Below are 42,782 nucleotides of genomic sequence, written 5' to 3'. Positions count from 1 at the left end.
CGCGGCCGGGTCCACCGCACCCGCCGGTGTCAGCGGCAGCTCGTCGAGGACCACCACCGTCGCCGGCACGGCGGCGTCCGGCAGCCGCCCGGCGACGAACTCCCGTACCTGCCCGGCGTCCACCCGGCCGTCGCGCACCGGCGAGACATAGCCGACGAGCCCGTCCGCGCCATCCGGGCCCACGGCCCGCCGTGTCCGGCGTACTCCAACGCGCCGTCGTCGCACCGCCGGGCGAGGTCCCCGGTGCGGTACATCCGGGCCCCGGCCGGTCCGAAGGGGTCCGGCACGAACCGCAGCGCGGTCCCGCCGGCCCGCCCGGGCCACCCGCGGGCCACCGCACCGCCGACGTACAGCTCACCCGTCACGCCCGCCGGGACCGGCCGCAGCGCGGAGTCCAGCACGTACGCCCGGGCCGAACCGGTCGGCAGCACCCGCGTGGCGGCGTCCGGGACGTGCAGCGCCGTACCGGTCGCGGCGGGGCCGTACACACCCACCACGCGCGCCCCCGGGATCAGCTCCCGCACCCGCCGCACCAGCGCCTCGGGCAGGGTGTCCCCGGTGAGGACCACCGTGCCGGCGTACAGGGCACGGCCCGCGCGGTTGAGGGCCTCGGTGAAGAACGGGGCGACCGTGGCGATCACGTCACCGGTCCAGCCCCAGTCCCGGCCGAACGTGCCGATCTCGGTCGGCACCTTCACCCCGGCGCCGCTGACCAGCGCCGCGACCACCTCGAACAGCATGGCGTCGTCGTGCGGCGAGGCCGCCAGCAGCCGGGTGCCGGACGCCAGGCCCGCGACCGAGGCGAACCGCCGCGCGCCCTCGACCAGGGACCGGTGGTCGACCGCCACCGCCTCCGGCCCGCCGTCGGCCGCGTACGGCCGGCGCAGCCAGGCCAGGTGCCGCGGGCCGAGCGGGGCCCGCAGCTCGCGCCGCGTCGGGTCCGCGTCGTCCGAGGGGTACGAGGGCTGCGCACCGAGTTCGTCCACGTCCGAGCGCCGCACGAACTCGGCCACGGGCACCGGTGCGTCGCCCGGCTCCGCCACCACGAACGCGGCACCGGACTTGAGCACGCCCAGCACGGCGACCGCCAACTGCACGGAGCGCGGCACGTCCAGCGCGACCACGGACTCGGGACCCACCCCGTGCCGGATCAGCTGGTGCGCGAGCCGGTTCGCCCACGTGTTCAGCTCCCGGTAGCTCAGCGAGACCCCTTCCGAGGTCACCGCCACGGCGTCGGGAGTGTCCCGCGCCCAGCGTTCGACCAGCGGCGGCAGCGGCTCCCGCGGCGGCGCCTCCTCCGCGCGCACCGCCGCGTGCCCGTGCCGGGCGCCGTCGCGCCGTTCCCGCTCCGGCGCCGTCAGCAGGTCCAGCGCGCCGACCCGCCGCGCGGGGTCCTCGGCGAGCGCGCACAGCACCTGGTGCAGCCGGGCGGCGACGGCCTCCACCGCGTCCTCGGCGAGGATCTCCCGGTGGTACTGCAGGGTCAGCCGCAGCCCCGGGTCGGTCTCCACGATCAGCGCCAGCGGATAGCCGGCCGCGCCCTCGGCGTCCACGCCCGTCACCTCCAGGCCGGCCGCGGCGCTCGCCTCGGCGATGCCCGCCCGGTCCACCGGGTACGACTGGAACGCCACCAGGGTGTCGAACAGGGCTTCGAGGCCGGTCTGCCGGTGCAGGTCGGACAGGCTGTGGTGATGGTGGTCGAGCAGCGCCGCCTGGCGGGACTGGAGTCCGGTCAGCAGACCGGCCAGGGTGTCCCCGGGCGCGCACCGGACGCGCACCGGCAGCGTGTTGATGAACAGGCCGACCATGGACTCCACGCCCGGCAGCGCGCCGGGACGGCCGGAGACGGTCGCGCCGAACACCACGTCCTCGCGGCCGGTGAGAGCCCCGAGGAGCACCGCCCAGGCGCCCTGCACCAGCGTGTTGACGGTGACGCCCAGTTCCACGGCGCGCCGGCCGAGGAGGCGGGCCTCGGCCGCGGTGAGCGCGACGGCCCGTTCCCCGGCCCCGCGGGCGGCGACCCGGGGGGCGCCCGGCACCAGCAGTGTCGGCCCGTCCAGACCGGCCAGCTCCTCGTCCCAGACCCGGGCCGAGGCGTCCCGGTCCCGGCGGTCCAGCCAGGCGAGGAAGTCCCGGAACCCGCGTACCGCGGGCAGGGCGGAGGCGTCGCCGGCGGACCCGTACAGGCGCAGCAGGTCCTGCATCAGGATCGGCTCGGACCAGCCGTCGATCAGTACGTGGTGGGTGGTGAGGACGACGTCGTACCGCTCCTCGCCGAGCCGGACCAGCGTCAGCCGCAGCAGCGGCGGGCGGGTGCGGTCGAAGTGGTCGGCGTAGTCCTCGGCCAGGAACTCCCGCATCGCCCGTTCGCGGTCGTCGTCGGACAGCGCGCCGAAGTTCAGCTCGCGCCACGGGAGTTCGACGCCGTCCACCACCAGCTGGACCAGCGTGTCGTCGGCGTCCGGGACGAAGGCGACGCGCAGGTTGGCGTACCGGTCGAGCAGGGCCTGGCCGGCCGCGCGCATCCGTCCGGCGTCCACGGGGCCGGAGAGGTGGAAGACGGTCTGCATCTGGTAGGCGTCGTAACCGGTGTCGCTCAGCGCGGACTCGAACAGGATCCCGGACTGCAGCGCGGTCAGCGGCCAGATGTCGGCCAGCCCCGGGTAACGCCCCTGCCAGGCCAGGAACTCCGCGGACTCCGGGTCGGCCAGGGGAGCCGACGGCAGCAGCTCCGCGGTGAAGTCCGTGCCGGTGGCCACGGCCGCCAGCCGGGCCGCGGTACGGCACTTCAGCACCAGCGGCGCGGTGACCTCCACGCCGCGGGCCCGGGCCCGGGTGACGACCTGGATGGCCCGGATGCTGTCACCGCCCAGGACGAGGAAGTCGTCGTCGACGCCGACCCGCTCCTGGTGCAGCACCTCGGCGAAGACGGCGGCCAGGACCCGCTCCTCGGCGCTCCGGGGCGCCCGGTACTCGGCGGTGGTGAACTCCGGCTCGGGCAGCCCCAGCCGGTCCAGCTTGCCGTTCGGGGTGAGCGGCAGCCGCTCCAGGGCGACGACGGCCGCCGGGACCATGTAGTCGGGCAGTCTGCGCGCGGCCAGGTCGATCAGGGCGCCGGTGTCGACCCTGCCGCCGTCCTCGGCGTCCTCGGCGACCACGTAGGCGACCAGGCGGTTGTCCCGGGCGACGGCCACGCTCTGCCGCACGTCCGGGTGGGAGCGCAGCACGCTCTCGATCTCGCCCAGCTCCACCCGCAGGCCGTGGATCTTGACCTGGAAGTCCTTGCGTCCGATCAGCTCGATCAGACCGTCGGGACCGAACCGCGCGGCGTCACCGGTGCGGTACAGGCGCTCGTCGCGCACCACGTCGCCGTACGACCACGTGAGGAACCGTTCCGCGGTCCGCTCGGGCTGGTCCAGGTAGCCGCGGGCCAGACCCGTGCCCGCCAGGTACAGCTCGCCCGGCACTCCGGGGGGCACGGGCTGCATCGCGTCGTCGAGGATGTAGCAGCGCTGGTTGGCCATGGGGCGGCCGTAGGGGATGCTCGTCCACTCCGGGTCGCTCTTGTCCACCTCGAAGATCGTGGAGTGGATCGACGACTCGGTGGCCCCGCCCATCACCACGAACCGCAGCCCGGGGGCGACGGCCGCCACCCGCTCGGGCAGGGCGACCGGCACCCAGTCGCCGCCGAGCAGCGCGAGGCGCAGCCGGGGCAGCGGCTCGGCGCCGGTCTGCTCCAGGTGGTCGGTCAGCAGGCCCAGCAGCGCCGGCGCGGAGTTCCAGACGGTGACGTCCTCGGCGACGAGCAGTTCCGCCCAGTGCCCCGGGTCCTTGGCGCGGCCGGCGTCCGGCACCACGACGGTGCCGCCGGCGGCGGTCAGGCCCAGGAACTCGTACACCGACATGTCGAAGCTCGGCGAGGACAGCGCGAGCACCGCGTCGCCGGGGCCGACGCCGTAACGGGTGTTGAGGTCGGCGACGTTGTTCAGCACGCCGCGGTGGCGCAGCGCGATCGGCTTCGGTGCCCCGGTCGAGCCGGAGGTGTGGATGATGTAGCAGAGGTGGTCGGGGCCCGCGAGGCGTCCGGGGTTGTGGTCGGGCAACGCGCGCAGCAGGTCCGCGTCCCGGTCGAGCAGCACCAGCGGGGTGCCGTCCGTCCCGGGCAGGTTGCCGGTGAGGTCCGTGCGGCTGACCATGACCGCGCAGGAGGTGCCGGTGACCATCGTGGCGATGCGCGACGCCGGGTAGTCGGGGTCGAGCGGCACATAGGCGCCGCCCGCCTTGAGGACCGCGAGTTCGGCCACCAGCAGCTGGGCCGAGCGGTCCAGGCAGAGCCCGACCCGGTCGTCGGGTCCGACACCGAGGGAACGCAGGTGGTGGGCGAGGCGGTTGGCCGCCGCGTTGACCTCGCCGTAGGTCAGGCGGTCGGTGCCCTGTACGACGGCCACCGCGTCGGGCGCCGCGTCCGCCCGCGCCTCGAAGGCCTCGTGCAGACAGCCCTGGGCGGGCAGGTCGGTGGCCGTGTCGTTCCACTCGACGAGCGTGGTGCGCAGTTCGGCGTCGGTGAGCAGCCGCAGCCGGCCCACCGGACGCGTGGGGTGTGCCAGCGCGTCGGCCAGGAGTGTGCCGTAGTGGCTCAGCAGCCGGGCCGCCGTGGCGCGTTCGAACAGCTCCGGGTCGTGGCGGAGCCGGACCGTGTCGCCCTGGACCGACACGACCAGCTCGAAGGGCGCGCCGTACGGGGCGGGGTCGGTGCCCGTGGCGAAGGCCACCGTCGTACCGCCGGTGGCGGCCGTACGGGTGGCGCCGGCGGCGAGGTCCCGCAGGGTCGCCCCGTCGGTGACCCGGAACCGCAGCTCGCCGTCCGGGCCGGCCAGGGCTATGTCCTCCTGGCCGGTGCAGCGGTACAGCAGCGCGGCGAGCGCGGCGGCCGCCAGCCCCGGGTCCGTCCCCGGGGGCAGCGGGGCGTCGAGCACGACCGAGGCCCAGGGGACGGCACCGGGGCGCCGCGGGGCATCCGCCGGGAGCAGGACCGGCGGCCAGGCCGCGGAGACGCCGGCGGACGCGGGCACGGTGGGTGTGGTGGCCGGGGTTGCGCCTGCCGGGGGCGCGGTCGTCGGGGCCGCGGCCGCCCGGGTTGCGCCTGCCGGGGTTGCGCCCATGGATGCGCCGACCAGGGACGCGGTGGTCAGGGACGGGTTGGCCGGGGGTGTCACCGGCAGGGTGCCGGTGGCGGGGGCGAGGGCGTGCTCTGGGGTCATGGTCCGACTCCGATCAGGGAAACCGGGGTGCTTGCGTCGGTGTCGATGGGCAGGGGGTTACGGGCGCACAGCCACCGGACCTCCTCGCGGACGGTGGTGACGAGGGCCGGGTCGATCCGGTAGGTGGTGTCGGAGACCAGGTGGGTGCCGGTCAGCACCAGGTGCAGCAGCTGCGCGCAGGCCCGCATCTGCGCCGGTCCCATCCCGCGCTGGGCGAGGATGTTGGTGCCCAGCCGCAGTCCGCTGGTGACCAGCGGCGGCCGGGTGTCGCCGGGGATGCGGTTGCGGTTGGCGAGGATCCCGCACTCCTCCAGCGCGCGCTCGGCGGTCACTCCGGTCAGACCGGTGCCGGTGACGTCCATCAGCACCATGTGGTTGTCGGTGCCGCCGGTCAGGATCCGGTGCCCGAGGGCGGACAGCTCGGCGGCGAGCGCCCGGGCGTCGGCCACGATCAGCTCGGCCGTCTCCCGGAACGCGGGTTCGGCCGCCACCGCGAAGGCGCGGGCCTTGGCCGCGATCGACGCCGGGCTCGGCGTGCCCTGGGACTGCGGGAAGACCGCCCGCTGCATCAGCCGGTGCAGCGGGGTGCGCCCGTCGGGGCCCGGGGCGTCGAAGTCCCGCCCGGCGAGGATCAGCCCGCCGCGCGGACCGCCCAATTGCTTGTAGGTGCTGGTCGTGGTGAGGTGCGCGACGTCGACCGGGCTCGGGTGCAGCCCCGCGGCGACCAGCCCGGCGATGTGGGAGATGTCCGCGAGCAGGTACGCGCCCACCCGGTCGGCGATCTCCCGGAACCGGGCGAAGTCGACGGTGCGCGGGTACGCGCTGGCGCCGGCGATCAGCACCCGCGGCCGGTGTTCCCGGGCGAGTTCCGCGACCTGGGCGAAGTCGATGAGCCCCCGGTCGTCCAGGCCGTAGGAGACCGCGTGGTAGTGGCGGCCGCTCACCGAGGCCCGGGAGCCGTGCGTGAGGTGGCCGCCCGCGTCGAGGTCCAGGCCCAGCAGCGTGTCGCCGGGGCGCAGCAGCGAGGACAGCACCGCGAGGTTGGCGGAGGAGCAGGAGTGCGGCTGGACGTTGGCGTAGCGGGCGCCGAAGAGCTGCTTGGCGCGCTCCACCGCCAGCCGCTCCACCTCGTCGAACTGCCGCGCCCCGGGGTGGTACCGGGCGCCCGGGTAGCCCTCGGCCGTCACGTTCGACAGGGCCGCGCCGCCCACGGCGAGGACGGTGGGGTCGGCGGTGCTCGCCGAGGCGATCATCGCCAGGGTGGAGTTCTGCTGCTCGACCTCGGCGTCCAGCAGCGCGGCCAGCTCGGGGTCGGCGTGGTGCAGGGTGTCCATGCCGGTGCGCAGCAGCTCCGCCTGCGCTCCGGTCGGGGGCCGCTCGCCCGGCACAACGGTCGGTTCCGGTGCGGTCACGGTCCGATGGGTCATCGGCTGTACCTCGTCTCACACTCGTGGGTGGATGGCTGGGGACCGGACGGGCCTCGGGCCGTCAGCGCGTGTCCGCGCGGCGCGCGGGCGCGGAACGGCGCTCGGCCCGGCGGCGGGAGACCCGGCGCAGGCCCGACGAGATGAGCCGGGCGGCGGTCAGGGACGTGTGGCGGAAACCCAGGTCGATCATGGGAGAAATCACGGCAACCTGCTCATGAGTTCGGCGGTGGCGCGGTGCCGGGTGCAGCCGCGCTCGGCGAAGGACCGGTGCACGCGCTCGCGTACCTCACGGCCCTGTTCCTGGCTGAGTTTGAACATTCCGTTGGCGCCGGTGACGGTGAAACGGAATGCACCGACACCGGGCAGGATCTGCCGGAAATAGGAAAGGGACTCGGTCATGTCCCAGTCGGCGCCGAATTCCTTCTCGAAGGCGAGCACCGTCGACGTCACCACGTGCAGCGTCTGCTCGCCGGGCGCGTCCTCCTCGATCTTCTCGAGGGTGCCGTGGGCGTGCACCGAGGTGAAGTCCCACGTCGGTGCGGCCGGCGTCTTCTCGTACACCGTCGGCGACACGTAGGCGTGCGGCCCGGCGAAGGTCAGCAGCGCCGGGCTGCCCGTCTCCAGGGCGGCCCAGTGCGGGTTCGCCCTGTTCATGTGGCCGTACAGGGTGGTGCCCGACAGGCCGCCGGCGTGCGGGCCGTCGGTCTCCGGGTCCAGGATCACGGGCAGGTGGGTGGCGAACGGGCTGCCGTCACGGGCGCCGTTCGACACCATCAGGGCGAGCGGGCTGGTGCGGATCAGGTCCAGCAGCCAGGAGTTCTCGGGCTCCCGGTAGGGCGGTGGGACGAACATCGTTACCGCTCCTTTCGGCTACGGCGTGAGCTGCGGCTTCGCGGTGCCCAGGAAGCTAGCCACGGAGGCTTTCGGGTCGTTATCGATCCGGTTTCGCAAAAAGCGCCCCGAGCGCGGCCGGCATCGGTCGGCGGAGTGGTGAACGGGACTGAATGATCTCGTCCGGAAATCGTCGCCCAGCTGGCCGAAAAGAGTTCGATAACGAAAAGGAAAGGAGCGGCGGCAACATTGCTGGCCGAGTAGTCACTGCCCAGGCTCGAGATCAGGAGAGAACATGTTCCATGTGAATTCTGAGGTCGGCGCGCTGAAGCAGGTCGTCCTGCACGAACCGGGCCTGGACTTCGAGCGGCTGACCCCGGCCAACAAGGACGAGCTGCTCTTCGACGACGTCGTGTGGGTGGCCCGCGCCCAGGAGGAGCACCGGGCCTTCCAGGCACTCCTGCGCGAGCGGGGTGTCACCGTCCATCTCCTGCACGACCTGCTCGCCGAGACGGTCAAGCTCGACGAGGCGGTGGACTTCCTCTTCGACCGCGTCCTGGACGACCGGCAGCCCCACCTCGGTGCCGGCCTGGCCGCCGCGACCCGGACGGTACTGGCCGCGATGGGCCCGCACGAACTGGCCACCCACCTGCTGGGCGGCCTGAACAAGCGGGAACTGACGACGGCGCTGGGCGAGCGGCACCCCCCGCTGCGCTCCCTGGGCCTGGACCTTCTGGCCGACGACGACTTCATCCTGCCGCCCCTGCCCAACTCCCTGTTCACCCGGGACACCAGCTGCTGGGTCTACGACGGGGTCTCGGTGAACCCGATGGCGAAGGCCGGACGCAAGGCCGAGACCGTCAACTACGAGGCCGTGTACACCTACCACCCGATGTTCGCCGAGGCCCGCGCGCACCGCTGGATCGACGGCGAGGCCATGGCGCCGGCCGCCATCGAGGGCGGCGACGTCGAGGTGATCGGCAACGGCGCGGTCCTGGTCGGCCTCGGCGAGCGCACCACTCCGGCCGGGGTCGAGATCCTGGCGCGGCGGATGTTCCGGGCGGGCTCGGCGCGGCGGGTGATCGCGGTGGAACTGCCCAAGGCGCGGGCGCTGATGCACCTGGACACGGTGCTCACCATGGTGGACACCGACGCGTTCGCCCTGTTCTCCGGCCTCGACCCCCGCGCCCTGCGCTCCTGGACGCTCACCCCGGGGACCGGCGACGCACCCGAGGTCAGGGAGAACCCCGACTTCTTCTCCGCCGTCGGCGCGGCCCTGGAGCTGGACTCCGTCCGGGTCCTCCAGACGTCCCAGGACTCCTACGCCGCCCAGCGCGAACAGTGGAACGACGGCTGCAACCTGCTGGCCCTCGCGCCCGGCACGGTCGTCGCCTACGAGGTCAACGAGGCCGGCAACCGGATGCTGGAGGACCACGGCATCGAGGTGCTGCGCATCCGGGGCGACCAGCTCGGCCGCGGCCGCGGCGGCCCCCGCTGCATGAGCTGCCCCGTCGAACGCGACGCCGCCTGACGCCGGTCCCGCGCAGGGCCTGACGCCCGGTCCCGCGCAGGGCCTGACGCCGGCCCCGCGCAGGGCCTGACGCCCGGCCCCGCCCGCGGCCGAGACCCGGTGACCCCACCGGGCCCAGCGCCCCGGACCTTGCGGGCAAGCCCTGCCCCGCCCGAGCCCCGCCCCGCCCGAGCCTCGCCCCATCCGAGCCCTGCCCCACTCGCCCAGACCACTGTCGACCCAGCCCCGTGCCCCGTGCCACCGAGCCACCGGGCCCCGGGCACACCGACCCACCTGGCCCCGGCCCCGCCCGGGTCCGCACCCCCGACCCACCGGGTGCGGGCCCCCGGCCCCACCGAGCCACCGCGTCCACCGGCCCCACCGGGCCGTGCGGATGCCGCCCCGCCGAGTTCCAGACGCTCCACCGACCGAGAGGAAGCAGGGCCTTGTCCCAGTCAACGGCCGGCCGCGAGGCCACTCCCCGCCACTACCTGATGTGCCGTCCGACGTACTTCGACGTCACCTACGCGATCAACCCCTGGATGGACCCCGGCAAGCCGGTCGACACCGACCTGGCGGTCGAGCAGTGGGACGCCCTGCGCCGCCTCTACCTGGAGCACGGCCACACCGTCGACGTGATCGACCCCGTCGAGGGCCTGCCCGACATGGTGTTCGCCGCCAACGGCGCCACCGTCGTCGACGACCGCGTGCTGGTGGCCAGGTTCCGGCACGCCGAACGCGCCGCGGAGGCCGCGGCGTACCACGAGTGGTTCATCTCCCGCGGCTACCCGCGGGTGCACACCGCCGAGTACGTCAACGAGGCCGAGGGCGACTACATGGTCCTCGGGGACAGGATCCTGGCCGGCACCGGATTCCGCACCGACCCGCGCGCCCACGCCGAACTGGCGCGCGCCCTGGGCCGCGAGGTGGTCACCCTCACCCTGGTCGACCCGCGCTTCTACCACCTGGACACGGCGCTGGCCGTGCTCTCCGACACCGAGGTCATGTACTACCCGGGCGCGTTCTCCGCGCGGAGCCTGGACGTCCTGCGCGCGCTCTACCCCGACGCGGTCCTGGTCGGGGAGGAGGACGCGGAGGTCTTCGGCCTCAACGCGGTCTCCGACGGGCTGCGGGTGTTCCTGCCCGACACCGCGACCCGCCTGGCCGGGCAGCTGCGCGACCGCGGGTTCCGGCCCGTCGGCGTGGACCTCTCCGAACTGCTCAAGGCGGGCGGCAGCGTCAAGTGCTGCACGTTGGAGATCCGCCACCGGACCGGAGCCTGAACCGTGCACCACCACCATCCGGCACGTCACGTCCAGTCACGGCAAGTCACCGTCAACACGCAAGCGGGAGTACAACCATGAGTCTTCGTGAACCCGAGACCTACGACGTGGTCGGTGTCGGCTTCGGCCCGGCCAACCTGTCGCTGGCCATCTCCCTCGAGGAGCACCCCGCCAACGTCCTGACCGCCCCGGTCACCGCCGCGTTCTTCGAACGCCAGCCGTCCTTCGGCTGGCACCGGAACATGCTGCTGCCGTCGGCGACCATGCAGATCTCCTTCCTGAAGGACCTGGTCACCTTCCGCAACCCGGTGTCGCGGTTCAGCTTCGTGTCGTTCCTGCACGACCAGGACCGGCTCGCCCAGTTCGTCAACCGCAAGGAGTTCTTCCCGACCCGGCGCGAGTTCCACCAGTACCTGGAGTGGGCGGAGTCGCGCATGTCCGACGTCGTCTCCTACGGCAGCGCGGTCACCGCGATACGCCAGGCGCCGGTGCACCTGCGGGACGTGGCCGGCGACCATCTGCGACTGGAGGTCCAGGACACCCTGAGCGGCACGTCCCGGCAGGTCAACGCCCGCAACGTGGTCGTCTCCACGGGCCTGCGCCCCCGCATGCCCCAGGGCGTGCGGCGCGACGAACGCGTCTGGCACAGCTCGGAGTTCCTGGAGCGCTACGGCCGCACGGACACCGACAGCCTCCGGAACGTGGCGGTGGTGGGGGCCGGCCAGAGCGCCGCCGAGATCACCGCGTTCTTCCACGAGCGCCTCCCGCACGCCCAGGTGCACGCGATCCTCCCGGCGTACGGCTACTCGGTCGCCGACGACACCCCGTTCGCCAACCAGATCTTCGACTCGGCGGCGGTCGACGACTACTACTTCGGCGACGACACCGGCCGCGAGGCCTTCTGGCGCTACCACCGCAACACCAACTACGGGGTGGTGGACGACGCCGACATCCGCCACCTCTACCAGATCGCCTATGACGAGGACGTGGCCGGCACCCGCCGGTTCCACTACCTCAACCTGACCAAGGTCCGCTCCGTCGAGGGAACCGGTGCCACGCGCCGGGTGCACCTCACCTCGTCGCACGGGCGGGGGCCGCAGTGGCTCGACGTGGACGCGATCGTGTTCGCCACGGGCTACGACACCATGGACCCGGCCGAGCTGCTCGGCGACCTCGACCGGCACTGCCTGCGCGACGAGAGCGGCCACCACCGGGTGACCCGCGACTACCGGCTGGTCACCACGCCGGAGGTGACCTGCGGCATCTACCTCCAGGGAGGCACGGAGCACACGCACGGCCTGTCCTCGTCGCTGCTGTCCAACATCGCCGTGCGCAGCGGTGAGATCGCGGACTCGATCATCCGGGACCGCGCGCCGCGGGAGCTGGCGCACGCGGGGGCGCTGGGAGTGGCGGAGCGGAGCGGCTGATCCGCGCCGCGCAGGCCCCCGGAACGACCGCCGGCCGCCGGCGGTCGTTCCGTTTGTGTGCGGCCGGTCCGCCATTACCGCGAGGCACCACGCCGGAATTCCGGAAAACCTCCCCGGAGCAGCTGGTTTTCATCCTGGTGGATTCTTTCCCGGGCGCGGTAGATTCATTGTGCAAGCATTTGCGGAGCACCGCGTCGGGCCTGGCAGCGGCCCTGGCGGCGTGGGGTGGCCCCCGGGCCAAAACTGGACCGATATTCCCTTGATAGAGCCACGTCCTAACGTCTTCGGTGGCAGAAGACGTGATGCCGGACCGGCTCACGGAACAAGCGTCCCAGTGGAGGCGACAGGCATGCCCGGTGCAGTCAACCTCGAGAACTCCGGCCGTCCCGCGACCGACAGCGAACGCCGGCTGGCGGGCCTGTGGGCCGACGCGCTCGGGGTCCCGGTCGAGCGGATCGGCCGCGACGACAACTTCTTCCGGATCGGCGGCACGTCGAGGGCGGCGGCGCGGCTGGTGATCGCGCTGGACCGGCGCCTGACCATCGGCGAGTTCGCGCGCACCCCGACCCTGGCCCACCTGGCCGAGCTGGTGGACGTGCGCACCGGCGCCGGCCCCGTGCCCGCCGCCGGCCCCGTGCCCGCGGGCGGATGAGATGAGGACCTCCGTACGGGCGCCCCGCGGCGGGGCGCCGAGGCCGTGCGTGACCGGCTTGCCGTGGCTGTGGCAGCACTGGCGGTCCCGGTCCCTGATCCCGTCTCCGACACCGCCGAGCCGTCCGGGCGTCCCTGGCCGGACCCGGCCGAGGAAGTGATCCGCCATGCGTCTGGTCATCGCCGAAGGCTCCGCCGTACTGCGGGCGGGGCTGGCCCACGTGCTCGGTGAGCGCGGCCACCAGCTGGCCGGCGCCGTCCACGACGCCAGAGTGCTGCCCGCCCTGTTGGCCACCCACCGCCCCGACGTCCTGGTCGCCAACGTCCGGCTCGCCCCGACCTGGACCGACGAGGGCGTGGGTGCCGCGCTGGACGCCCGCCGACGGCACCCCGGCACCGGAGTCCTGCTGTTCTCCGCGAGCCCCGAACCCCAGCACGTGGCCCGTCTGTTCGCCGGTGACGGCGCCGGTGTCGGCTATCTGATCCAGGACCGGATGACGGACGCCGAGGAACTGCTGGACACCCTCGGGCACGTCGCGACCGGCGGCACCGTCGTCGATCCCCGCGTGGTCGGCTCGCTGGCGGCGGGCACCGCGTCCGGATCCGATCAAGAAGGCGTGCTCGACGTATTGAGCGAACGGGAATTGGAGGTCCTCTCCCTCATGGCGCAGGGCCGCACCAACAGCGCCATAGCGGACCGGCTGATCGTTTCCCAGGGGACGGTGGAGAAACGGGTGGCGTCCGTCTTCGAGAAACTGCACATCCCCGGCAGTCCGAGCGACAACCGCCGGGTGCTGGCCGTGCTGCGCTATCTGACCGAGCGCCGGATCCCCGTGCGCCCGGCCCGCTTCGAGCGCCGTCCGGACCGCAGGCGGGTCCTCGGCCGGGCCGCGTGACAGACGCCGGTCCATGGCGGCCATTACCTCGGATTCCTTCGCGATAGGCGCTAAGGAAGCGAAAAAGTTTTGGAGTCTACATACGATCTTGACATGTTCTCCATGTCAATGTTTTGCTGACTCCCGACCGAAGGTAAAGCTGCAAATACAATCGCTTGCAAAGGTGACCGGACGGGGGGTCATGTACGTGAGCTTGGAAAATGGCGTGGATGGTGGAATAAGAGTTTCTCCCACCATCCCACCGCACATGGCGAAGACGGTTCCACCACATCGTGCCGGGGTCGGGCGAGGGCACATGCGCGCCGATCAGGTGCTGACCATGCGGGTCGGGTTACGGCTCCCGGACCTGCTGTCCTTCGAGGAGTGGGAGCGGGCGGGCCGCCAGCTGGCCGGCGTACTGGACTCGTCGTCGTGGTGGCTCGGTGACTGGCTGACCTACGGCAAGGACCACTACTCCGACCGCTACAAACAGGGGATCGCCGCCGCCGGACTGCGCTATCAGACGCTGCGCAACTACGCCTGGGTGGCGGGCCGCTTCGAGCTGGGGCGGCGCCGGTCCAGGCTGACCTTCCAGCACCACGCCGAGGTGGCCTCGCTGCCCCCCGGGGACCAGGACACCTGGCTGGCCCGCGCCGAGGAGCGCGGCTGGACGACGAAACAGCTGCGCAACGCCCTCCGGGAGGCCAGGGAGGACACGGCGCCCAAGGGCGCGAAGGTGATCCCGGTGCGGCAGCTGGCCGTACCGCGCGAGCGGTTCGAGCGCTGGCTCAAAGCGGCCGAGTGCACCGGCGTCGCCGTCGAGGAGTGGGTGCTCTCCATCCTCGACTCCGCCGCCGAGCAGGTCATGGAGGGGGAGGACGAGTGGGCCGCCGCGGTGGCGGGTCTGCCGCCGTCCGGCGCGCTGTCCGCCGCGAACGACCTCGGGGTCGCGCACGCCGGGTGACGGGCCCGGTGGGGCCGTATCCACGCCTTCCCCGCCGGTCCGCCCGGCCGGCTGTCCTGTCGACAGGACAGCCGGCCTTTCCGTGCCGGGAAACGGCGCCTGCGCGCCACGGTGGCGAATAATCGCCGTCCCGAAAACATTCGGCCATATCTGCGTGAATGGTGTCCGAAAGCCGTCCGGTGGCGCGTGCAATACCTGCAATACCTGAGTTGTCCGTCCTGCCGGATTCGCGCGAACCAATACGCGCCGCGGTGCCGGCCATTCTTTGCCGCCGTATCGGAGGGGCCGCCGGCCCCGGGAGGGAGGCGCGCGATGAGCGCGCTCGACGAGATCGTCGTAGGAGTACGGGAGGAGCTGGCGGGCCGCACGACGCGCACGTCCGGCGCGGAGCTGCGGGAGCGGGCCGCCGCCCGCGGAGCCGGCCGGGACTGCGCCGAACTGCTGCGCGGCCGCGGACGGGTACGGATCGTCGCCGAGGTGAAACGGGCCAGCCCCTCGGCGGGGCCGCTCGCGGACATCGCGGACCCCGCCTCGCTCGCCGCGGAGTACGCCGCCGGCGGTGCGGCCGCGGTGAGCGTGCTGACCGAGCGGCGCCGGTTCGGCGGCTCGCCCGCGGACCTCGCGGCCGTGGCCGCGCGCGTGGACGTGCCCGTGCTGTGCAAGGACTTCGTCGTCGACCCCTACCAGCTGTGGGAGGCGAGGGCCAACGGCGCCGAACTGGTGCTGCTCATCGTCGCCGCGCTCGGCCGGCCGCTCCTCACCGACCTGCTGCACCAGGCACGGGAGATCGGACTCACCCCGCTCGTCGAGGTCCACGACGAGGCCGAGGCCGAACAGGCGGTGGCGGCCGGAGCCACCGTGATCGGTGTCAACGCCCGTGACCTCAGAACCCTGGAGGTGGACCGGACCACCTTCGCCCGGGTCGCGCCCCACATCCCCGCGGAGGTGGTCCGGATCGCGGAGTCGGGCGTACGGGGCCCGCGGGACGTGGCGGAGTACGCCAGGGCCGGAGCGGACGCGGTCCTCGTCGGCCAGGCCCTCGTCACCGCCGGCCGTCCACGCCTCGCGGTGAGCGAACTCCTCCACGCACACGAGTGAGCCCGCACCGGACGGTGCGGGCTCACTCGACGAACGACGATGGTGCCCCCAACGGGATTCGAACCCGTGCTACCGCCTTGAAAGGGCGGCGTCCTAGGCCGCTAGACGATGAGGGCTATCGGCCCGCCGGGGCGCCTCACGGCGCGTCGGGGACGTGAGAAGCATAGGCGACGCCGCGACGTATCGCCAAAACGGTTTACGGGGCGCCGGGAGCGGAGGCGGCCGGGCCGCCCGGGGCCGTCGCGGAGGGCCCGGCCGAGGTCGGGGACGGGGACGCACCCGGCTGGTTCTCCTTCGGCAGATGGCGGCTGACCTCGGCCGTCGTCAGGCCCAGGCCGCCCAGCTCGATCTCGTCCCAGGCCTGCAGGCGCCGGGTGTCCCGGTCGAAGTAGAGGATCGACGCCTGGATCGGGTCGGGGTACTTGCCCTCGACCGCGCGCAGCCCGCTGCCGCCGGTGGAGCCCTCGACGCGCAGCCGGGTGCCGTACTTCATGACCTTCATGTCCTCGTGGTGCAGGTGCCCGGCGAGCACCAGCGGGACGTCACCGTCGACCTCGCGGGCGGCCGACGGCTCGTGGGCGACGGCGACGTCCACGGGGGTGCCGGCCGCGCTCTGGTCGCGCAGGGCGGAGGCGAGGCGGGCGCCGGCCAGTTCCTGGGAGGCCTCGGCGCCGTCCGCCTCGGAGCGGTCGGGGGTGTACTGCGGGTCGCCCATCCCGGCGAAGCGCAGGCCCGCGACGGTCCGGGCGTGGCCGTCGTCCAGGACGTGCGCGTTCTTCAGGTGCTTCAGGTACTCCTGGGTGCCGCGGGAGTCGTGGTTGCCGCGGACCCAGACGTAGGGGGCGCCGAGGTCTTCGACGGGGTCCAGGAAGCCGTTCTCCGCGGCCGTGCCGTGATCCATCGTGTCGCCGGAGTCGACGATGACGTTCACCTTGTACTGCCGCACCAGCGAGGCGATGATCTTCCAGCTCGCCGGGTTCAGGTGGATGTCCGACACGTGCAGGACGCGGATCGTGGTCGGGTCCGGCTGGTACGCGGGGAGCGTCGAGGTGACGTCGTAGAGCTTGGTCACGTTGGTCACCAGGCGGGCCAGTTCCTTCTGGTAGACGTCGAACTCGGTCACGATGCTGCGCGCGTCGCCGACGAGGGAGGGCGCGGAGGAGAGCAGCCCGGAGAACTTCGGTTCCAGCACGGAGTCGGGGTTCCAGGTCGCGTAGGCGGTGCCGCCGGAGGCGACCAGGAGGGTGAGCGCGAGGGCGCCCGCGCCGAGCGCGCGCCGGGGGCGCCGGTACACGGCGAGGCCGAGCGCGGTGGCGCCGGTGACGACGGCCACGCAGGAGCGGACGGCGAGGTCGAGCGTGCCGTGCTCGACGTCCTGGGCGACCTCGTCCTGGAGGCCGGAGAGGCGTTCGGGGTGGTCGACGAGGGCCTGGGCGCGGGCGGGGTCCAGCTGGTCGACGTTGACGTCGAGGCGGACCGGGGCCACGTGGCTGTCGAGCTGGAGGGCGCCCAGCGGCGAGACGTTGATCTTCGTGCCGCCGGCCAGCGAGGGGCGCAGGGTCATCGTCGTGTCCATGGGCCCGACCGGGACCCGGACGTTGCCGACGACCAGCAGCCCCAGCCAGGCACCGAGCAGGACGACGGCGACGAGGCCGGCGGCGCGGGTCCAGGGGCCGGAGCGGGCGGCCAGCTCGGGAGTGATGGACGGCGGCCGGTTCCGGCGGGCGAGCCGGTCGCGGTACCGGCGGGTGAGGATGCGCGGGGCGTTGCGGATTCGGATCATCACCTCGGCCAGGACGTGCGGGGCTGCGGCGGGGACGCGGGCCATTGGTCCCGTATGCCCGGACCCCGGGGTGGATATGCGGGTCGTACTCCACGGTCGTACCCGACAATGGGCGGGTGCTGGAGATGACGCGCGAGGAGTTCGAGGAACTGGTCGCCGAGGCCCTGGACCGGATCCCGCCGGAGCTGACGCGGCTGATGGACAACGTCGCGGTGTTCGTCGAGGACGAACCGCCGGCGGACGATCCCGAGCTGCTCGGGCTGTACGAGGGGACGCCGCTGACGGAGCGCGGGGAGTGGTACGCGGGGGTGCTGCCGGACCGGATCACCATCTACCGGGGGCCGACGCTGCGGTTCTGCGCGACGCGTGAAGACGTCGTGGCCGAGACCGAGGTGACGGTCGTTCACGAGATCGCCCACCACTTCGGGATCGACGACGCGCGGCTGCACTCCCTCGGGTACGGGTGACGCGCCCGGGTCAAGTCCGCCTCGCCGGGCGCGTGTCCTCTTGTGGGTGACGGGAGTTGGGCACGTCGACTCCTTGACCCCCGGAGGTGGCCGCCCGTGCGCCCCTTGTACGTACCCGTCCGTCTGGCCGCCACCGCCCTGGCCGTCGCCGCCGCATCCGGCTGCATGAGCGTCGGCGACGAGTCCGGCGGGGGCGCCAGGCCGTCGCACTCCGCCGGGGAGCGGGGCGGCGAGGCGCCCGGGGGCGGCCCCGCGGTCTCCGGAGGGAACGCCGGGTACGACGCGGCGGCGGCCGACGACGGGCACGGCAAGGGCAGGAAGGCGAAATCCAAGGGCAAGGGCAAGGGCGACGCCAAGGGGAAGGGCGGCGAGGGCGGCAAGGACAGGGCCGGGTCCGCCTCGGAGCCCCCGGCCGCGCGCCCGACCGGGGCTCCGCCGCCGAACGGCGGGAACCACGGCCCCGAGCCCACCTGGACGCCCCCGGCGGAGCCCACCCGGACGGCCGAGCCGGAGCCGACGCGGACCGCGGAGCCGCCCGCCTCCCCGACGCCGGAGCCGACGGTGGCCGAACCGTCCTCGTCGGCGCACGAGCCGCCCGGGACCCAGCTCGAGCAACGGGAGCCGGCACCGGCGGCCGGGACACCGGCGTAGGACGGACGGGCCGGAGGGCGGGCGGCCCGGCTCAGCCGGGCCGCGACGGGCCGCTGACCTGGGCATGTGTCGCCGGTTTGCCTTCGGGGGTGGAGGGTGCGTATGGTGGTAGATCGTTTGATCCCATTTGCCCGGCGCCACCGCAGAGCGCGCCGTGTGGCGCGTTCTCTCCCCCTGCCGTGGTGGACCGCATCGAGGCGGTCGTATTGCGAATCGCGATTCACGGAGTTGACGGGCGCGTGCCGACGAGAGACTCCGGAAGGTTTCGCATTCGCATGTCCATGATCAGTACTGACCACGTCGTCGTGCCCGAGAACGCCGAGGGCGTCGAGAGCGCGCCGGAGGCCGTCGAGGCCGTGGACGCCTCCACGACCACCGAGGCCACGGAGCCCGCGCAGGCTCCCGAGCCGACGTTCGCCGACCTCGGTCTGCCCGAGGGCGTCGTGCGCAAGCTCGCGCAGAACGGCGTGACCACCCCCTTCCCGATCCAGGCCGCGACCATCCCGGACGCGCTGGCGGGCAAGGACATCCTCGGCCGGGGCCGCACCGGCTCCGGCAAGACCCTCTCCTTCGGTCTGCCGGCCCTGGCCACGCTGGCCGGCGGCCGCACCGAGAAGCACAAGCCCCGCGCCGTCATCCTCACCCCGACCCGCGAGCTGGCCATGCAGGTCGCCGACGCGCTCCAGCCGTACGGCGACGTCCTCGGCCTGAAGATGAAGGTCGTCTGCGGCGGCACCTCTATGGGCAACCAGATCTACGCCCTGGAGCGCGGCGTCGACGTCCTGGTCGCCACCCCGGGCCGGCTGCGCGACATCATCAACCGCGGCGCCTGCTCCCTGGAGAACGTGCAGATCGCGGTCCTCGACGAGGCCGACCAGATGTCCGACCTGGGCTTCCTGCCCGAGGTCACCGAGCTGCTCGACCAGGTCCCGGCCGGCGGCCAGCGGATGCTGTTCTCGGCCACGATGGAGAACGAGATCTCCACGCTGGTCAAGCGCTACCTGACCGACCCGGTCACGCACGAGGTCGACAGCGCCCAGGGCAACGTGACGACCATGTCGCACCACATCCTGGTCGTGAAGCCCAAGGACAAGGCGCCGGTCACCGCCGCGATCGCCGCGCGCAAGGGCCGCACGATCATCTTCGTCCGCACCCAGCTCGGCGCCGACCGCATCGCCGAACAGCTCTGCGACGCCGGTGTGAAGGCCGACGCGCTGCACGGCGGTATGACGCAGGGCGCGCGTACCCGGGTGCTCGAGGACTTCAAGAAGGGCTACGTCAACGCGCTCGTCGCCACCGACGTCGCCGCCCGCGGCATCCACGTCGACGGCATCGACCTGGTCCTGAACGTGGACCCGGCCGGCGACCACAAGGACTACCTGCACCGCGCCGGCCGCACCGCCCGCGCGGGCCGCACCGGCACGGTCGTCTCGCTGTCCCTGCCGCACCAGCGCCGCCAGATCTTCCGGCTGATGGAGGACGCGGGCGTCGACGCCACGCGCCACATCATCCAGGGCGGCGCCGCCTTCGACCCCGAGGTGGCCGAGATCACCGGCGCCCGGTCGATGACCGAGGTTCAGGCCGAGTCGGCGGGCAACGCGGCGCAGCAGGCCGAGCGCGAGGTCAGCCAGCTCACCAAGGAGCTGGAGCGGGCCCAGCGCCGTGCCACCGAGCTGCGCGAGGAGGCCGACCGCCTGGTCGCCAGGGCCGCGCGGGAGCGCGGCGAGGACCCGGAGGCGGTGCTGGCCGAGGTGGCCGCGGCATCGTCCGAGACCGAGGTCTCGCTGCCCGAGCAGGCCGGCGCCCGGGACGTGGAGAAGACGGAGCGCACCGGCGGCGGCAACGACCGCGAGCGCTCGTTCGAGCGTCGCGACGACCGTGGCGGCTTCCGCCGTGACGACCGCGGTGACCGCGGCGACCGTGGCGGCCGTTCGTTCGAGCGCCGTGACGACCGCCGTGACGACCGCGGTGGCCGTTCCTTCGAGCGTCGCGACGACCGCGGTGACCGTGGTGGCCGCTCGTTCGAGCGTCGTGACGACCGTGGCGGCTTCCGCCGTGACGACCGCGGCGACCGTGGTGGCCGTTCGTTCGAGCGCCGTGACGACCGTGGTGACCGTGGCGGGCGTTCGTTCGAGCGTCGTGACGACCGTGGTGACCGTGGTGGCCGTTCCTTCGAGCGTCGTGACGACCGTGGTGACCGTGGCGGGCGTTCGTTCGAGCGTCGCGACGACCGGCGTGACGACCGTGGGGGCCGTCCGTTCGAGCGTCGTGACGACCGTGGCGGCTTCCGCCGTGACGACCGCGGCGAGCGCGGCGGACACCGGGGCAGCGACCGTCCGTTCAACCGCGACCGCCAGGGCGACCGCCCCGGCTTCCGCGCCGGCGGTCACGACCGTCCGAACGGCCGCCGCGACGACCACCGCGGTTCGTCCTTCGGCCGCCGTGACGACAAGCCGCGCTGGAAGCGCAACGGCTGACGCCTGAGCACCTGAGACGCGCCGTGGCCTCCGCCCTGACGGGTGGAGGCCACGGCGCTTCGCGTTGCGGTCCGGTTTCGGCCACGGAGTGACGCATGTCACGCCCACCGCTAGGGAATTGCTGGGGGCATGACAGATGACGCCAAGGCGAGTGGGCTGTCGGACGAGGAACGGCTGGCCCAGCTCGGCTACACCCAGGTTCTGGCCCGCCGCATGTCGGCGTTCTCCAACTACGCGGTCTCCTTCACGATCATCTCGGTCCTGTCGGGCTGCCTGACCCTCTACCTCTTCGGCATGAACACGGGCGGCCCCGCCGTCATCACGTGGGGCTGGGTCGCCGTCGGCCTGATGACGCTCTTCGTCGGTCTGGCGATGGCCGAGATCTGCTCGGCGTACCCGACCTCGGCGGGCCTGTACTTCTGGGCGCACCGCCTGGCGCCCCCGCGCACGGCGGCGGCCTGGGCCTGGTTCACGGGCTGGTTCAACGTGCTGGGCCAGGTCGCGGTCACCGCCGGCATCGACTTCGGCGCCGCGTCCTTCCTCGGCGCCTATCTGAACCTGCAGTTCGACTTCGAGGTGACGCCGGGCCGCACGATCCTGCTCTTCGCGGCCATCCTGATCCTGCACGGCCTGCTGAACACCTTCGGCGTCCGCATCGTCGGCCTGCTGAACAGCGTGAGCGTGTGGTGGCACGTCCTCGGCGTCGCGGTCATCGTCGGCGCGCTGACCTTCGCGCCCGACCACCACCAGTCGGCGTCCTTCGTCTTCGGCGAGTTCGTGAACAACACGGGCTGGAGCAGCGGGGCGTACGTCGTCCTCATCGGTCTCCTGATGGCCCAGTACACCTTCACCGGCTACGACGCCTCCGCCCACATGACCGAGGAGACGCACGACGCGTCCACGGCCGGCCCGAAGGGCATCGTCCGCTCCATCTGGACCTCCTGGATCGCGGGCTTCGTCCTCCTCCTCGGCTTCACCTTCGCCATCCAGTCCTACGACGGCGCCCTGACGTCCCCCACCGGCGCCCCGCCCGCACAGATCCTGCTGGACGCACTGGGCGCCACGGCGGGCAAACTCCTCCTCCTCGTCGTCATCGGTGCGCAGCTCTTCTGCGGGATGGCATCGGTGACGGCCAACAGCCGCATGATCTACGCCTTCTCCCGGGACGGCGCGCTGCCCTGGTCCCACGTCTGGCACTCGGTGAACCCGCGCACCCGCACCCCGGTCGCGGCGGTCTGGCTGGCGGCCCTGGCCGCGCTGGTCCTGGGCCTCCCGTACCTGATCAACGTCACGGCCTACGCGGCGGTGACGTCGATCGCGGTCATCGGCCTCTACATCGCCTACGTCATCCCGACCCTGCTGCGCGTCCGCAAGGGCGCCGCCTTCGAACGCGGGCCGTGGCACCTGGGCCGCTGGTCGCAGCCGGTGGGGGTGGTCGCGGTGACGTGGGTCGTCGTCATCACGGTCCTGTTCATGCTGCCCCAGGTCTCCCCGGTCACCTGGGAGACCTTCAACTACGCGCCCGTCGCCGTCCTGGTCGTCCTGGGCTTCGCCGCCACCTGGTGGCTGGCCTCGGCCCGGCACTGGTTCCTCAACCCCGACCACGAACGCACCCGCGCCCGCGCCGCCGCCCGGGCGAGCACCCCCGAGCCGGTGGACCCGTAGCCGAGGGCTCCTCCACCCTCCGACGCGGCCGTGACCCCGATACCCGATCGGCGTCCCGGCGGCGTCGGGCTATGCTCGGTGTGGCAACATCACGCAACACACCGCCTGGGCCCTTAGCTCAATTGGCAGAGCAGTGGACTTTTAATCCATTGGTTGTGGGTTCGAGTCCCACAGGGCCTACCCGCCGGACCCCAGCTCACCGCAGGAACGAGCTGGGGTCCTGTCCGTTTTGGTCACCCGTCTTGATCGCTTGCCGGCCCGTCGCCGGCCCGAGAGGTCACACGGTCGGTGGGGTGGACGAGTGCCACGTCCCATCCCGCCCGATGAGCGGGTCATCGCCCGCCGCCGCCTGGTCGGGGGACGCATCCGTCATGTGCGCGAGCACCTGAACTCGACGCAGCCGGACGTGTGCGGCCGCTCCGGCATCGACGTGCTGACGCGGCGCTGAGGGCTGGGCGGACAGGACACACCGCAGCGACCGCCGGCCCATCCTCGTCAGGTGCTGTACTCCTGCTCGGTCAGGGCCGCCTTCCGCACGCGAGCCGCCGCTGCTGGTATGTCGAGCGTGTCAAGGAACGCGGCGATGGCCTGCTTGGTCTCGGCCAGCCGTTCGGCGAGGGTCGGCAGCTCCAACTCACCAGGGAGAAGCACGCGGCGGAATTCCGGCTGCTGGACAGCCTCCGCGAGCAGTTGCTCGGCGAGCCACAGGGGCGTGCGCTCCCGGATGGCGAACGTGAGGTGCAAGCTGGGATCGCTGTGATTCAGGGCATGCGGGTTGTGGACCCAGCCGCGAGGCAACAACAGAGTCTGTCCGGCCGCCAGCTCGACCGTAAAGGCAGGGCCAGCGGCCTCCCATGCGGGGATGAAGTCGTCGCGCCACACTCGGAACGACTCGTTGAACTCGCGCATCGGGGACTCAACGGGCGGTTTCCACAACTGCCAGGTCTTGGTGCCGGACACCTGAACAATGACGGCCATCTGCTGATCCCAGTGATGCAGCAGTCCTTGCTCGCCCCCGGGGGTCAGGAAGGCGTGCATGTAGTTCGAGTAGCCGGTCTCTCGCTGAATGTCCTGGGAGATGCGGTGGAACGCAGGCAGCCAGCGCTGCAGATTTCCGAAGCGGATCGTATAGCCCTGATCCCGCAAGGCACTCAGCTTGACCGGGTCGATGCGGCCGTTGGTGAGGAACGCTGCCCGGTTGGCGGGCCCCGCCTTGATCACGGCGACCTCGTCAGGAGGCGCACAGCCGGTGTCGACCAGCTCGTTGAAGTAGTCCAGGCTCAGGGCCTCGTCGTCCTCGGTCAGCCTGCGGTCGTACACACGGGGCTGATCGGCCCAGGCGGACAGGAGGCCAGCTACGCCCTCGGCGGGCAGCAGTAAGCGGAGGGACATGATCTCTCCTCACAGATCACGAGGGGGCAGGGGGCACGTGATATTCGAGTGATGGAGGTTCGGGCAGCACACGACCTGAGCGGCAAACAGGGAGCGGGAAGGCGTCCAGTGGACCCAGGAGACATCGACGCCTCGCGGGAGCACGTTGAGGGCATAGTCGAGCTTCACGTCGAGCCCGACATACGCCTGCGCTCCATCAGTCCGCTCGAAGGGCGGGCTGCTGACGTACTGCTCCTTCAGCCACTGTGTGGCGTCGGCGGCGGCCGTCCAGGTACGGGCCCGCGCGGCCTGCCCGCGCTTCAGCAGCCAGTGCCCGGTCATCAGCGGAGGCAGGGCCCCGTTGGTGAACTCGCTGGCAGCCTCTCGGTATCGGTCGGCGCAGGACGCACCGGGGTCGGGCAGGATCTCGTGTGCGGGCCGCCTGTTGCCCTCGTTGAAGTAGCTCGCGGGCGACCCGGTCCAGGGGCCAAAACCGTGCCAGTGACCCGACCAGGACTGGCTGGTCAGAATCACTCGTTCGGGTGTGGTAACGGTCATGAGATCCCTTCAGGAACGGGCCGCCCCGCGCGCGGGGCGGCCCGTGGTGGGCGTGAAGGTGGGCGGACAGCCTAGAGCGCGAGGCCGCGGTTCCGGGCCCACTCGATGGCGAACGAGTCGAGCTCCGCGCCGGTCATGCGCAGCTCGCTGCCGTTCGCCTCGGCCTTGGAGTCGCCGACGGCGTACGCATCCACGGCGCCCGCCAGCGGCACGGTGGTCACGCAGGTCTCGTTGTCGCCGCCGAGATTGCCACCGCACCACTTCCGGGTGGACGCGTCGGCTGCCGACAGCGCGTACAGGTTCTGCTGCATTACTTGCCTCCAGAGTCTTGGTTGTCTCCTGCGGAGAAGCGGTCTCCGGCCGCTGAGCAACCCGCCCGGGGCTCGACCTGTCCAGGATTGGGGCCCGGGGCGGGGGCTTTGGGGTCCCCTGTTACGCCGGTCTCTCTTCGTCCGGCTGCTCGGTCAGCTGGTGCCGGCCGACGGCGATGAGGCGGGCGACAGCGATCGGTGCGCACAGCGTGGCCATCGACGGCATCGGTACCGCCCAGTACGACGCGTACGTCCGTCGGTCGAGAGCGGTGAGGTCGACGCGCGGCACGCCCAGGTAGGTGTGGCGGCCGAGACAGTCGACGTCCACCACACGCCAGTCGTCGACCGCCTGGTGCCACGTGGTGGGCGTGCTGGCCGGAACGAGGGCGTAATACCGGTGGCCGTGCGGGTCGCAGATGACCGGGCCGCCGCCGAGGACCTCGCCGAGGACGGCGTCGACCTCAGGCGAGGGGCCGGTCCCGCCAGTGACGGCGAGCACCAGGCGCTGTGGCAGACGGACCGCGGAGAACAGTGTGCCCAACGGCAGCATCGTGAGTCCGTGCTCCTGCCACTCCGTCCGGGCCCGATCCCGGTGCCGAACCGTCGACAGCAGCCAGCGAGACGCGGCCGGCTGACGGTTGGCCGCTGGATGCACCAGTACGCCCGGTCTTGACTCGACAGGACGAAGTGCCCGTTCGTTGGTCATGATCACACCTCTACGGTCATCGCGGTCTGTCCCAGAACCGTGACCGTATGTAGGTGTTGACCGGTCCACTCGAGCTGTGAGCTCGGGTGAGCCACGGGCTCGTCCTTTAGACGAGGCCGATCCGCTCGGCCAACTGCTCGGCCTGACGAGCGTGCATGCCCCGGGCGCGTCGGATAACCGTAAGCACCAGTTGGCGGGCGAGGGGGGTGCGCGCAAGGTCTTCGGGGGCGAGAGTTTCCAGGTCGCGGAGGGCGAGCAGTGCGGCGGCGTCGTCGCGGCGCTGAGAGTGACAGGCCGCGACCTCCAGGCCGAACGTGAACTCTCGCTCCCGGCTGGGCAGGCCGCTGGTGTCGATGGCGTCCGCAGTGTGCAGAGCCTCGCCGGTCTCACCGGCCTCCATGTCGATGGACAGGGCGTGCAGTGCGACGTTCGTCGGCCCGAATACGGTCCGGGCCACGTTGCTGTCGTCCGGCACCCGCCGGGCGGCCTTCGCTGCTTGCTGAGTCAGCCGGTCCCGGGCCTCCCACCACCGGCGGCGCCGGGCGGCCCCGACCACCGCGACAAGCTGGAGAGCCCCGACCATGGCGGCCTGCTCGGTCTCGGGCATCGTCGTGGCGGCGACCTGCTCGGCGGCGCGGAGCGCCAGTTCCTCCGCCTCGGCGGGCTGGCCGGCGGCGAGGAGGACGTGGCCCAAGTTCCACTGCGCGGCGGCGATACGGAGCGGATCGTCGGCGTCCTCGGCAGCGCGCTTGGCCCGGTCGGCGGCGATGGTGGCGAGGTCGACTCGGCCCGTGCGCCGCAGGTATGAGCGGAGCAGGCAGTAGAGATCGGCGGCGGCACGCAGTACGGCCCGCCGCTCGGCTGGGTCGGTGCTGGCTCGGGCAGCCCGGGTGGCGTGCTCGACATCGGCGACCAGGTCTGGCAGCGTCTCGGCGGCCTCCGTGAAACGATTGCCGCTGGTCTGCCAGGACTGCCAGGCGGCCTCCACCCGGTCCCGCAGCACGGCCGAGGGCACGGGTCTTGTGCTGCGGGCGGGGCCGTATCCGAGGAAGGCCCGGCCGACCGCTGCTTTGGCGGTGTCCGCCGCCTCCTCGGTCGCGGGCGCCTGCTCTGACAGCAGCGCTGCTGCTGGCACCCCCAGCTCCTGCGCGAGCGCGTAGAGGATCGGCAGCGACGGGACCTTCAGGCCGCGTTCGATCTGCGACAGGTAGTCGGGACTGATGCCGACCAACCCGGCGACAGCGTCCTGACGGCGTCCGCCGCGGTGGTGCCTGATCCAGTCCCCGATGGGGAGGTCTGCTGCAACCATCGCCCGCTCCTTGCTCGGTCCTCTGAGCGTAGGGTGCCCGAAGCGTGGGGACCCCGTTGTTGCAGAGAGAGGAGGCGTCGGTGCCGGAACTGGTGCTGTGGGACATCGACCACACGCTGATGGCGACGCGCGGGGTGGGCGGTGAGTTGTGGGCCGTGGCCTTCGAGCAGGTGACGGGACTGCCGTTGAGGGAGCAGGCGTCGGTGACGGGGTCGACGGAGCGGGTCATTCTGCGCGAGACCACGCGGCTGCACGGTGTGGATTACGACGAGGCGCTGTTCACTCGATTCTCCGATGCGCTCGGTGCGGTGCATGTGCGACGAGCGGCCGAGTTGCGCGAGCGCGGACACGCACTGCCGGGTGCCGCTGCGGCGTTGGCGGCCATCGAGGAGCGCGGGGTGCGGCAGTCGGTGGTGACTGGCAACGTGCGTGTGGCCGCCGAGGTGAAGCTGGCGATCTTCGGTTTGGACAGCTATGTGCTCCTGGGTGAGGGAGCGTTCGGCGAGGACGGTGAAGGGCGGCCGGAGCTGCTGCGCAAGGCGCTGACTCGGGCGGGCGTGACCGCGAGTGAGGCTGTGTTTCTTGGGGACACCCCGGCTGATGTGGAAGGCGGGCACGCGGCCGGCGTGCGGGTCGTGGCAGTCGCCACGGGGAAGACGCCTGCTGCCGAGCTGCGGGAGGCCGGCGCCGATGTCGTGCTGGACAGCCTGGCCGACACGGCGCAGGTGCTGAAAGCCGTCCTGGCATGACGAAACGGCCCCCACCGCCCGAAAGGCTTCGCGGGAAGAAGCCGGGGTCCCGTCCACACGGCGTCTGACCATGTCCGCATATCTGTGAGATGCGCGGCACGCAAGGACGAAGCATGGAGGGCACCCGGGCTCACCTCAACGAGCTGGGGTCCTGTTCGTTTCGGCGTAGTCCCTTCCTCCTCCCTTGAGCGGGAAGATGATCTGTTCTAGACAGGGTGCTCGTGAACGAGAACACGGCCGCCGTGCTGGCGGCACTCATAGGCGTCGCCGGTGCCCTGGGCGGAGCCTTCATGGGCGCCTGGATGCAGCGGCGCGCCACCCTGGAGCAGATCGCGGCTCAGGAGAGGGCCGAGCAGCGCGGCCAACTCCGCACCGACCGCCGCGCTTCCTACGCGGAGGTCATGGACGCCGCCGAGCGGTTCATCGCCTCCCTCGACGACATCGTGGCGGCCCGGCGTGCGGGTGCGGGGTCGCCGGGCTCGGCAGGCGGGTGGGAGCAACTGCGTGAGGAGAGCCAGGCGGCCATGAGGATGCTGCGCCGCGCGATCTGGAACGTGCGGGTGGCCGGCCCGGAGGACATGGCCGACCTCGCGAAGGGGATCTACGACGTGAACAGGCGCCGCTTCGAGATCGCGTTCGACCGGGCCCTCACCTTCGAGGAGATGGACGAACGGCTCGACCGCGAGAACGCCGAGTTCCGGCAGGAGCGCTCACGGTTCGTCGCGGGAGCCCAGCACCTTCTCGGCAACGGGGGAAGCTGACTTCGATCAGCGCACGACCGCGGCGGCTCGCTCCAGTTCCGTGACGGTGCCCGACATGATCGTCCTGATGTGCTCGGTGATGTGTTCCACGGGCCAGTCCCACCAGGCCACCGCGAGCAGCCGGGCGATGTCCCGCTCCTCGTGGCGCGTGCGGATCAGGCGGGCCGGGTTGCCGCCGACGATGCCGTAGTCCGGCACGTCGCTCGTGACCACGGCCCCGGTGGCGATGATCGCGCCGTGGCCGATGCGGACGCCGGGCATCACGGTGGCGCCGTTGCCGAACCAGACGTCGTTGCCCACCACCGTGTCCCCGGGGTTCGGCAGGCCGGTGAGCAGGTCGAAGTGCTCGGCCCAGGAGCCGCCCATGGTGGGGAAGGGGAAGGTGGACGGGCCGTCCATGCGGTGGTTGGCGCCGTTCATGATGAAGCGGGTGCCGGTCCCCAGGGCGCAGAACTTCCCGAGCACCAGCTTCTCGGGCCCGTAGTGGTACAGCACGTTGCGGGTCTCGAAGGCGGTCGCGTCGTCCGGATCGTCGTAGTAGGAGAACTCGCCGACCTCGATCAGCGGGGACCGCACCAGGGGCTTGAGCAGCACGACCCGGGGCTGTTCGGGCATCGGGTGGAGCACGGTGGGATCGGCGGGGAGAGCGGGCATCGGCAAGGCGGATCCTCTCGGCGGACCACTAGTGCGACAGGTGTAGCATTAAGAGGGTGGCACGAGACAGTCGTATCGATCAAGCGGACAGTGGATCGCTCGCGACGCCGGAGCGCCGTCCGGGCGGTCGCAGCGCCCGCATCCGTGCCCAGGTTCTCGACGCGGTGCGCGCCGAACTCGCCGAGGCCGGTCACGAAGGACTCACCGTGGAGGGCGTCGCCGCCCGCGCGGGAGTTCACCGCACCACGGTCTACCGGCGGTGGCGCGACGTGGGCGGGCTGCTCGTCGACGTCATCGACGCCGCCGGCGAGATGGACTGGCGGCCGCCGGACACCGGCTCCCTGCGCGGCGATCTGACGGCACTCAACCGGGAGATCCGGGAGTCCCTCGTCGTACGGCCGTCCTTCGCCGTCGCCCTGATGGCCGCGTCGTTCCACTCCGAGCAGGCCGCGCGGGCCCAGACGCGACTGTGGGCGGACCGGTACGCCCAGTGCGAGGTCCTCGTGGAGCGCGCCGTCGAGCGCGGCGAACTCCCCGCACGGGACGTGGACGCCCGCGGCCTGCTGATCGCCGCCACGGCGCCGCTCTACCACCAACTGGTGCTCCTGCGCGCCGATCCCGACCCGCGTCTCCCGGAACGGGCCGCGGAGGCCGCGGTGCTGGCGGCCGCCGGGGGCGCCTTCTCCGTCCCCCGGACAGCGGGTGAGTGACCGGGGGCCCGTCGGACCGACGGGTAAAGTCCTCCGGCATGAGCACAACTCCGCACGGCGCAGGCCGGGTTGACCTCCGACCCCGGCGAGTGACCCCACGCCGCCTCGGCGCCGCCGCCGCGGTCTACGGCGTGTTCGTCGCTGGCTGGTACCTGGGGCAGCCCGTGGCCCCGGAGTGCCGGGCCGACCAGGCCGCGATCGACCGGGCCGCCGAGCGGTACCGGACCCAGCCGTCCCCCACGCCCGCACCGATCGCGGGTCCGGCCTCCGACTCGCTGGTGGTGGGCAACGACCACGTGATGTCCCTGACGTACACGTCCTACGCCGTGGCCTGCACGAACGACACGAGTGAACGGCCCCGTCTCGGCGCGTGGTTCGAGGGCGACTGGAGGTAGGGCCGGATGCCCGCCTGGATCACCCCGCGCCGCCTCGGCGTCGTCACCTTCCTGTACGCCGTGTTCCTGGCCGGGTGGTGGCTCGGTCAGCCGGTGCGGTCCGACGGCTGCCTGGAGGACAGGCACGCCGCCGCGTCGGACGATCGCCCCGCTCCGGTGGAACCGGCCGACCCCGGCCGCTACCTCGAGAACCTCGGCCTCGGCCTGGACTTCGGCCTCCTCGACTGGGCCGACGACCTGGACGGCCGCCGCGACGGCGAGTACGGCCCCGGCGACCAGGGGTACGAGTTGCGGTACGGCTCCGGGACGTACACCGCGTCCGGCGCGGACCACACCTTCTGCTCCTACACGAAGCGCGCCCGCCTGCTCTCGTGGGTCAACGGCGACTGGGGCTGACCCGGCCGCCGGACCGGCGCAGTGCCGAGATCACCCAGGGCCGGAAGGGGCGTCGGGCGTCCGCCGGAGGGCTTGGCCCCGTGGTCGGCGGCGGGCGGCCGTTCCATGACGAACGACCCCTTGCAGCGAACGGTGACGATGAGTCCCGGACGGCGCCCGCCGGAGACGGACGGCGAGTTCACCGGCCCACCCCGGCCATGACCGACAATGGCGGCACTCCACGCCAGTCCGTCCGTTCGCCCCGCTCGTCCCACCGGAGTGCCGCCATGCCCCTCCCGCACGTCCTCCTCTCCGCCGCCGTCTCCCTCGACGGATACCTGGACGACACCGGCCCCGACCGGCTCCTGCTCTCCAGCCCCGCCGACTTCGACCGGGTCGACGAGGTGCGGGCCTCCGTGGACGCGATCCTGGTCGGGGCCGGGACGATCCGGGCCGACAACCCGCGGCTGCTGGTGAACTCGGCCGAGCGGCGGGCGGCCCGCACGGCGGCCGGAAGGGCGGAGTACCCGCTCAAGGTCACCGTCAGCGGCGGCGGCGAGCTGGACCCGGCGGCCCGGTTCTGGCACACCGGCGGGGAGAAGCTGCTGCTGACCACGGACGACGGCGCCCGGCGGGCCCGCGCGCTCGGGATCGGTGCCGATGTCGTGCCGCTGGGCCCGGTGCTCGACTGGCGTGCGGCGCTGGAGTACCTGCATGACCGGCGGGGCGTGCGGCGGCTCATGGTCGAAGGGGGCGGGACGGTCCACACCCAGCTGCTCCAGCAGGAGCTGGCCGACGAGCTGCAGCTCGTCCTCGCTCCGCTGTTCGTGGGGGACCCGGCCGCGCCCCGGCTGTTCGGGCCCGGCGCCTACCAGGGCGGGCGGCTCGCGCTGGTCGAGACGCGGCGGATCGAGGACGTCGTCCTGATGCGGTACCGGCCCACCGCCCCCGGCACCGGTGACCGGGTCGCCGCCGCCGACCGGCACTGGCTGGCGCTCGCATGTGAGCTGGCCGAGCTGTGTCCGCCGTCGGACACCGCCTTCAGCGTGGGGGCGGTCGTGGTCGCCGCCGACGGGAGCGAGCTGGCGCGGGGGTACTCCCGGGAGGGCGGTGATCCGGTCGTGCACGCCGAGGAGGCGGCGCTCGCCAAGGTCGGTCCCGCCGACCGGCGGCTCGCGGGCGCCACCGTGTACAGCAGCCTGGAGCCCTGTGCCCGCCGCGCCTCCCGGCCCGCCCCCTGCGCCCGGCTGATCCTCGACGCCGGGGTGCGCCGGGTCGTCACGGCCTGGCGGGAGCCGGACACCTTCGTGGCGGGGGCGGACGGGAGCGGGGTGCTGGCCGCGGGGGGCGCCGCCGTCGTCGTACTGGCCGAGTACACGGAGCGGGCGAAGGCGCCGAACCGCCATCTGGAGGGGTAGGGAGCCGGGCGGGAGATACCGATGTGCATTCCGGTCCCCGGATGACGTACAGTGGTGAACACAACGACGCGGGGTGGAGCAGCTCGGTAGCTCGCTGGGCTCATAACCCAGAGGTCGCAGGTTCAAATCCTGTCCCCGCTACTGAAGGCCGAGGGCCGGAATCCGAAAGGGTTCCGGCCCTCGGTGCGTTTCGGCATGGCGTTGCGTGTCATCCGGTCGGCCCCTCACCGCTCGCCGCCCGCCCCCGCTCCCGGAAACCTGGAGTCGGGACGGCAAGCGGCGCGGACGTGCGGGGCGGCGGGAGACGAGTGGTGCGGCCAGGTGACGTGGACGACGAGGGAGCGTACGCCAGAGCCGGCGGCCGGCTCCCCGGCGATCCCGTGCCCGACCCGGGCCTCGGCCTCGGTGACGAGCCGCAGCCCCTCACGGCCCCGGCCGCACCGCCACGCCGGCGGACCGGGTACGGGCGCACCTTCGTGCACGCACTCCCCGTGCTGCTGATCGTCGTCGCCGTCCTGTACGACATCTTCACCCCGAGGTACTTCACCGCCGGCCCCCTCTACACGGCGGCGCCCCTGATCGCCGCCCCGCTCTACTCTCGGCGCGGCACGGCGCTCACCGGCGTCGCCGTGGTCGCCGCGGTCATCGGGCTGCAACTCGGCAAGGGCGTCATCCACTACGTCGACTCCCTCACCGAGCTGATCACCATCGCGACGGTCGCCGCGCTCGCCGTCCTCGTGAACGGCATGGTCCGGCGCAGCAGCGAGCGGCTCGTCTCCGTCCGCGAGATCGCCGAGGCCGCCCAGCGCGCCGTGCTGCCCCAGCCCGCCGAGCGGATCGCGGGCTTCGAGATCGCCGTCTGCTACGAGGCCGCGCAGGCGGACGCCTTCATCGGCGGCGACCTGTACGCCGTGCAGGACAGTGCCCGCGGCGTCCGGCTCATCGTCGGGGACGTGCGCGGCAAGGGCATGGGCGCGGTGGCCGCCGTCGCCGTCGTGATCGGTGCCTTCCGGGAGGCCGCCGAGCAGGAGGCGACGCTGGAGGCGGTGGCGCAGCGGCTGGAGCGGGCGCTGGCGCGCGAGGGCACCCGTCGCGACGGACTGGACGCCTTCGAGGGCTTCACCACCGCCGTACTCGCCGAAGTCCCGCACGGCGGGGGGACGGTCCGCATCGTCAACCGCGGCCATCCGCCGCCCCTGCTGCTCTACGCCGACGGCACCCTCGGCCCGCTGCCCGCCCGGGAGTCGGCGCTGCCGCTCGGCATGGGAGAGCTGGGCGTGTGGCCCGACCGGGCGGAGGAGGTCGCCTTTCCCGGCGGGGCCACGCTGCTGCTCTACACCGACGGACTGACCGAAGCCCGGGACGCGAAGGGCGAGTTCTACGATCCGCAGGCGCGGCTGGCCGGCCGGGTCTTCCGGCATCCGGCGACCCTGCTCGACACCCTCGCCGAGGACGTGCGCCGGCACTCCGGGGGCGGCATGGCGGACGACATGGCGCTGCTCGCCGTACGGCGGCCCCGGCGCGGTGATCATGATCATTGTCACGAGCCGTGACAGTGCGAACCCCCTCCGCATAACAACTGACGCACCATCAGAAGAACGTGGCGTGAAGGGGAATACCGAGGCGGGGTCAACTCGACCGGTTTTCACCGACCGTGAGGCGTACGTCCCGGCCGTTTCCGTTAACGATCAAGAGGAACGGCTTGGAAACAGAGCCCCGCGTCTATTAACGTTCGATAACGCAGCGCGGTCGTCCCAGCCGTCACAGAAGGCGGCTCCGTGCGCACGCGCCGAATCCCGCAAGGGAACCGGGGAACCACCACATTGGGGTGAATCGGGCGTATGCCACCGTGTCCGCACGGTCGGCGCACACCCGTAGGAGACCTTCCTGCTCCGAACCCGTCAGCTAACCCGGTAGGCGGAAGGAAGGAAAGGAGTACGCCCACGTGGCGTCCAACCGGCCTGCCCCCGAGGCCCCGTTCGTGCCCACCGGGCACGGCACCGACACCTTCGGCTACGACGCCCCCCGTGCCGAAGAGGGTCCCTGGGAGGAATGGAATCCCACCGCGGAATCCATCCGCCCCGTACGCGGCCGGCACCGCGTCGCCAAGCAGCGCGGCGGGCTCGCCCGCAGCTCCACCGTCCTCGGCGTCGGGGTCATAGCCGCCGTCGGCGCGGGCGGCATGGCCAGCGCGCAGACCGGCAAGCCGCCGGTGTCCATCTCCATGCCGGACCTGCCGAACGTCGGCTCGCTCCTGCCCGGCGACGACGAGGCGCCGGAGCCCGAGGGTTCCGCCACCCCGCTCAGCGGCGTCACCCAGGCCGTCGCCGCCGACAGCGCGGAGGGCACCGGCACCACCGACGCCGGTGAGTCGCTGCGGGCCCGGATCATGGCGCAGGCCGAGCAGCAGCAGGCGCAGGTCGAGACGAAGGCCGCCGCCGAGGCTCGGGCCGCCGCCGAGAAGAAGGCCGCGGAAGCCGCCGCCAAGGCGGAGAAGGAAGCTCAGGAGAAGGCCGCCGCCGCCAAGAAGAAGGCGGAGGAGGAGGCCGCGAAGAAGGCCGAGGCCGAGCGGCTCGCGAAGCTGGCCAAGCAGTACACGCTGCCGACCTCCTCGTACACGATCTCCTCCACGTTCAACCAGGCCGGCTCGCTGTGGGCCTCCGGCCACCACACCGGCCTCGACTTCGCCGCCCCCACGGGCACGCTGCTCAAGGCGGTGCACAGCGGCACGATCACGTCGGCCGGCTGGGACGGCTCGTACGGCTACAAGACCGTGCTCACCCTCGACGACGGCACCGAACTCTGGTACGCGCACCAGTCGTCCATCAATGTCAGCGTCGGCCAGAAGGTCACCACCGGTGACGTCATCGGCCGCGTCGGCGCCACCGGCAACGTCACCGGCGCCCACCTCCACCTGGAGGTGCACACCGCCGGCGGCTCGGGCATCGACCCGATGGCCTGGCTGCAGAGCAAGGGGCTCACGCCCTGATCCGCCCCGCCTCCTGATCCACCCCGCTGAACCTCCGGCGGTCCTGACGGCAACCCCCCGACGTCAGGGCTGCCGGTTTGCGGGGTTTTTGCGTGTATGCCGGAATGGCCTGCCGCGGTGCGGTCGTTGACGCCTTACATGACTTCCCTGCGCACACTCGGTTCCTCCGACCTCAAGGTCTTCCCCCTCGCCCTGGGCGGCAACGTCTTCGGCTGGACCGCCGACCGGGACCGGTCCTTCGCCGTCCTGGACGCCTACACGGCGGCCGGAGGCAACTTCGTCGACACCGCCGACTCCTACTCCGCCTGGGTCGACGGCAACAGCGGCGGCGAGTCCGAGACCGTCCTCGGCCAGTGGTTCGCGGCCCGCGGCAACCGTGCTGACGTCGTCCTCGCCACCAAGGTCAGCCAGCACCCCGAGTACCCGGGGCTGTCCGCCGCGAACATCAAGGCCGCGGCCGACGCCTCGCTGCGCCGCCTGGGCACCGACCACATCGACCTCTACTACACCCACTTCGACAAGCCCGAGGTGCCGGTCGAGGAGATCATCGGCGCGCTCGACGAGCTGGTGAAGGCCGGCAAGGTGCGGCACATCGCCGCCTCCAACATCTCCGCCGAGCGGCTCGCGGCGTCCCTGGAGTTCTCCGACCGCGAGGGCCTCGCCCGGTACGTCGCCCTCCAGCCGCACTACAACCTGGTCTCCCGCGACACCTACGAGGGCGAGCTGCGCGACTTCGCCGAGCAGGCCGGTCTCGCCGCCGTGCCGTACTACGCCCTCGCGGCCGGCTTCCTCACCGGCAAGTACCGGCCGGGCACCGCCGTGGACAGCCCGCGGGCGGGCGGTGCGGCCAAGCACCTTCAGACCGAGCGGGGCCGCCGGGTGCTGGCCGCCCTGGACGAGATCGCCGAGGCCCACGACGCTCCCGTCGCCACGGTGGCCCTCGCCTGGCTGGCCGGCCGGCCGACGGTGGCGGCACCGATCGCGTCCGCGCGCACGGTGGAGCAGCTGCCGGCCCTGCTGGGCGTGGCCGAGCTGAGCCTGACGGGGGACGAGGTCGAGCGGCTGACGCGGGCGTCCGCCTGAGCGGACGGACGGCGCGGACCTACGGCCGGTGCGGGCCGGGGGGCGCGTACGGGGCGTACGGGGACTGCGGCGCGTACGGGACGAGAGGCGCCTGCGGTCCGTAGGGGGCGTGGGGCGTGTACGGGATGTGCGGGGCGTACGGAGCGGGCGCGGTCCGGGGGGCGTACCCGGGGTGCGCCCCGCCGTACGGGTACACCCACGGCGGCACCGGCCGCGGCACGGGCGGCGGCGGTGCCGTGGCCCGGGCCGCGTAGTCCAGCGCCGGGCGGGCCACGTCCCGCAGCTGCCACAGGGCCTCCAGCAGCGCCCGCTCCCGCACGGTGAAGTCGGCGCCCGCCCTGCCCCGGCGCCCGCGCTGCCTGAGGAACGCCACCGAGGTCGCGCAGGCCTCGTACCGCGCCACCGCCCGCGCCCCTTCCTTCCCGGCGTGCCGGCGGGCGTACTGCCGGGCGATGCGGCGGGCCCGCATCGAGCCGAGCGCGTACGGCTCCGCGGGCGTGAGCCATCCGGCGACGACGTACGCGGGCAGTTCGGCCCGTACGGTGCGCAGTTCGCGCTGCCTGGTCCAGATCACCAGCCAGGTCAGCAGGCCGAAGGACGGCACCATGAACGCCGCGTACACGGCGAAGAAGCCGTACTCCCCGAAGGCGGCCGAGCCGTTCCACAGGGCGTGCACGCCCATCGCCAGCAGCAGCCCGGCCAGGGGGAGCAGCGCCCGGCGCAGGCGGTGCCGGCCCGCCGAGAGCGCGGCGATGCCGAAGCCGATGCCGGTGAGCACGGTGAACAGGGGATGCGCGAACGGCGACATCACGACCCGCACGAAGAAGGTCGCCGCGGTGACGGAGGCGATGCCGCTGTCGCCGGTGAGCTGGTCGGTGCCGAAGGCGGTGCCCAGGTACAGGATGTTCTCGGTGAAGGCGAAGCCGGTGGCGGTGACCCCGGCGACGACGACGCCGTCGACGATGCCGGTGAAGTCCCGTCTGCGGAAGAGGAAGACCAGGAGGACGGCGGCCGCCTTGGCGGACTCCTCGACGACCGGAGCTATCACCGTGGCGCCCAGGGTGTCCGCGCCGGCCGGGTCGGCGGTCGCGGTCGCTATCCAGCGGGTCGCGAAGCTGTTGGCGACGATCGCTATCAGCGCCGCCGCGCAGGCCCCCCAGGCGAAGCAGAAGAGCAGGTTGCGCCAGGGGCCGGGGTCCACCCGGTCCAGCCAGCGGAACGCGGCTATGAGCAGCGGCACGGGCAGTACCGCCAGTCCCAGCCCCACCAGGAAGCCCTGGGTGCCGGTCTGTTCGCGCACCAGGGCCAGGATCACCAGCCCGGAGAGCGCGAGCAGGGTGATCAGCGCGCCGTAACGGACCCAGGTGCGCTGCCACCAGTGCGTATGCCGGTGCGCACGGGTCGGGTGCGGGGGACAGGTGGCCACGGCATGGACCCTAACCGGTGGGGGGCAGCTCCTTGTGCGGTACGCGACGGAAGAGCAGGTCGTTCACCACATGTCCCTTCTCCAGTCCCTGGCCCTCGAAACGGGTCAGCGGCCGGTGTTCGGGACGTGGCGCGAATCCGCCGCCGGGCACGGTGTTCTCGAAGCCGGGGTGCGCGGTGAGCACGTCGAGCATCTGCTCGGCGTACGGCTCCCAGTCGGTGGCGCAGTGCACGACGGCCCCCGGGGCGAGCCGGGCGGCCGCCAGGGACAGGAACTCCGGCTGGATCAGCCGCCGCTTGTGGTGCCGCTTCTTGGGCCACGGGTCGGGGAAGTAGACGCGCAGCCCGGCGAGGGAGTCGGGGGCGAGCATTTCGCGCAGCAGGATGATCGCGTCGCCGTTGCCCACCCGGATGTTGGACAGCCCCTCCCGCTCCGCGAGACCGAGCAGGTTTCCCTGGCCGGGGGTGTGGACGTCGACGGCGAGGATGTTGGTGCCCGGGTCGGCGGCGGCCATCCGGGCGGTGGCCTCGCCCATGCCGAAGCCGATCTCCAGGACCACGGGGTGGTCGTTGCCGAAGAGTTCGGCGAGGTCGATGAGCCGCTGTCCGTCGATGTCCAGTCCCCACGCGGGCCACAGCCGCTGCAACGCGTCCGCCTGCCCGGTGGTCACCCGGCTCCGCCGGGGCTGGAAACTCCGGATCCGCCGCTCGAAGTGCGACCCGGCGGGATCGGCCTTCGGGCCGTCGGGGAAACGGGGCTCGCCCTTGGCGCGGACGTGGCGCAGGGAGGTCCCGGCCGCGTGCGGGGCAGCGGCTTCGGCCTCGGGGGTGTGGTGGAAGTCAGACACAATGCGTCGATTTTAGTCCGCGCACGCGGTTGCGATGGCCTATCGAACTAGTTACAGTCTATAACTCAAGCGATAGCGTGAAGCCATTCGCCGTACCGTGGAGGAGAGACGCCGTGATTCACCACCAGATCCGCCTCGCCATGCGCCCCGACGCACCGCAGGACAAGGTCGAGGAGGCGCTCGGGATGCTCCGCAGGATGGGGCGTGAGATCGACGCCGTCGCGTACTGGGCGGTCGGGCGGGACGTGGGCGGTGACTTCGACTACGGAGCGATGTTCGCGGTCGAGGACATCGCGGCCTACCGGGCGTACATGCTCGCTCCGCTGCACCGGCGGGTCGACGAGATCGGGCTGCCGCTGGTGCGGCACATGGTCTCGCACGACCTGACCGACGACGAGGACCCGGCCACGGGCGAACTCATCCAGCAGATCCACGCCGAGCGCTTCGCGGGGGACCCGGCCCTGGTGGCCCTGATCGAGGGCCTCGGCTCGTACCAGGGCAGCAGCGCGCCCGGGCAAGACTAGGAGGAGTGCGCCGGAGGTGCTCTAGTCCGCCAGCATCGCCAGGGCCCGGCGCGCCACCTCCCGGCCGATGGGCAGGGACGCGGTCGCCGCGGGGGACGGCGCGTTCAGGACGTGCACCGCGTGGGCGCCCTCCTTGATCAGGAAGTCGTCCACCAGGGTGCCGTCCGCCAGCACCGCCTGCGCCCGCACGCCGGCCGGGGCCGCGACCAGGTCGCCGTCCGTCACCGCCGGCAGCAGCCTGCGGACCGCCGTCGTGAACGCGGTCCTGGACAGCGACCGCCGCAGCTCGCCCGCGCCGTACCTCCAGTGCCGCCGGGCTATCCGCCACGAACCCGGCCAGGCCAGGGTCGCGCCCAGCTCACGGGGGCGCACCACGCCCCAGCCGTACCCCTCGCGCGCCAGCGCCGGCACCGCGTTCGGCCCGACGTGCACGCCGCCGTCGATGCCCCGGGTCAGATGCACCCCGAGGAACGGGAACGCCGGGTCCGGCACCGGGTACACCAGCCCCCGCACCAGCTCCGGTCGCGCCAGTTCGTAGTACTCGCCCCGGAAGGGGACGATCCGCATGCCGGGGTCGTCCCCGGTCAGCCGGGCGATCTCGTCGCAGTGCAACCCCCCGCAGTTGACCAGGACCCGCGCGCGGAGCACGTGCCCCGCGCGGGTGCGCACGGCGACGCCCAGGCCGGGGCGCCGGTCGACGCGGTGCACCTCGGCGCCGTAGCGGATCTCCGCCCCGGACGCGCGGGCGAGCTGCCGGGCCACGGCGCCGTAGTCGCAGATGCCGGTGGTGCCGACGTGTATGGCGGCCAGGCCCCGGACCTCGGGCTCGTACTCCTGGATCTGGGCGCCGCTCAGCTCGCGCACCGGTATGCCGTTCTCCCGGCCGCGCTGGACGAGGGCGTGCAGGCGGGGCAGCTCGGCGCGGTCGGTGGCCACGATCAGCTTGCCGGTGACGGCGTGGGCGATGCCGTACTCGGCGCAGAACTTGACCATCTCGGCGGCGCCCCGGACCGCGTAGCGCGCCTTCAGGGAGCCCGGGCGGTAGTAGACACCGCTGTGGATGACCCCGCTGTTGCGGCCCGTCTGGTGGCGGGCGGGGCCCGGCTCCTTCTCCAGGACCGTGACGCGGGTGCCCGGGGCGGCGCGCGTGATCGCGTACGCCGTGGACAGGCCGACGATCCCGCCGCCGATCACCAGCACATCACAGTCGAACGTCTGTTCCATATCCCGGTCCACCTCCCGACTTCGATAGTGCACTGCGCCACTGACAATGCCTTCAAACCCGGAAGCGGGCGGTCCGTCAGGCCGGAGTCACCAGCAGGGGGCGGGCGCGCTCGCGCAGATCCACCACGCGCGGCTCGTCGCCGTACGGCTCCAGGCGGTGCAGGAGGTCCTTCACGTACTCGGTGGTGCGGGCCGAGGAGATGCGGCCGGCCACCTCGACCGCCCGCACGCCCTGCTCGCAGGCCGCGTCCAGATTGCCCGACTCCAGCTCGGCCACCGCCGAGACGACGAGCCGGAGCCCGTGCGAGCGTACGAACTCCTCCGTCGGTTGCGACAGCGCCTGCTCGGTGAAGCGGCGGACCTGGCGTGGTGCCTTCAGGTCGCGGTAGCACTCGGCCGCGTCGGCGGCGAACCGGTCGTAGGAGTAGAAACCCAGCCACGAGGGGTCGCTGTCGCCCGGGCGGGCGCGCTCCAGCCAGCTCTCGGCGGCCTTCAGGGCGGCCCCGGCCGCCACCGCGTCGCCCGCGCGCGCGTGGGCCCGCGCCTCCACCAGCCGGAAGAAGCTCATGGTGCGGGCCGTGGCCAGGCCGCGGTTGCGTTCGAGGGCGGCCTGGGCGAGGTCCACGCCCTCGTCACCGAAGCCGCGGTAGGTCGCCTGGAGGGACATGGAGGCCAGTACGTAGCCGCCGAGCGGGACGTCGGCCGCCGCGCGGGCCAGGCGCAGGGCCTGGATGTAGTACCGCTGGGCCGCCTCCTGCTGGCCGGTGTCGAAGGCCATCCACCCGGCCAGGCGGGTCAGTTCGGCCGAGGCGCCGAACAGGGCGCGGCCGACCTCGTCGGAGTAGGAGCCGAGGAGGAGCGGTGCCGCCTCGACGCGTAAGCACTCGGGGACCATCGACGAACGCCAGTCCCCTCCGCCGTACTTGGAGTCCCAGCGTCTGGCGTCCTCGGCGGCCTCGCGCAGCTTCTGCACGTCACTGTGGCCGACTTTGAGCGGTGCGCCGGAGCCCTCGGCCGGGCCCGCCTCGCGCGCCACCGAGCTGTCGGCCGGGGTTATCAGCCATCGCGAGGCGGGCGTCGCGTAGGCGCTCACCGCGAACGACCCGGCGAGCGACTGCCAGATGCCGCCGCCGGCCCGGCGGCCGGCGAGGTCGAGACGGTACAGCTCGGTGGCGGACCTGACCGCCTGGCCGACGTCCCGGGGGAAGGCGAGGCCCACTTCGGGGGCGGGGTCCGCGTCCGCCAGGCCGATCTCGTGGAGCGGCACCGGGCGGCCGAGCTTCTGGCCGATGGCGGCGGCGATGAGGTGCGGCGCCGCGCCCTGCGGCACCATGCCCTTCGACACCCAGCGCGCCACCGACGTCTTGTCGTAGCGAAGTGTCAACCCGCGTTGGGCGCCGAGGTCGTTGACGCGCCGGGCGAGTCCTGCGTTGCTGATTCCCGCGAGGGCGAGAACGGTGCCGAGCTTTTCGTTCGGCCCGCGTTGCTCCCTGGACATGCGCCACCCCTCGACACAGACGGCTGCCGCGCTGGCATAACCACGCGGCATTCGTAAACCCAGCGTAGTTCGCCGCATCCCAGGCGTTAAGAGGCATTGTTCCGGATGGCGGGATTGTGGTCCGTACTCAAGTGCGGTGTATGTACGGTCTGTTGCCGCGTGCTCCCGATGTGTGGCCGTGCGCCCGTGCGTGCGCTCTTCTCCGGCCACGGCGGGAGCGATTCCATGGGCGATGCGTGGGTCGGCCCGCTGTACTGGATCCAGTGGGCTGGGGGACGCCGCCGCCTACATCCCCGCGGGCGGCGGACCGGTCCGGGGGGCGAGTCCCGTCCCCCGGACCGCGCGCCGGCGGCATGCCGCCCAGCGGGGCGCAGGGTTTGTACGGAGCGTGTTCGGGTGCGACTGCGTGACGTCGATTTGGCTGAAAATCACCTCTGGTGATTTCGGGGTACTACCGCCCTCACCACGGCAGTTGAGGGCGCGTGGGGGAGCCAAAAGGGCGCGTTGCGGGGGCGCATTCGCGTCGTCTTCACCTCCTCCCGGACGGTGTCCGAGGGGCGGTGCAAGGGAGCCGGCGTTCTCGCGTGAGTCTCCGCGAGAACGCCCGCAGGGAGCACACGCGGCTCCGCCGACGCTCTGTGGCGCGCCCTTCATGGCAGCATGGGGAACCAGTTCGTACGGTGCACTGGTTGTCCCCAGCCTGTGGAGGCGTCGATGCGGTGGTTGGTGGGGTGGAGCAGCGCCGCCGTGGGAGCAGCCGGGATCGCCGGAGCGGCCGGTTCCGCGGGGGCCACCGGCTACGACGGCGAGACCGTGCAGCCCGTGGGCGCCCAGCCGTTGTGGAGCGACCCCGATCCCCTGTGGGCGGTCGGCGACTGGCGCCCCGACGAGGTGCGCGTCGTCAGCGCCGACCCGCAGACCCGGATCGCCGTCCTCGGCATCTGCGGCGCGAGCGACGAGCAGTTGCGCGTCGCACTGTTCGCCGCGCGCGGGGGCGCGCTCCGGCATCTGACGGCGTGGCCCGGCAGTTACACGGCCGTCGTCCAGGTGGGGCGGCGGATCACCGTCTGCGGCGACCTCGCGGGCGCGCGGCCGGTTTTCCACACCCCCTGGGCGGGCGGCACCGCCTACGCGACCGCCGCGCTGCCGCTCGCCGACCTCGTCGAGGCCAACCTCGACTTCGGCCACCTCGCCGCGCTGCTCGCCACGCCCGACGTGCCGGCCGCGCTGGACGACTCCACCCCGTACGACGGCGTGAAGCGCGTTCCGCCGGGGCATGCGCTGATTCTGCGCGCCGGGGCGCGGGAGATCGCGGGGTACGAACCGGTGGCCTCGCTCGCCGTCGCGGCGCCCGCGGCGGACCCCGGCCGCGCGGTGGACGGTGTGCGGGACGCCCTGGTGGAGGCCGTGCGCACCCGGCTCGCCGCACCCCGGCACGTCCCCGGGGACGGCATCGACCCCGGCCCGGTGCCGGGCATGGGGCCCGCGGAGCGCCGTGCGGCGC

37 protein-coding genes, 3 tRNA genes, 2 pseudogenes and 1 riboswitch are annotated in these 42,782 nt (G+C 72.6%); of the genes and pseudogenes, 25 read left to right on the top strand and 17 right to left on the bottom strand.

Going from position 1 to position 42,782, the window contains the following annotated elements; all coding sequences use genetic code 11:
• From BZZ08_RS40155 to BZZ08_RS29145, 5 genes and pseudogenes are all read right to left on the bottom strand, one after another.
• Positions 1 to 123: hypothetical protein (locus BZZ08_RS40155; RefSeq protein ID WP_446750277.1), on the bottom strand; the 123-nt coding region annotated here is incomplete at its 3' end.
• A gap of 218 nt (positions 124 to 341) precedes the next feature.
• Positions 342 to 5,162: pseudogene (locus BZZ08_RS29155) on the bottom strand (amino acid adenylation domain-containing protein); the annotation flags it as partial.
• A 95-nt stretch (positions 5,163 to 5,257) separates the two neighbouring features.
• Positions 5,258 to 6,688: a serine hydroxymethyltransferase gene (locus BZZ08_RS29150; RefSeq protein WP_104635191.1), complete on the bottom strand. Its 1,431-nt coding sequence runs from the start codon at positions 6,686 to 6,688 to the stop codon at positions 5,258 to 5,260.
• 61 nt (positions 6,689 to 6,749) lie between these two features.
• Positions 6,750 to 6,878, bottom strand: coding sequence for a hypothetical protein (locus BZZ08_RS39875; protein WP_274543299.1), 129 nt, complete (start codon positions 6,876 to 6,878; stop codon positions 6,750 to 6,752).
• Positions 6,879 to 6,886: 8 nt separating this feature from the next.
• Positions 6,887 to 7,540, bottom strand: a complete 654-nt coding sequence (locus tag BZZ08_RS29145; RefSeq protein ID WP_104635190.1) for an FMN-binding negative transcriptional regulator — start codon at positions 7,538 to 7,540, stop codon at positions 6,887 to 6,889.
• A 274-nt stretch (positions 7,541 to 7,814) separates the two neighbouring features.
• Here BZZ08_RS29145 and BZZ08_RS29140 point away from each other — a divergent pair, with 274 nt between their 5' ends.
• The 7 genes from BZZ08_RS29140 to trpC all read left to right on the top strand — a co-directional run bounded on the left by BZZ08_RS29140 (position 7,815) and on the right by trpC (position 15,327).
• Complete coding sequence (locus BZZ08_RS29140; RefSeq protein WP_104635189.1) at positions 7,815 to 9,050, top strand: arginine deiminase; 1,236 nt, start codon at positions 7,815 to 7,817, stop codon at positions 9,048 to 9,050.
• Positions 9,051 to 9,475: 425 nt separating this feature from the next.
• Entirely contained in the window at positions 9,476 to 10,312 is an 837-nt protein-coding gene (ddaH, locus tag BZZ08_RS29135) for a dimethylargininase (protein WP_342211019.1), read from the top strand.
• Between the two features lie 77 nt (positions 10,313 to 10,389).
• Positions 10,390 to 11,739 carry a lysine N(6)-hydroxylase/L-ornithine N(5)-oxygenase family protein gene (locus BZZ08_RS29130; protein ID WP_104635188.1) on the top strand — a complete coding sequence of 450 codons (1,350 nt, stop codon included), beginning with the start codon at positions 10,390 to 10,392 and terminating at the stop codon, positions 11,737 to 11,739.
• A 349-nt stretch (positions 11,740 to 12,088) separates the two neighbouring features.
• Positions 12,089 to 12,391: an acyl carrier protein gene (locus BZZ08_RS29125; RefSeq protein ID WP_104635187.1), complete on the top strand. Its 303-nt coding sequence runs from the start codon at positions 12,089 to 12,091 to the stop codon at positions 12,389 to 12,391.
• 166 nt (positions 12,392 to 12,557) lie between these two features.
• The gene (locus tag BZZ08_RS29120; RefSeq protein ID WP_104635186.1) at positions 12,558 to 13,286 is read left to right on the top strand and encodes a response regulator transcription factor; all 729 of its coding nucleotides are present in this window, start codon (positions 12,558 to 12,560) and stop codon (positions 13,284 to 13,286) included.
• A 295-nt stretch (positions 13,287 to 13,581) separates the two neighbouring features.
• Positions 13,582 to 14,229 (top strand): LmbU family transcriptional regulator, encoded by a 648-nt coding sequence (locus BZZ08_RS29115; protein ID WP_241965598.1) that lies wholly within the window; start codon positions 13,582 to 13,584, stop codon positions 14,227 to 14,229.
• Positions 14,230 to 14,541: 312 nt separating this feature from the next.
• A complete protein-coding gene (gene trpC, locus BZZ08_RS29110; protein WP_104635185.1) occupies positions 14,542 to 15,327 on the top strand; it encodes an indole-3-glycerol phosphate synthase TrpC in 786 nt (261 codons plus the stop codon).
• Between the two features lie 40 nt (positions 15,328 to 15,367).
• Here trpC and BZZ08_RS29105 read toward each other — a convergent pair.
• Together BZZ08_RS29105 and BZZ08_RS29100 are read right to left on the bottom strand one after the other, a co-directional pair.
• Positions 15,368 to 15,443, bottom strand: a tRNA-Glu gene (locus BZZ08_RS29105).
• An 80-nt stretch (positions 15,444 to 15,523) separates the two neighbouring features.
• Entirely contained in the window at positions 15,524 to 17,155 is a 1,632-nt protein-coding gene (locus BZZ08_RS29100; protein WP_198601747.1) for a metallophosphoesterase family protein, read from the bottom strand.
• Between the two features lie 71 nt (positions 17,156 to 17,226).
• Here BZZ08_RS29100 and BZZ08_RS29095 point away from each other — a divergent pair, with 71 nt between their 5' ends.
• The 6 genes from BZZ08_RS29095 to BZZ08_RS29070 all read left to right on the top strand — a co-directional run bounded on the left by BZZ08_RS29095 (position 17,227) and on the right by BZZ08_RS29070 (position 22,818).
• Positions 17,227 to 17,577, top strand: a complete 351-nt coding sequence (locus tag BZZ08_RS29095) for a metallopeptidase family protein (protein WP_011029427.1) — start codon at positions 17,227 to 17,229, stop codon at positions 17,575 to 17,577.
• Between the two features lie 96 nt (positions 17,578 to 17,673).
• Positions 17,674 to 18,228 (top strand): hypothetical protein, encoded by a 555-nt coding sequence (locus tag BZZ08_RS29090; protein WP_104635184.1) that lies wholly within the window; start codon positions 17,674 to 17,676, stop codon positions 18,226 to 18,228.
• A gap of 275 nt (positions 18,229 to 18,503) precedes the next feature.
• Positions 18,504 to 20,705 carry a DEAD/DEAH box helicase gene (locus BZZ08_RS29085; protein ID WP_198601746.1) on the top strand — a complete coding sequence of 734 codons (2,202 nt, stop codon included), beginning with the start codon at positions 18,504 to 18,506 and terminating at the stop codon, positions 20,703 to 20,705.
• A gap of 129 nt (positions 20,706 to 20,834) precedes the next feature.
• Complete coding sequence (locus BZZ08_RS29080) at positions 20,835 to 22,370, top strand: amino acid permease (protein ID WP_104635182.1); 1,536 nt, start codon at positions 20,835 to 20,837, stop codon at positions 22,368 to 22,370.
• A gap of 107 nt (positions 22,371 to 22,477) precedes the next feature.
• Positions 22,478 to 22,550, top strand: a tRNA-Lys gene (locus BZZ08_RS29075).
• A gap of 121 nt (positions 22,551 to 22,671) precedes the next feature.
• On the top strand, positions 22,672 to 22,818 hold the full coding sequence (locus BZZ08_RS29070; protein ID WP_198601745.1) for a hypothetical protein: 147 nt from the start codon (positions 22,672 to 22,674) through the stop codon (positions 22,816 to 22,818).
• A gap of 47 nt (positions 22,819 to 22,865) precedes the next feature.
• Here the strand turns inward: BZZ08_RS29070 and BZZ08_RS29065 are convergent, their stop codons facing one another.
• The 5 genes from BZZ08_RS29065 to BZZ08_RS29045 form a co-directional block, all read right to left on the bottom strand.
• Positions 22,866 to 23,762: a JmjC domain-containing protein gene (locus BZZ08_RS29065; RefSeq protein ID WP_104635181.1), complete on the bottom strand. Its 897-nt coding sequence runs from the start codon at positions 23,760 to 23,762 to the stop codon at positions 22,866 to 22,868.
• A gap of 9 nt (positions 23,763 to 23,771) precedes the next feature.
• Positions 23,772 to 24,275, bottom strand: coding sequence for a hypothetical protein (locus tag BZZ08_RS29060; RefSeq protein WP_241965597.1), 504 nt, complete (start codon positions 24,273 to 24,275; stop codon positions 23,772 to 23,774).
• Positions 24,276 to 24,370: 95 nt separating this feature from the next.
• Positions 24,371 to 24,610, bottom strand: a complete 240-nt coding sequence (locus BZZ08_RS29055; RefSeq protein WP_104635179.1) for a DUF397 domain-containing protein — start codon at positions 24,608 to 24,610, stop codon at positions 24,371 to 24,373.
• 121 nt (positions 24,611 to 24,731) lie between these two features.
• Positions 24,732 to 25,151, bottom strand: coding sequence for a hypothetical protein (locus tag BZZ08_RS29050; protein WP_241965596.1), 420 nt, complete (start codon positions 25,149 to 25,151; stop codon positions 24,732 to 24,734).
• Between the two features lie 271 nt (positions 25,152 to 25,422).
• Positions 25,423 to 26,625, bottom strand: coding sequence for a helix-turn-helix domain-containing protein (locus BZZ08_RS29045; protein WP_104635178.1), 1,203 nt, complete (start codon positions 26,623 to 26,625; stop codon positions 25,423 to 25,425).
• An 80-nt stretch (positions 26,626 to 26,705) separates the two neighbouring features.
• On the opposite strand from BZZ08_RS29045, the gene BZZ08_RS29040 reads away from it, so the two are divergent.
• The gene (locus BZZ08_RS29040; RefSeq protein WP_104635195.1) at positions 26,706 to 27,374 is read left to right on the top strand and encodes an HAD family hydrolase; all 669 of its coding nucleotides are present in this window, start codon (positions 26,706 to 26,708) and stop codon (positions 27,372 to 27,374) included.
• Positions 27,375 to 27,595: 221 nt separating this feature from the next.
• Positions 27,596 to 28,135 (top strand): hypothetical protein, encoded by a 540-nt coding sequence (locus tag BZZ08_RS29035; protein ID WP_133169233.1) that lies wholly within the window; start codon positions 27,596 to 27,598, stop codon positions 28,133 to 28,135.
• A 6-nt stretch (positions 28,136 to 28,141) separates the two neighbouring features.
• On the opposite strand, the gene BZZ08_RS29030 is transcribed toward BZZ08_RS29035, so the two are convergent.
• Positions 28,142 to 28,789 carry a CatB-related O-acetyltransferase gene (locus BZZ08_RS29030; RefSeq protein ID WP_198601744.1) on the bottom strand — a complete coding sequence of 216 codons (648 nt, stop codon included), beginning with the start codon at positions 28,787 to 28,789 and terminating at the stop codon, positions 28,142 to 28,144.
• A 56-nt stretch (positions 28,790 to 28,845) separates the two neighbouring features.
• Between BZZ08_RS29030 and BZZ08_RS29025 the strand changes: the two genes are divergently transcribed.
• The 8 genes from BZZ08_RS29025 (at position 28,846) to BZZ08_RS28990 (ending at position 35,759) form a co-directional block, all read left to right on the top strand.
• Positions 28,846 to 29,499 carry a TetR/AcrR family transcriptional regulator gene (locus BZZ08_RS29025; RefSeq protein WP_241965595.1) on the top strand — a complete coding sequence of 218 codons (654 nt, stop codon included), beginning with the start codon at positions 28,846 to 28,848 and terminating at the stop codon, positions 29,497 to 29,499.
• A gap of 38 nt (positions 29,500 to 29,537) precedes the next feature.
• Positions 29,538 to 29,894 (top strand): hypothetical protein, encoded by a 357-nt coding sequence (locus BZZ08_RS29020; RefSeq protein WP_104635176.1) that lies wholly within the window; start codon positions 29,538 to 29,540, stop codon positions 29,892 to 29,894.
• A 6-nt stretch (positions 29,895 to 29,900) separates the two neighbouring features.
• Positions 29,901 to 30,290 carry a hypothetical protein gene (locus tag BZZ08_RS29015; RefSeq protein WP_104635175.1) on the top strand — a complete coding sequence of 130 codons (390 nt, stop codon included), beginning with the start codon at positions 29,901 to 29,903 and terminating at the stop codon, positions 30,288 to 30,290.
• A gap of 266 nt (positions 30,291 to 30,556) precedes the next feature.
• Positions 30,557 to 31,687 (top strand): dihydrofolate reductase family protein, encoded by a 1,131-nt coding sequence (locus BZZ08_RS29010; RefSeq protein ID WP_104635174.1) that lies wholly within the window; start codon positions 30,557 to 30,559, stop codon positions 31,685 to 31,687.
• Between the two features lie 67 nt (positions 31,688 to 31,754).
• Positions 31,755 to 31,828 (top strand) — tRNA-Met (locus tag BZZ08_RS29005).
• A gap of 185 nt (positions 31,829 to 32,013) precedes the next feature.
• Positions 32,014 to 33,240 (top strand): PP2C family protein-serine/threonine phosphatase, encoded by a 1,227-nt coding sequence (locus BZZ08_RS29000; protein WP_198601743.1) that lies wholly within the window; start codon positions 32,014 to 32,016, stop codon positions 33,238 to 33,240.
• A gap of 224 nt (positions 33,241 to 33,464) precedes the next feature.
• A riboswitch (cyclic di-AMP (ydaO/yuaA leader) is annotated at positions 33,465 to 33,622 on the top strand.
• Positions 33,623 to 33,632: 10 nt separating this feature from the next.
• Complete coding sequence (locus BZZ08_RS28995; RefSeq protein ID WP_104635173.1) at positions 33,633 to 34,676, top strand: M23 family metallopeptidase; 1,044 nt, start codon at positions 33,633 to 33,635, stop codon at positions 34,674 to 34,676.
• Positions 34,677 to 34,814: 138 nt separating this feature from the next.
• Positions 34,815 to 35,759, top strand: coding sequence for an aldo/keto reductase (locus BZZ08_RS28990; RefSeq protein ID WP_104635172.1), 945 nt, complete (start codon positions 34,815 to 34,817; stop codon positions 35,757 to 35,759).
• Positions 35,760 to 35,778: 19 nt separating this feature from the next.
• Here the strand turns inward: BZZ08_RS28990 and BZZ08_RS28985 are convergent, their stop codons facing one another.
• Both BZZ08_RS28985 and trmB read right to left on the bottom strand, forming a co-directional pair.
• Positions 35,779 to 37,185, bottom strand: a complete 1,407-nt coding sequence (locus BZZ08_RS28985) for a PrsW family intramembrane metalloprotease (RefSeq protein WP_104635171.1) — start codon at positions 37,183 to 37,185, stop codon at positions 35,779 to 35,781.
• A 10-nt stretch (positions 37,186 to 37,195) separates the two neighbouring features.
• Positions 37,196 to 38,032 (bottom strand): tRNA (guanosine(46)-N7)-methyltransferase TrmB, encoded by an 837-nt coding sequence (gene trmB / locus BZZ08_RS28980; RefSeq protein WP_104635170.1) that lies wholly within the window; start codon positions 38,030 to 38,032, stop codon positions 37,196 to 37,198.
• Between the two features lie 113 nt (positions 38,033 to 38,145).
• Here trmB and BZZ08_RS28975 point away from each other — a divergent pair, with 113 nt between their 5' ends.
• The gene (locus BZZ08_RS28975) at positions 38,146 to 38,556 is read left to right on the top strand and encodes a Dabb family protein (protein ID WP_104635169.1); all 411 of its coding nucleotides are present in this window, start codon (positions 38,146 to 38,148) and stop codon (positions 38,554 to 38,556) included.
• A 21-nt stretch (positions 38,557 to 38,577) separates the two neighbouring features.
• Here BZZ08_RS28975 and lhgO read toward each other — a convergent pair whose 3' ends face one another.
• Together lhgO and BZZ08_RS28965 are read right to left on the bottom strand one after the other, a co-directional pair.
• The gene (gene lhgO, locus BZZ08_RS28970; RefSeq protein WP_104635168.1) at positions 38,578 to 39,780 is read right to left on the bottom strand and encodes an L-2-hydroxyglutarate oxidase; all 1,203 of its coding nucleotides are present in this window, start codon (positions 39,778 to 39,780) and stop codon (positions 38,578 to 38,580) included.
• A 76-nt stretch (positions 39,781 to 39,856) separates the two neighbouring features.
• Positions 39,857 to 41,278, bottom strand: a complete 1,422-nt coding sequence (locus tag BZZ08_RS28965; protein ID WP_104635167.1) for an MFS transporter — start codon at positions 41,276 to 41,278, stop codon at positions 39,857 to 39,859.
• A 714-nt stretch (positions 41,279 to 41,992) separates the two neighbouring features.
• Between BZZ08_RS28965 and BZZ08_RS28960 the strand changes: the two are divergent.
• Positions 41,993 to 42,782: pseudogene (locus tag BZZ08_RS28960) on the top strand (asparagine synthase-related protein); the annotation flags it as partial.

Source organism: Streptomyces sp. MH60 (genome assembly GCF_002939385.1).
Classification (GTDB): domain Bacteria; phylum Actinomycetota; class Actinomycetes; order Streptomycetales; family Streptomycetaceae; genus Streptomyces.
This window is presented reverse-complemented; position numbering and strand designations above follow the sequence as displayed.

Coding starts and splice junctions, on each gene's coding strand:
- BZZ08_RS29145 (WP_104635190.1), bottom strand. CDS start 7,540: ATGTTCGTCCCACCGCCCTACCGGGAGCCCGAGAACTCCTGGCTGCTG.
- BZZ08_RS29015 (WP_104635175.1), top strand. CDS start 29,901: ATGCCCGCCTGGATCACCCCGCGCCGCCTCGGCGTCGTCACCTTCCTG.
- BZZ08_RS29120 (WP_104635186.1), top strand. CDS start 12,558: ATGCGTCTGGTCATCGCCGAAGGCTCCGCCGTACTGCGGGCGGGGCTG.
- BZZ08_RS29125 (WP_104635187.1), top strand. CDS start 12,089: ATGCCCGGTGCAGTCAACCTCGAGAACTCCGGCCGTCCCGCGACCGAC.
- BZZ08_RS29080 (WP_104635182.1), top strand. CDS start 20,835: ATGACAGATGACGCCAAGGCGAGTGGGCTGTCGGACGAGGAACGGCTG.
- BZZ08_RS28990 (WP_104635172.1), top strand. CDS start 34,815: ATGACTTCCCTGCGCACACTCGGTTCCTCCGACCTCAAGGTCTTCCCC.
- BZZ08_RS29085 (WP_198601746.1), top strand. CDS start 18,504: ATGTCCATGATCAGTACTGACCACGTCGTCGTGCCCGAGAACGCCGAG.
- BZZ08_RS29130 (WP_104635188.1), top strand. CDS start 10,390: ATGAGTCTTCGTGAACCCGAGACCTACGACGTGGTCGGTGTCGGCTTC.
- BZZ08_RS29150 (WP_104635191.1), bottom strand. CDS start 6,688: ATGACCCATCGGACCGTGACCGCACCGGAACCGACCGTTGTGCCGGGC.
- BZZ08_RS29045 (WP_104635178.1), bottom strand. CDS start 26,625: ATGGTTGCAGCAGACCTCCCCATCGGGGACTGGATCAGGCACCACCGC.
- BZZ08_RS29115 (WP_241965598.1), top strand. CDS start 13,582: ATGCGCGCCGATCAGGTGCTGACCATGCGGGTCGGGTTACGGCTCCCG.
- BZZ08_RS29100 (WP_198601747.1), bottom strand. CDS start 17,155: ATGGCCCGCGTCCCCGCCGCAGCCCCGCACGTCCTGGCCGAGGTGATG.
- BZZ08_RS29055 (WP_104635179.1), bottom strand. CDS start 24,610: ATGCAGCAGAACCTGTACGCGCTGTCGGCAGCCGACGCGTCCACCCGG.
- BZZ08_RS28965 (WP_104635167.1), bottom strand. CDS start 41,278: ATGTCCAGGGAGCAACGCGGGCCGAACGAAAAGCTCGGCACCGTTCTC.
- BZZ08_RS29030 (WP_198601744.1), bottom strand. CDS start 28,789: ATGCCCGCTCTCCCCGCCGATCCCACCGTGCTCCACCCGATGCCCGAA.
- BZZ08_RS29010 (WP_104635174.1), top strand. CDS start 30,557: ATGCCCCTCCCGCACGTCCTCCTCTCCGCCGCCGTCTCCCTCGACGGA.
- BZZ08_RS29140 (WP_104635189.1), top strand. CDS start 7,815: ATGTTCCATGTGAATTCTGAGGTCGGCGCGCTGAAGCAGGTCGTCCTG.
- BZZ08_RS29020 (WP_104635176.1), top strand. CDS start 29,538: ATGAGCACAACTCCGCACGGCGCAGGCCGGGTTGACCTCCGACCCCGG.
- lhgO (WP_104635168.1), bottom strand. CDS start 39,780: ATGGAACAGACGTTCGACTGTGATGTGCTGGTGATCGGCGGCGGGATC.
- BZZ08_RS39875 (WP_274543299.1), bottom strand. CDS start 6,878: ATGATCGACCTGGGTTTCCGCCACACGTCCCTGACCGCCGCCCGGCTC.
- trpC (WP_104635185.1), top strand. CDS start 14,542: ATGAGCGCGCTCGACGAGATCGTCGTAGGAGTACGGGAGGAGCTGGCG.
- BZZ08_RS29065 (WP_104635181.1), bottom strand. CDS start 23,762: ATGTCCCTCCGCTTACTGCTGCCCGCCGAGGGCGTAGCTGGCCTCCTG.